Annotated in this window: 58 protein-coding genes, 2 pseudogenes and 1 riboswitch; of the genes and pseudogenes, 12 read left to right on the plus strand and 48 right to left on the minus strand. The window is 43.0% G+C overall.

From position 1 onward, the window contains the following. Positions 1-516: 516 nt before the first annotated feature. Positions 517-1737: a TraB/GumN family protein gene (locus HF638_RS13740; protein ID WP_169480709.1), complete on the minus strand. Its 1221-nt coding sequence runs from the start codon at positions 1735-1737 to the stop codon at positions 517-519. Between the two features lie 352 nt (positions 1738-2089). Between HF638_RS13740 and HF638_RS29015 the strand changes: the two are divergent. Next, positions 2090-2206: pseudogene (locus HF638_RS29015) on the plus strand (formylglycine-generating enzyme family protein); the annotation flags it as partial. A gap of 368 nt (positions 2207-2574) precedes the next feature. Here HF638_RS29015 and HF638_RS13745 read toward each other — a convergent pair. Next, positions 2575-3147 (minus strand): Pycsar system effector family protein, encoded by a 573-nt coding sequence (locus HF638_RS13745; protein ID WP_169480710.1) that lies wholly within the window; start codon positions 3145-3147, stop codon positions 2575-2577. 101 nt (positions 3148-3248) lie between these two features. Between HF638_RS13745 and HF638_RS13750 the strand changes: the two genes are divergently transcribed. Continuing rightward, a complete protein-coding gene (locus HF638_RS13750) occupies positions 3249-3980 on the plus strand; it encodes an adenylate/guanylate cyclase domain-containing protein (RefSeq protein ID WP_169480711.1) in 732 nt (243 codons plus the stop codon). Positions 3981-4128: 148 nt separating this feature from the next. Here the strand turns inward: HF638_RS13750 and HF638_RS13755 are convergent, their stop codons facing one another. The 7 genes and pseudogenes from HF638_RS13755 to HF638_RS13780 all read right to left on the minus strand — a co-directional run bounded on the left by HF638_RS13755 (position 4129) and on the right by HF638_RS13780 (position 12406). Then, positions 4129-5838, minus strand: a complete 1710-nt coding sequence (locus HF638_RS13755) for a TniQ family protein (protein ID WP_169480712.1) — start codon at positions 5836-5838, stop codon at positions 4129-4131. A 49-nt stretch (positions 5839-5887) separates the two neighbouring features. Further along, entirely contained in the window at positions 5888-6904 is a 1017-nt protein-coding gene (locus tag HF638_RS13760; protein ID WP_169480713.1) for a TniB family NTP-binding protein, read from the minus strand. After that, complete coding sequence (locus HF638_RS28900; RefSeq protein ID WP_169480714.1) at positions 6904-8988, minus strand: Mu transposase C-terminal domain-containing protein; 2085 nt, start codon at positions 8986-8988, stop codon at positions 6904-6906. The genes HF638_RS13760 and HF638_RS28900 overlap by 1 nt, the downstream gene beginning before the upstream one ends. Positions 8989-8993: 5 nt before the next feature. After that, positions 8994-9632, minus strand: coding sequence for a TnsA endonuclease N-terminal domain-containing protein (locus tag HF638_RS13770; protein ID WP_169480715.1), 639 nt, complete (start codon positions 9630-9632; stop codon positions 8994-8996). 12 nt (positions 9633-9644) lie between these two features. After that, positions 9645-10862 (minus strand): hypothetical protein, encoded by a 1218-nt coding sequence (locus tag HF638_RS13775; RefSeq protein WP_248278140.1) that lies wholly within the window; start codon positions 10860-10862, stop codon positions 9645-9647. 129 nt (positions 10863-10991) lie between these two features. Further along, a pseudogene (locus tag HF638_RS29020) lies at positions 10992-11396 on the minus strand (TniQ family protein); the annotation flags it as partial. Positions 11397-11416: 20 nt separating this feature from the next. Further along, complete coding sequence (locus HF638_RS13780) at positions 11417-12406, minus strand: DGQHR domain-containing protein (RefSeq protein WP_169480717.1); 990 nt, start codon at positions 12404-12406, stop codon at positions 11417-11419. Between the two features lie 134 nt (positions 12407-12540). On the opposite strand from HF638_RS13780, the gene HF638_RS13785 reads away from it, so the two are divergent. Beyond that, positions 12541-12885 carry a helix-turn-helix domain-containing protein gene (locus HF638_RS13785; RefSeq protein ID WP_169480718.1) on the plus strand — a complete coding sequence of 115 codons (345 nt, stop codon included), beginning with the start codon at positions 12541-12543 and terminating at the stop codon, positions 12883-12885. Between the two features lie 77 nt (positions 12886-12962). On the opposite strand, the gene HF638_RS13790 is transcribed toward HF638_RS13785, so the two are convergent. The 11 genes from HF638_RS13790 to HF638_RS13840 all read right to left on the minus strand — a co-directional run bounded on the left by HF638_RS13790 (position 12963) and on the right by HF638_RS13840 (position 23078). Next, positions 12963-13142, minus strand: coding sequence for a hypothetical protein (locus tag HF638_RS13790; protein WP_169480719.1), 180 nt, complete (start codon positions 13140-13142; stop codon positions 12963-12965). 46 nt (positions 13143-13188) lie between these two features. Then, entirely contained in the window at positions 13189-14913 is a 1725-nt protein-coding gene (locus HF638_RS13795) for an AAA family ATPase (RefSeq protein WP_169480720.1), read from the minus strand. A gap of 1229 nt (positions 14914-16142) precedes the next feature. Beyond that, a complete protein-coding gene (locus HF638_RS13800) occupies positions 16143-16883 on the minus strand; it encodes a phospholipase D-like domain-containing protein (RefSeq protein WP_169480721.1) in 741 nt (246 codons plus the stop codon). A 169-nt stretch (positions 16884-17052) separates the two neighbouring features. After that, positions 17053-17490 carry a protein-tyrosine phosphatase family protein gene (locus tag HF638_RS13805; protein ID WP_169480722.1) on the minus strand — a complete coding sequence of 146 codons (438 nt, stop codon included), beginning with the start codon at positions 17488-17490 and terminating at the stop codon, positions 17053-17055. 1 nt (position 17491) lies between these two features. Further along, positions 17492-17917, minus strand: a complete 426-nt coding sequence (gene arsC, locus HF638_RS13810) for an arsenate reductase (thioredoxin) (RefSeq protein ID WP_211175650.1) — start codon at positions 17915-17917, stop codon at positions 17492-17494. 2 nt (positions 17918-17919) lie between these two features. Next, positions 17920-19356, minus strand: a complete 1437-nt coding sequence (locus HF638_RS13815) for an arsenic transporter (RefSeq protein ID WP_169480723.1) — start codon at positions 19354-19356, stop codon at positions 17920-17922. Then, entirely contained in the window at positions 19353-19682 is a 330-nt protein-coding gene (locus HF638_RS13820; RefSeq protein ID WP_169480724.1) for an ArsR/SmtB family transcription factor, read from the minus strand. The genes HF638_RS13815 and HF638_RS13820 overlap by 4 nt, the downstream gene beginning before the upstream one ends. A 131-nt stretch (positions 19683-19813) precedes the next feature. Further along, positions 19814-20008 carry a hypothetical protein gene (locus HF638_RS13825; protein WP_169480725.1) on the minus strand — a complete coding sequence of 65 codons (195 nt, stop codon included), beginning with the start codon at positions 20006-20008 and terminating at the stop codon, positions 19814-19816. Between the two features lie 59 nt (positions 20009-20067). Then, on the minus strand, positions 20068-21096 hold the full coding sequence (locus HF638_RS13830) for a flavin-containing monooxygenase (RefSeq protein WP_248278150.1): 1029 nt from the start codon (positions 21094-21096) through the stop codon (positions 20068-20070). A gap of 76 nt (positions 21097-21172) precedes the next feature. Next, positions 21173-22585 carry an NAD(P)-binding domain-containing protein gene (locus tag HF638_RS13835; protein ID WP_169480727.1) on the minus strand — a complete coding sequence of 471 codons (1413 nt, stop codon included), beginning with the start codon at positions 22583-22585 and terminating at the stop codon, positions 21173-21175. 64 nt (positions 22586-22649) lie between these two features. Continuing rightward, positions 22650-23078: a MarR family winged helix-turn-helix transcriptional regulator gene (locus HF638_RS13840; RefSeq protein WP_169480929.1), complete on the minus strand. Its 429-nt coding sequence runs from the start codon at positions 23076-23078 to the stop codon at positions 22650-22652. A gap of 156 nt (positions 23079-23234) precedes the next feature. On the opposite strand from HF638_RS13840, the gene HF638_RS13845 reads away from it, so the two are divergent. Next, on the plus strand, positions 23235-23729 hold the full coding sequence (locus HF638_RS13845) for an arsinothricin resistance N-acetyltransferase ArsN1 family A (protein WP_169480728.1): 495 nt from the start codon (positions 23235-23237) through the stop codon (positions 23727-23729). Positions 23730-23931: 202 nt separating this feature from the next. On the opposite strand, the gene HF638_RS13850 is transcribed toward HF638_RS13845, so the two are convergent. The 8 genes from HF638_RS13850 to HF638_RS13885 all read right to left on the minus strand — a co-directional run bounded on the left by HF638_RS13850 (position 23932) and on the right by HF638_RS13885 (position 31029). Next, on the minus strand, positions 23932-24639 hold the full coding sequence (locus tag HF638_RS13850) for a hypothetical protein (protein WP_169480729.1): 708 nt from the start codon (positions 24637-24639) through the stop codon (positions 23932-23934). A 3-nt stretch (positions 24640-24642) separates the two neighbouring features. Further along, positions 24643-25041 carry a hypothetical protein gene (locus HF638_RS13855; RefSeq protein WP_169480730.1) on the minus strand — a complete coding sequence of 133 codons (399 nt, stop codon included), beginning with the start codon at positions 25039-25041 and terminating at the stop codon, positions 24643-24645. After that, positions 25010-25867 carry a ParA family protein gene (locus tag HF638_RS13860; protein WP_169480731.1) on the minus strand — a complete coding sequence of 286 codons (858 nt, stop codon included), beginning with the start codon at positions 25865-25867 and terminating at the stop codon, positions 25010-25012. The genes HF638_RS13855 and HF638_RS13860 overlap by 32 nt, the downstream gene beginning before the upstream one ends. An 846-nt stretch (positions 25868-26713) precedes the next feature. After that, positions 26714-28009, minus strand: a complete 1296-nt coding sequence (locus HF638_RS13865; protein WP_169480732.1) for an ABC transporter permease — start codon at positions 28007-28009, stop codon at positions 26714-26716. Continuing rightward, the gene (locus tag HF638_RS13870; RefSeq protein WP_169480930.1) at positions 28002-28904 is read right to left on the minus strand and encodes an ABC transporter ATP-binding protein; all 903 of its coding nucleotides are present in this window, start codon (positions 28902-28904) and stop codon (positions 28002-28004) included. Before HF638_RS13870 ends, HF638_RS13865 begins: the two co-directional genes overlap by 8 nt. Before the next feature lie 20 nt (positions 28905-28924). Next, a complete protein-coding gene (locus HF638_RS13875; RefSeq protein ID WP_169480733.1) occupies positions 28925-29821 on the minus strand; it encodes an ATP-binding cassette domain-containing protein in 897 nt (298 codons plus the stop codon). 15 nt (positions 29822-29836) lie between these two features. Further along, positions 29837-30226, minus strand: a complete 390-nt coding sequence (locus HF638_RS13880) for a GntR family transcriptional regulator (RefSeq protein ID WP_169480931.1) — start codon at positions 30224-30226, stop codon at positions 29837-29839. 89 nt (positions 30227-30315) lie between these two features. Then, entirely contained in the window at positions 30316-31029 is a 714-nt protein-coding gene (locus HF638_RS13885; protein WP_145151834.1) for a hypothetical protein, read from the minus strand. 209 nt (positions 31030-31238) lie between these two features. Between HF638_RS13885 and HF638_RS13890 the strand changes: the two genes are divergently transcribed. Further along, on the plus strand, positions 31239-31568 hold the full coding sequence (locus HF638_RS13890) for a hypothetical protein (RefSeq protein ID WP_169480734.1): 330 nt from the start codon (positions 31239-31241) through the stop codon (positions 31566-31568). 110 nt (positions 31569-31678) lie between these two features. Here HF638_RS13890 and HF638_RS13895 read toward each other — a convergent pair whose 3' ends face one another. The 9 genes from HF638_RS13895 to HF638_RS13935 form a co-directional block, all read right to left on the minus strand. Continuing rightward, a complete protein-coding gene (locus HF638_RS13895) occupies positions 31679-32050 on the minus strand; it encodes a hypothetical protein (protein WP_169480735.1) in 372 nt (123 codons plus the stop codon). A gap of 142 nt (positions 32051-32192) precedes the next feature. Further along, on the minus strand, positions 32193-32657 hold the full coding sequence (locus HF638_RS13900) for a DUF420 domain-containing protein (protein WP_169480736.1): 465 nt from the start codon (positions 32655-32657) through the stop codon (positions 32193-32195). Positions 32658-32692: 35 nt separating this feature from the next. After that, positions 32693-33616, minus strand: coding sequence for a cytochrome c oxidase assembly factor CtaG (ctaG, locus tag HF638_RS13905; protein ID WP_169480737.1), 924 nt, complete (start codon positions 33614-33616; stop codon positions 32693-32695). A gap of 108 nt (positions 33617-33724) precedes the next feature. Further along, complete coding sequence (locus HF638_RS13910) at positions 33725-34045, minus strand: cytochrome C oxidase subunit IV family protein (protein ID WP_169480738.1); 321 nt, start codon at positions 34043-34045, stop codon at positions 33725-33727. A 3-nt stretch (positions 34046-34048) separates the two neighbouring features. After that, entirely contained in the window at positions 34049-34675 is a 627-nt protein-coding gene (locus HF638_RS13915) for a cytochrome c oxidase subunit 3 (RefSeq protein WP_047840264.1), read from the minus strand. After that, positions 34672-36522 (minus strand): cytochrome c oxidase subunit I, encoded by a 1851-nt coding sequence (gene ctaD, locus HF638_RS13920; protein ID WP_371327960.1) that lies wholly within the window; start codon positions 36520-36522, stop codon positions 34672-34674. The genes HF638_RS13915 and ctaD overlap by 4 nt, the downstream gene beginning before the upstream one ends. A gap of 71 nt (positions 36523-36593) precedes the next feature. Continuing rightward, on the minus strand, positions 36594-37646 hold the full coding sequence (gene coxB / locus HF638_RS13925; protein WP_062837334.1) for a cytochrome c oxidase subunit II: 1053 nt from the start codon (positions 37644-37646) through the stop codon (positions 36594-36596). 598 nt (positions 37647-38244) lie between these two features. Further along, positions 38245-39006, minus strand: a complete 762-nt coding sequence (map, locus tag HF638_RS13930) for a type I methionyl aminopeptidase (protein ID WP_169480739.1) — start codon at positions 39004-39006, stop codon at positions 38245-38247. Between the two features lie 133 nt (positions 39007-39139). After that, positions 39140-39328, minus strand: a complete 189-nt coding sequence (locus HF638_RS13935; RefSeq protein ID WP_017690840.1) for a hypothetical protein — start codon at positions 39326-39328, stop codon at positions 39140-39142. A 399-nt stretch (positions 39329-39727) separates the two neighbouring features. Between HF638_RS13935 and HF638_RS13940 the strand changes: the two genes are divergently transcribed. After that, positions 39728-40003, plus strand: coding sequence for a transposase (locus HF638_RS13940; protein ID WP_169480740.1), 276 nt, complete (start codon positions 39728-39730; stop codon positions 40001-40003). Positions 40004-40118: 115 nt separating this feature from the next. On the opposite strand, the gene HF638_RS13945 is transcribed toward HF638_RS13940, so the two are convergent. After that, positions 40119-41357, minus strand: a complete 1239-nt coding sequence (locus HF638_RS13945; RefSeq protein WP_169480741.1) for a hypothetical protein — start codon at positions 41355-41357, stop codon at positions 40119-40121. Between the two features lie 315 nt (positions 41358-41672). On the opposite strand from HF638_RS13945, the gene HF638_RS13950 reads away from it, so the two are divergent. Next, a complete protein-coding gene (locus HF638_RS13950; protein ID WP_062837331.1) occupies positions 41673-42011 on the plus strand; it encodes a DUF4870 domain-containing protein in 339 nt (112 codons plus the stop codon). Positions 42012-42128: 117 nt separating this feature from the next. Here HF638_RS13950 and HF638_RS13955 read toward each other — a convergent pair whose 3' ends face one another. The 3 genes from HF638_RS13955 to HF638_RS13965 form a co-directional block, all read right to left on the minus strand. Continuing rightward, positions 42129-42287: a DUF418 domain-containing protein gene (locus tag HF638_RS13955; RefSeq protein WP_169480742.1), complete on the minus strand. Its 159-nt coding sequence runs from the start codon at positions 42285-42287 to the stop codon at positions 42129-42131. 434 nt (positions 42288-42721) lie between these two features. Then, the gene (locus tag HF638_RS13960; RefSeq protein WP_169480743.1) at positions 42722-44083 is read right to left on the minus strand and encodes a nucleobase:cation symporter-2 family protein; all 1362 of its coding nucleotides are present in this window, start codon (positions 44081-44083) and stop codon (positions 42722-42724) included. Position 44084: 1 nt separating this feature from the next. Then, on the minus strand, positions 44085-44672 hold the full coding sequence (locus tag HF638_RS13965) for a xanthine phosphoribosyltransferase (protein ID WP_036613196.1): 588 nt from the start codon (positions 44670-44672) through the stop codon (positions 44085-44087). A gap of 300 nt (positions 44673-44972) precedes the next feature. After that, positions 44973-45072: riboswitch (purine riboswitch) on the minus strand. 266 nt (positions 45073-45338) lie between these two features. On the opposite strand from HF638_RS13965, the gene mscL reads away from it, so the two are divergent. Beyond that, positions 45339-45833: a large conductance mechanosensitive channel protein MscL gene (gene mscL / locus HF638_RS13970; RefSeq protein WP_169480744.1), complete on the plus strand. Its 495-nt coding sequence runs from the start codon at positions 45339-45341 to the stop codon at positions 45831-45833. Positions 45834-46076: 243 nt separating this feature from the next. Here the strand turns inward: mscL and HF638_RS13975 are convergent, their stop codons facing one another. Beyond that, a complete protein-coding gene (locus HF638_RS13975; RefSeq protein WP_169480745.1) occupies positions 46077-46379 on the minus strand; it encodes a hypothetical protein in 303 nt (100 codons plus the stop codon). Positions 46380-46458: 79 nt separating this feature from the next. Between HF638_RS13975 and HF638_RS13980 the strand changes: the two genes are divergently transcribed. Next, positions 46459-47151 carry an NUDIX hydrolase gene (locus HF638_RS13980; protein ID WP_169480746.1) on the plus strand — a complete coding sequence of 231 codons (693 nt, stop codon included), beginning with the start codon at positions 46459-46461 and terminating at the stop codon, positions 47149-47151. A gap of 278 nt (positions 47152-47429) precedes the next feature. On the opposite strand, the gene HF638_RS13985 is transcribed toward HF638_RS13980, so the two are convergent. Continuing rightward, positions 47430-48236: a TrmB family transcriptional regulator gene (locus HF638_RS13985; RefSeq protein WP_169480747.1), complete on the minus strand. Its 807-nt coding sequence runs from the start codon at positions 48234-48236 to the stop codon at positions 47430-47432. Positions 48237-48309: 73 nt separating this feature from the next. Continuing rightward, positions 48310-49125 carry a zinc ribbon domain-containing protein gene (locus HF638_RS13990; RefSeq protein ID WP_169480748.1) on the minus strand — a complete coding sequence of 272 codons (816 nt, stop codon included), beginning with the start codon at positions 49123-49125 and terminating at the stop codon, positions 48310-48312. 349 nt (positions 49126-49474) lie between these two features. Here HF638_RS13990 and HF638_RS13995 point away from each other — a divergent pair, with 349 nt between their 5' ends. Both HF638_RS13995 and HF638_RS14000 read left to right on the plus strand, forming a co-directional pair. Then, the gene (locus HF638_RS13995) at positions 49475-52054 is read left to right on the plus strand and encodes a UvrD-helicase domain-containing protein (RefSeq protein WP_169480749.1); all 2580 of its coding nucleotides are present in this window, start codon (positions 49475-49477) and stop codon (positions 52052-52054) included. A 98-nt stretch (positions 52055-52152) separates the two neighbouring features. Continuing rightward, the gene (locus HF638_RS14000) at positions 52153-52521 is read left to right on the plus strand and encodes a hypothetical protein (RefSeq protein WP_169480750.1); all 369 of its coding nucleotides are present in this window, start codon (positions 52153-52155) and stop codon (positions 52519-52521) included. 88 nt (positions 52522-52609) lie between these two features. Here the strand turns inward: HF638_RS14000 and HF638_RS14005 are convergent, their stop codons facing one another. Both HF638_RS14005 and HF638_RS14010 read right to left on the minus strand, forming a co-directional pair. Continuing rightward, complete coding sequence (locus HF638_RS14005; RefSeq protein ID WP_169480751.1) at positions 52610-53680, minus strand: Gfo/Idh/MocA family protein; 1071 nt, start codon at positions 53678-53680, stop codon at positions 52610-52612. A 38-nt stretch (positions 53681-53718) separates the two neighbouring features. Beyond that, positions 53719-54195, minus strand: a complete 477-nt coding sequence (locus HF638_RS14010; protein ID WP_169480752.1) for a GNAT family N-acetyltransferase — start codon at positions 54193-54195, stop codon at positions 53719-53721. 249 nt (positions 54196-54444) lie between these two features. Here HF638_RS14010 and HF638_RS14015 point away from each other — a divergent pair, with 249 nt between their 5' ends. After that, positions 54445-55515: a copper amine oxidase N-terminal domain-containing protein gene (locus tag HF638_RS14015; protein WP_169480753.1), complete on the plus strand. Its 1071-nt coding sequence runs from the start codon at positions 54445-54447 to the stop codon at positions 55513-55515. A gap of 551 nt (positions 55516-56066) precedes the next feature. On the opposite strand, the gene HF638_RS14020 is transcribed toward HF638_RS14015, so the two are convergent. Beyond that, entirely contained in the window at positions 56067-56468 is a 402-nt protein-coding gene (locus HF638_RS14020) for a RidA family protein (protein WP_169480754.1), read from the minus strand. Positions 56469-56645: 177 nt separating this feature from the next. Continuing rightward, entirely contained in the window at positions 56646-57614 is a 969-nt protein-coding gene (locus tag HF638_RS14025; RefSeq protein ID WP_169480755.1) for a M15 family metallopeptidase, read from the minus strand. Between the last annotated feature and the right edge of the window lie 57 nt (positions 57615-57671).

A 57671-nucleotide genomic window follows, 5' to 3' on the forward strand; every position in this document is an offset into this window, starting at 1 on the left:
GCTCATTTTGAATCTGACGAGATTAAAAATCTCATTTGTGCTCCAGTCGATTCAAGCCAAGGCTTGTCTCAAACTTTCGCGTTCATTCTGCAAGCAGAATGTTCACTCACTCGTTGTTCAGTTTTCAAAGATCAAACTTGTTTCGCTACCGAACATCGTTCTCTTCAGCAACTCTTATATATTATCATGTCCGAACCAACTTTGCAAGCTCTTTTTTTAAGTTTCTTTCGAAGCTTATTTCATTCGCTTGCCGCACCGTGTAAACTGTGTTTTCTTGGCCGGATAAATAATATACCACGCAGAACAAGCACTTGTAAAGAGTTAATTATTAAAAATATTATATCCACATTTTAACTTCATCAAAGACCTTAAATCTAGGATGATATCTTAGTTTTAATTGTAGTATCCTTTAGCTTAATCATCTCTACTTAATCTGTCTTTCTTCTATATATAGAAGATAACCCTCTCAACTCTCATAATCGAGACAAAAGGGTTACCTTCTAAAGTAATCTATATTTATTTACGTTCTACTTTATATCCTTTATCCTCAAGCAGTTTCACGATGCCTTGATCGCCCAAGTAGTGTGCCGCGCCAACAACAATGAAATATTCCTCGCCTTTGCCGTTTTTCAGGTAGCCATCGATTTTATCTGCCATACCGATATTACGATCAACCAGCATTGCTTTGTTATATTCCGCGTTAGTGGAGAAGCTGTTTGTCAGTTCAAGCAGTTGCTCGTCATTACCCGTTTTCCACATCTCCGCCGTTTCATTCACACTGCTATCTAGTACGTCAAAGTTATCTATTGTTCCTTTTAACATTTCTTCTTGCAACTCTTTAGAAAAGTCATTAAACATACCGAGTTGAGACTCATAGGATTCTAGCCCAATGACTGGCAATTTCCGCTCAATAGCTTTCTGTATGAAATACATATCCACGCCGGATGACATTTCATATCCAGACGTCGTAGATTGCAATGTTACAAGCGCACTTTGTACCGCCCAAGGCTTAAATGCATCAAAAGCTTTCGGCTCTAAACCACTTTTCTTCAAAAGCTCGCCCAGACTGGTATACGTCTCACTGGAAATATGGTCTTTCAGTGTAGTTCCATCCTGATACATACTTAGATCCAGGATCAATTTTTGCGTGGCTTCATCGGCTGCATTACTAATATCAATCTCTACGCCAAGATAATCCGCTTCAGCAAATGCCTCTTCAAACTCCGGACGAAGCGGGTAGAAGCTTTCATCAGCAATATGCATTGAACCTACCAGATAGATCGTATTCCCATTGCTTTCAACTTCCCACATGAAGCCACGTCCACCAGTTTGAGCAGTTTCGGATGCTCCACCTTTAGATACCAATAGTACTGTACGCGTTGTAGCATCCCAGCGGACTTCATAACCTGCTCCATCACCAACAATGCGGATTGGCGCATACGTTACACCATCAATGCGTGTTAACTTGCTTTTAAGTGTAATCGTTTTGCCATCCACCACAGCTGTGATCGTATCATCTTTAGCAGTGGTCAGCTTTACATCCATAGCATCCAACGTCGTGCGCAATGGAACAAGTGTTGTGCCTTTATCTAAGATAGGTGCTCCTGTGGCATATTTCACAGCCTGATCGTTGACCTTGACCGAAGTCTCCTGCGAAGCAGCCATTGCCGGAACGGCAGTTCCAAGCAGGCCTAACGAGATTGTAAGGGATAAGAGCATTCGTTTCCAATTCTTCATATTATGTATTCTCCTTTGGTGAATTACTTTGCCTATCCATTTTAATAGAATAGACATACTTAGATTCTACGAACAAAAGTGGGAAATGGTCCCAAAAATTATTATATCATAATAATTTGTTTGTACTTTGAAAATTTATTAGAAGAACCTACAAATTTCCTGTTTAACTCGATTCAAAAGTGAGGAGACGTCCTCGACCACTGCATAGCCCGACATTTCAACGATGAGTATCACTTGTACAATAAGTATGGCCAAGAACGTATGTGTATGATATCTTGACCTTTTCACACCCAGTTATTACGAAATCACTGGAACGTGAAACTCTTTGTTCACGGGAGTATCCATCATTGTTTCAATGCGCGACAACTCCTACTTCTGCAATCGGTACCGCGTAGCCGCTAGAACCGGAAATACGGACAATTCATCCGAAAACTGCGGTTTTGTAGTCATTGTTGCGAGATGGATTTAAATGCATGAAGAAAAGCCCGTTGTCAAACAAGGGCTTTTCATTTGTATTTATGCTGTGAACATAGTAGTTCTTCACATCATTTTTTTTTGTGTGCTGTCATAATTAGTGAGACAGTTTTAGAGAAAAGGCCTATTGTAAGGCCTTTTCTTTCTGTGTATTTTCATAATCAATGAGACACATTTTAGAATACGTATCTAACCTGTGCTGTATTTTCACAATTAGTGAGACTATCTGCTAATCCACTTTTGTATATTTATGCATTAGTGCTAGTACTGTGTTTTATTTAACATATCACCACAAAAGCTGTACATAGCAAGTCCTCTCTCTTCGGAACATGACAACGAGCTCTAAAGTCGTCATTGCATATATTATGGTTTCACGATCGGAATGAAGGAAATAAACTTATAAATCACCAGAAAGACTAATCCCAACTTCAATAATGTTATTCCATGGTTATACACTCTAAATTTCGTAGTGGTAATAAAGGAGTTTACATAAATTTGTGTGTTCATATCATTCCTTAGCTGTTCCACCTTCACTTCATTTAAATCATCCACATATTCTTTGTATTTTCTATCCGCAATCCCTCCCCAAAACAGCAGAGATTTTTTTTCCAGGCCCCGTTGTCTAATCTTCTTTTGATCCACCTTTCCTCGAAGTGTGTTGAGGAAAGCCCAGAGCGCCAAGGTAATACATACAATAGCAAGAAAAAAAATTAAAATGTGGACAAGTCCTATTAAGGATTGAGTCTCCTTGTAATCGAAGTGATAGTACAGGTAGTCTACTGTTTTCTCTATAGATTCATTGGATAGAACAAAACCTAGAATAACTCCTGTAATACTTAACAGAAAGGATGCCTTGGCGTCCACGTTCCCAATCCAAAAAGAAGTACGCTCTAAGATCCCACCAATTAGTGCTTTTTTTTCATGCTCATCTTCCATATATAGATCTCCAGTCTCCCACTTAACAATATATAGTATTATTTTCATTTAGTTATGTTAGAATTAATTATACAATAACTTATCATTCAAGGAGTGACTTTATGGAATCTAATTATAAAGCATTTAACTTTGAAAAAAGCCGTGAACGTCTCGATGACATTCTAAATTCTACAAGTTCTTTTGAGGAGAAAGATACGATCCCCTCACGTGATCAACTTACTTACACTAACGGATACTACGTTAATTGTAGTTCTTTGTTCATTGATCTAAGGGACTCTTCCAAATTACCTGAGAGGCATCAATCTAAGGTATTAGCAAAAATATATAGAAGCTACATAAGCGAAGCTGTTGCAATTATAAATGGGGAAATTAACTGTAAAGAAATTAATATTGTTGGAGATTGTGTATCAGCCATTTTCGAATCTCAGTATAAGTACCAGATAGATGGGGTATTCTCAACTATTGCCAGACTAAAAAGTCTTATTGATGTTTTGAATTACAAATTAGAAAAAAAGGGATATTCCACGATAAAAGCCGGGATTGGTGCTTCCTATGGAAGGGTCCTTATGATTAAAGCTGGATATAGTGGATCAACAATAAATGATGTCGTTTATATGGGTGAAGCTGTAAATAAAGCTTCTAAGATGTGTTCTAAAGCCAGTAAAGAAATATCGTCCCCTATTGTAGTGACATCTGTTTTTTTTAATAATCTTAATGCGGATAACCAAAAAATGCTCACTCACAAATATTTAGACGATTTATACCACGGCAGTGTAGTTAATATTGAAATGAACAACTGGTTAGATGAGCAGCGTAAAAAAGATGAAGAATGAAAGAAAAAGGATTCTAGTAACTCTTGGAATTCTTGGTTGTAGCCCTACTCTTTCAAATAATACAGAAGTAGGTAACCATTCGCTGGTTACCTACTTTTTCGTTCTTGGTAGACTAATAGCTAGATTAGCACGAGGTAATCAATTCATGCTATTCCATTTCATTAAGCCTGATACTCTGGAGGAAGGAATTTAACTCCGCAGTTCTACGGAGAACATACAACTCATCACTATGCTTGTTCTCATTAACCGGCACAATGCCTATAGATTTCAATGTTCTTAGTAATTTTTCACTCGATTTAAACGGATTATCAGGAGCTCGCACAATGTGAATCGCTAGGATATATTCTTCCTTAAACTTGTTATATTCTTGAATAGCAATAAGTTTTACTTTGGATTCTTCAAGCTCACTTTCACCGAGTAATCCCCGGTAAATCCAATGATACACACCTTGTTTCTTAATCTGTAGATCCAATGCAATGTCTTCTATGCGTATATATGCCCCATTTAATTGTTTCTGTACATTCTCATAGTCAAAAAATAGAATATCCAGACCTTTTAATGTAGAAGAGTCACGTCTTTCATAGGGTTGTATTTTATCCTGCAGGATCAAAAGTAGGAAGCTAGGTAGATCACACTTAAACTGATAGGCTTTATAGAGTGCTTCTCTAAAGGTTAACAAACCTGTTCGTTCAGAAACAATACTTTTACTTCGTAGATTGTTGAGCAACTTATAAGCCTCATGTTTCTCAAATATATACTTGCAACTATCGGATTTTCTCACTAAAGCTTGGGTATCATTTTGGAGAATACCTTTAGCTACCATCACTGGGATCTGATTCGGATAGACATTTAATATCTCAGCCACCTCTATCCGATTCACCTCCCCTATATCGACGTGCTTTCGAACAACTCGTTTACGAGCTGTAAATCGAGCTGAGAATCCAACTTTTAAATAACATTCAGTATAATAGTGAATAGCTTGCTCAAAAACTTCATATCCATGTATATCTGTTATAGGATCAATGAACTTCTCTTTAATAGAATTTTTAGCGTAGTTCTTTTGTTTTCGCATCCGAACTTCATCAATAAGGGAATAAAAGTTATTTGGCCAGTTTTGGAAAGACTCAAAAGCTTTTTCACCGTTCTCATACTGATTACCAGCATAAATACGTTGAGAAGTATCACTATGCATCTTCCCTTCTGACTTCACCCACCTCACACTAAAAAGCAATAAGTAGTACATCTGTTCAAAAGTCAATTTATCCAAGAAAAAGTTAGATTGCGGGTTATTTTCAATCGGATTTAACAACCGCCGTACTAAGTAAGAGGACAGGGCTCCATCTTTACAGAGTAGTTTGGATTTTTCGTATTGAAAGCCACATTGACACGTATATAAATCTATTTTCAAAACATTTAATGCTTTACCACAAGCCTGGCACTCATCAATTAAGAGGCATCCATGCTTAGGGCAAGATACCACTAAAGACATTTCCCACTCTAGGCGATGATAGGGTTCTTCACTTATACATATTGGGCAAATTTTAGGCCGATGCGCGCTTGAACCAAACTGCTTTAATTGTACCTTAACCTTATCTTCTAGGCGTGCGTAGTTAGGGGACATCCGATATCCTAAGATCATGTTACGCAGGACACGCTCCTCCTGTCCTAACATTTGACCTGGCAAATTCCAATCAACTGTTTCTGTTGGGAAATGAAGATTAATGGTTTTGTTATGTATCATCCAATACATCGATTTGTATAGCCACACCGTTTCCATATAGCCATTAAGCTGAGCACAGCGATGAATATACCCTCGTAAACTTTCATTCACATATGGATTAGGTTGTATAAGTAACATTATAAGGACTCCTTTGCACTTGGAGTGGATAACTTTGATTTGGTATACGTTATTTTCTCCGTTTGCGTTTACCCTCTACAGGTTCGTGTTCTTTAACCCAACGTTTTTTTTCTTGTGATAACTCTTCTTCTAAATTGAATTGCTTGATATTAAATGGATTAGTACGGAATGGACGTGAAACTTGTTTGAGTCGGCTTAGTGCTTCTTGAAAATGAACTTCGGTAATCTTATCTTCTCCATCTTTCAGAGCAATCTCAGTTCCCAGTTCAAGCAACTTCATAATATAAAACGGAACGCCGAGTGAAATATAATACAGTTTATCTGCAATCCGTACATCCGACAGATGAGATCGATCTGGAAAGGGTAAGCCACTTTCAATTTTGTTTAGAAATGCCCGAAATAGGAGTTGTTCCTCTGGAGTCGTATAGTGGAACGGCTCTATAGCTAATTTTGAAGCATATCTTCGATCTAATTGTTCTTCCTTTTCGAAAATATGAATGGAACTGGGCATCCCACATAAAACAATAGGGATTCCACTCTCTTCAGAGAAAGTTTTAACCCAATTGGCTGCTGTTGCGAGTACATGTTCTGTATCTGAATCAATTAAATGCTGAAACTCATCCAAGATAATCATCTTTATTTCGAGTTCTTCTATAAAATGATGTATTCGACTAGTTAGTTGAATCTCTGTTCCTTGACTGTAAAACGGATCGCCAATTTTGTGCAAAATCTTTGATGCTAACGATTTCGGTGTAGCTTTAGGGGGGACTTTCATATGAAGAACAGGAATTCTTTTATATTTTTTTTGAGAATCATTGACTTGTTCGATGGGGTAACGATCCGTAAATTCTCTTGTAACTGTGCTTTTGCCCACACCCGTTGGCCCATAGATGAAAAGCTGATCCGGATTCACACTTCCCTCAGCATGATATATGATATCTTCCAAAAGTTCGAGAGTTTCATTGTACTGGGGATAATGAATGATCATACTTTTGACATGTTCTTTTCTCCATTTTATATCTTGTCTCGTCGCCGGTATTCCACCAAGACGTTTATATTCAGCCATTATCTTAACTTCCTTTCTATTGTCCATGAAGCATTTATTTGCTCAAAATCAACCTTATCCAGTGCTTCCTCTTCTATGATCTTGGCAGCAGATATATCCTCTGTAATTTGAGCCAATACATTTGACGGGTGTTCCGCTATCTGATCCGCTTCTTCTTGATTCACTAGAACTACGTTTGCATCATGAGGGATAGAATCGGCCTTGTTCCCCACGCCAAATATAGCACTGAATTCCTTGGAGCTCTCTACGTCTTCTCTTCTTCTTTTACGCTTCGTCTGCTTGTATTCCTGATTTCCTTCTTGGACAATGGCCTCAAGTGAGGTTAGTGCATCTGTAACATGTTCTTGATTTTGAAGGAACTCGTTTGCGTCCCGATTGTTCATATAACACAACTGTGCAAGATGTTCTTCATGTATCGGATAATTGAAATCAACATGGTGCCTCATTAACCTGGAGTTCAATTTTAAATAGGCTAGAACATATCGTTTATTTTTCTCGTCGTATACATAAATATGTCTCATGTCCATTCCGTATCGTACACGAACTTTCTTATTACCTCCTGTGTTTTGAATCATTAATCGAAGTTCGTTTAATGGTTCACTATTATAAAACTGACCCTGAAGTTCAATTCCTTTTGGCCCTATAATCCGATAGGTTGAACTTGAAGCAAACAACAATTCAATGTACTCTTTCTGTTGTGGTAGTTGACGTCGGATTTTAGAGTCTTTAAGCGCCTCATTCCACAAATCCTCTGGTATACCACCTACGCCACGATTATATTTGTTAGCAACTAAATCTACGATCACTATATGAATCATTTCATGCAGCTTATTGATGTCTACACATGCTTTTTTCTTTGAATTATAATGACCCTTTTCTTGGAAATTGGAGAAAGTGGTCCCTCTGTAGGCATGAAAAACGCGATTTATTTTCCCAAGCGCATTTTCAACAGTGCCCTTCTGATGACCTGATGCTTTTTCGTTAAATAGCAACCCGATTCCGATGGCCCCACAAACTTCACTAACTTCCTCACAATCATTTACAGAGGCATTGTCCATAATAATCGTTTGTGGTTTTCCGTACCCTGACCACTCCTTTTGGACTCGAGGATATAATTCTTTTATATTCGTTTTCGGTGTCATAATTTGAAGTAAAAGTTGTTTCCAATCTCCTGCACTGGGTTGTTCTTTGAAAATAACAATATAGCCTAAGGGCATATCTGTATATTTATCAACGGCGTACATCACAATAGGCCGGTATGTCTCATCTGTATCAAAGTTAACAATAATGTAGTCAAGCGGAGTCCAATCCAGTTCTACATATTGAAGAGGCCGTTCCGCTATGAACGAACTACGGACACCGTTCTGAGCTAAGTCGGCATGCGCAATACCCATAATTTGAATTTGTCTAGGTCGAGGATCATGCATTTCCTTATATAGCCTGCGAAACGTGGATTCGGAAAGTATGGATAGTTGTTGTTTTTCTTCGCGAAAAGTATTGTGGCGCTTAACTTCCTTTCCGTACAAAAGCCACTTATCTCTAGTAGTCTGTATTTCAGCCTTTTTATCTAACTCTTCAATAAAATCTCGTAAGAACCCCATATTTTCGGTATCAATATGGCGACCTTTAGGACCCATTGCAGCTGGAAGCAGCGATAGTTTATTTTCTTGTCGGCTATATTTCTTGATCCAACGATAAACTGTCGATCTATATAGTTTAGTTTGAGAAGAAGGTAATAAGGCAGTCGGATAGTTATCAACGTACTCCTTAACATTCTGGACACGTCCTTCAATAATTGGTTGAATGATAGCGTACTTTCGATCCATGTCCAGCTTCTCAAGGGGCGTATGATTTTCCATATCCCATTTAGCTGTTTCATCGGAATCATCCTCAACGTAAAATCTCAGTTTCTTCGTCTCATCGTCTGTATAAAAGGACTCATGAAGTTCCTTTAGGGTAATTCGTTCTGTCATACGATAGTTTTTGTTAAATACTTCAAACGTTTTATCATCTACAATCGACTTGATTTCAAACTCCGTGTTACCTATCTTAAATTGAGTGCCACAATCTAGTGTAATAAACACATTTGTCACTCCTTATATTCGATTTGGGAAAGATCCGTGATCGGGTTAGAGATTAAGTCACTATGAACTTCTTGAAAATAAATCAACTGATAAATCGCACTGTAATACTGTTCCTCAGTTAACTCTTCACAAAGCACTCGGAGTTCAGCAATTGTAGTTATGTTTACCTTCTCTAATTGAGACAAAACGAAGTCTAGTACATGTGGAGGTATATCTTCCGTTCCCAAACCACGTAACAAAGATAAATTAGGCTGCAAATATCCTGGGCGAATGTCATCTTCTGTAATGGTGATATACGTCCAGTCCCTTTCTTCACAGTAGGCTCGGCCAGCTAGATACTTTATGGGATTATTTTTTTCAAATACAAATCGGTTTGGTTTCACTTCAACAACAAACACCTGATTATCATACGTAATGATCTTAAAGTCTGGGTAATGTTCTCTAATTTCCCCATCGTACATGTACGTGATTTTTATATTTTGAGCAAAGATCAATTGCACATCTAAATCATAATCAGCGAGTCTAATATAATCCCTCTCCAAAAAACTTTCCCACGGGATCATCTCACCTGTTTTTAAAAATGGCTCTTTACCACGGTACCCTTTAGTTTTCGGCTTAATCTTTCGAACGGGTCGATTGAACATCTTCCGTCCTCCCTATTTCTCATTTCCACAATGATATGATTGATTATTATGGACTCGAACAGCCTCGGATATAAAAAATGTCACATCAGGTGATATTTTTATTAAATATGATTGCCTTACATTTAAATGCGCATATACTTCCTTTATCATTAGTGTTTTGCCTTGATGATCAGAGAGTAACCTCTTGATCTGGATATATAGTTCAGAGGTTCTTGCTTGATGTACTTCAGAGACCTGCTTCCGCTTAGCTTCAAGGTACAGATCGTACCCTTCTTTCCAGGATCTTAGCGTTGCAACTGAAATATGAATACGTGATGCTAGATTCTGTAGTGTAATGCTTTCATTTCGCATTTTTATTTGTTCAACGGCATCCTTTAATTCTTTACGTTTAAGAGTGAAGTTCAATCGAGGGCCCAGAGACTTTTTCAGGTTATGTTTTAATCTTAGAATGGTAATATGGTATCTATACATCAGATAGTGACTTTCCGACTTCCAGCATGACCACGACTTGATATGGTTTAAAGTCATATGCTCTAGCACCGCTTGTTGGAATCGGTTCAGCAATGTTTGATCAACGAACGAGTCAACGGTTGAAATAATTCTAGTCCTAAAAAAAGCGATATGTTTGAGAGACCCCCTCCAATGTTCAGGTGTCAGCTGTCTCCACTCTTCCTGAAACGTGTTAAACGCTTCAATATATCCATCCTTTTCTTTTTGCTGCCCTTGTTCATCAAAATAGTAAATACATCCGCATTGTGGACAAAATGAATACTTTCGTCTTACTCGGTTATTCTTCAGTTTTTTATACGATGTTCCGGTATCACATAATTGATCTTTACATGGGTCAAAGATACACCAAGGAGCTATACAAGTAGCCCCCTGGTCAATTGCAATTACATCTTTGGATTCTATATAGTTTGACCAATGTAGTGGTAGTTCATTGGATAGGAATGATGAAATATCTGTAGTAGTTTGAGAGAGGAAATTTAACAATGTCGAGATATGGACACTTCGTTTTCTCGTGTGAGTTCCACGAATTTGTTGTAATAATTCTTGATAATCCATTTTCAATTGATTACAAGCATCACGCAGAGAGAGATGAGGAGATTGTTGATGAATGACGTGCATTATTTTTTGGGCTACATTCTCTGGAGAATAAGATGCATCACTACATTGCAAGAGGTACCCCCATTGACGTTCTAACCATTGTTGCTCAGGAATATTGATCACGACCTGCTCTTTATTCCTGGGTAACGTCCCTAAAAAGATGCCACATAGTGGACAACAGTTCCCAGCCAGGAGCGTACTCCATGGAAGCGAGGAGTGGCACTTTAGACAAGTATGCCTCAAATAACATTGATGTTTTAGGCATATATCCAGTCCCACAATTCCCCATTGCAAACGTAAATAGTTCGCCTCATCGAGACAATGAGGACAATAACAAAACTCTTTTCGAATTAATCCTCTCAATATCCGTGAATGAGATTCCTTTTTACTATGCACAAATTTAGATATTGCATAATAGAAGGTTAATGTATAGATCTCCTCCTTATCTAGCTCAGTCCGTTTAGATAGATAACTGATATTCAAAATAAGGCTGGGATATTGATCAATGAGATAGATCCTGTCTGTACGTAACGTATAATCTGGACTAGATGCATCTTTAAGTAACGGGATTAAGGATACCCCATTCGCGTAAGCCAATCGACTCAAAAAACTAGAAAGTGATTCGTCTGAATAGGGCTTCAAGCGTATCAGATACATTTCAGTTCCCCCAACCTTAATTACTTTTTGACGAATATGTCAGCAATTAAATCTTGTGCGAGAATTCGAGAACCACTGATTCCTTTCAAATACTTTAAAGGACCTTCTGCAGCCCATACGGTATTCTTCATTTTCCGGACGCTTTTCTCTATAAAAGAATAGTCTGCTTTTCCTTTTTGCTTCGTAACAAATTCCTTCAGAATCTCAGATCCTGTAATCGCTAGTGCATGAAGACAAACAATGTGAGTGATACGGTATTCTTTATAGTTGAGCCACTCCATATTGAATTGCTCTTTGATGTAGTTAAAATAGATGAGGCTTAGATTCAGCTTTTCATCTTTACTTAAATTCGAGACTGGTTCAGCCTTTGTCAACAATTCAATCACTTTGTACAAATTCTGAAGAGTGACATGCCGGCCCACACTTCGCTTTCCCGTCACTGTACCAATAAAATGGAATGGACTATCTCCACGAGTAATGAGCTGGGTAGAAATCCAACTCAATTCGTCCGAATTACGGTGTAGATATTTACTCAGTGAAGTGCCAATTCCTTTAGCTTTGGAGTTAATGACGTCAAACAAGATGATTTCTTCATCCTCATCTAAATAATGAAAGGCCAAAAAGGGAACAACGATTTCTGAATTGGTGTCCTGCGTATATCGTTTAATCCCACCCACACGATGCTGACCATCCATTAAAGAGGCTCTGTCTTTACAAAGCAATCTTCCGACATGTGGTCTTGTTTTGTCATAAGCGACAAACTCCCAATGCGATTCACCATTTAATATAATTGGAGTAAAGAGCGCATCATCTCCTTTGGAGAGATAGGATGCAAAATCATTACATCGTTTACTATCTACTGGGCGTTGATAACCTTTGCCTGATGGATGATCATATGGTTTTACATATGTCATTTGTAACACTGAAGCCGCGGATACATTGCCTAAGTAGGTCACCTTTCCACGCATTTTAGATTGCAGCACATTCTCAATTACTTGTTGTTGGCTCATAGTTGTATTCTCCTTATAATCATATGCTAATCTCATTTTAGGATATTTAACTCCTAATTACAATTGGAATTAAGTAGTTAAATATTCTTCATTCCAGGTCATATCTTACCTACTCTTATATAGAGGTGGCATGAATGTCCAATATATATTTAAGAGTCGGAAAAAGAATCCGCTTATACCGAAAAGCGAGAAAGCTAACTCAAGAAGAATTAGGAGAACAACTTCGAATAGATCAGTCTTACTTAGGGAGAATTGAACGCGGGGAAGTCAATATTACGATAGAGACTCTGGATAAAATTGCAATTTCACTCGGTATTGTACCGTCTCAATTACTTGAGGATGAGAAGCGAGATGCGATGAATAAATCTAAAACAGATCTGTTGGAGAAGATCGATACCACCTTATTATCTTTATCCAGTAAAGAACTTGAAGTGGTTCATCGTTTAATTAAAGATGCCCTCCTATTGAAAGAAATGTAATACGTCCTACATTAAAAAAAGCACTTTTGGAATTTGTACGATACAACATTCCAAAAGTGCTTTTTGTTTTATGGACGTTAAAGATTATCCGATAAATCCAGTACTCTTTTACATACATCACATCTGACTTGCGTCACCAGCCCAAGGCTAGTGGGGATAAAAATATACTCAAATTTAGCACCCGTTGCATCCATTGCAACACATGAATCCCATGCTCTGATGAAATTCATCATTTCGTCCGTAATTTCAAAATTCACTAGACACCTTCCTTCTTACTACGCTATATTACAAAGTTTTCCGTTTCTAATGATCTCTTTCCCACCACTGCATAATCGCTTTAACGAACGGAAAGTCCAATGCTTCCTCAGGGGTTATGACCTCCGCCATTTTTATGGCTAAGTTGATTTTATTTGTAATCCAAGGTGAGAGGTCCATAAAGGGATCATCCCCAACTCCGTCCTCAGATGAGTTGAGAACGTTCAACAAAGCATGCACAGGATACATGTTTTCAATTGTACGATAATCCGTTGAAATATAACATTCTACTCCATGTTTATGACACTCTTGTTGGTACTCGATTTTTTTCTTCGTCAGGTTCCCACCTGAACTTAACGGTTTGACTAGATCACTATCTAGAATAACCATGGCTTTCGGATGTATTTTAGTCAGGTCCGATGGTGAAATACTGTATATATTTTCTCCACCCATGGGTATAATCACGAGTCCTTCTTGTTCTATATCCACTTCACACTTTTTCAAGAGTAAGGGCAACAATGTACTTTCCGTTGTTCCTTCTACAAAAATAAACCCTTTAGATGAAATTGTATCTGGCAAATATGCGCCAATTGCTTGAAATACAGTCGATTTGTCATTAGGCTCGATTGCTCTAGCAATAGTTTCTGATCCATCATGTTGAATAAGATATAACCGATCTTTGTCCTTTAGATTTTTCATAATAAATGGGGAATGCGTTGAAACAATCCATTGAATTTCAAAGTCTTCGGAGAGTTCTCTTAGTAATTTTAGAAACCGTACTTGTAGTTTGGGATGCATACCAGTCTCAGGCTCATCAATGAAACCGATCGTTTGATGATCTGAACCAGACAATAGGCGTCCAGCTAAATATACAGCACTAACTACACCAGATCCACTACGAGTCAAAGGTTGAGTTTTCGAAACTCCGTTCACTTTCCACTCAATGAAAACATCATGATGGTCCATTCCTTCTGGAATATTGGTTGATATTGAAATAACCTCAGGGAACAACACTTTCACATAACGCAACAGTCTGTTGTATAGCCCTTTCCGCATCATCTCCTCTGTTTTAATCTTTTTAACAAACCCTACAAGTTCTGAAACATTATATCCTAAATAAAATTCGTCTTTTGATGATTCCTTTTCTTGATGCTGTGGAATATAGTTTCGATGTGGCGAAATAAAGAAACAGCCGTGATTAAACACTTTTCCTTTACTTATGTTCATCAAGAGCAAATCACACAAATTTGACAAATCTCCAACTTCATCAGTAGTGAGCATATGTTGTTTTAGTATGAGGTTATACCTATTTTTTACAGAGGGATCAAAAACAAAGTGACCTGCTGTCCCAAAAAAATCTTCTTTAAAATTGATAACTTCATATAGCATTTCTATACTTTCTTCAAACAAGAGCATCAAGATTTCCAGAAACTCTGGGTCTCTTTTCTTCCAGATTACGTTATGATTAAACTGATTCTTTATTTGACTTTTTAACTCAGTGGAAAGAGTGCTTAAAACAGAAGTGTAGCTTTGATCAGCAATTTCCCCGTTACTTTTTTGGTGTTTGCTACCTGCAGGATGCAAGTTCTCTTCTAAGAATTCATCATGACTGGTTCTAAGAGCTCTCATAGCTCCATAAAGCCCCAATAAAATTGCTGTTTTTCCAGAATCATTCTCTCCTGAAAGCACAGTAATTCTCCCTAAATCAAGTTCAACTCCTGGATCTCCTCCGATGGATCTCCAATGTTTTATCTTCACTTTGTGAATAGTCATCCAAGGAAGCCCCCTACCACTCGAAATAAAAAATGAGTTAATGATTCGCTTATACTTACTCCACAACAGGTATAGCTCTCCATATAAGAGGGCTATACCTGATTACTGGGTAACATTAGTTGATTCTATCTGATTTATCGACTTCTATTCATAATTTGTGTAGGCGTATAACTCAAATGCAAAGTTGTACTTCCTTTTCTCCTTTTAATTTATTTATTTCTTACTATTAGCCATCCATAGACCACAATACCGAGAACATATCTCATTTCATCTTATATTAAATGAATCAAAGGAGCACTCCGATAAAATCTTTATAGAGGAGTGATTTAATGAATAGACATTCTGTATCTGATCAAAAATTAAAACATCAGATCTACAAAATTTGTTTCGAGGAACTAACTCTACAAAATAAACTTTTTAATCAGCGCGCCCGTAGATTTGAGGTAGTATTTGTATTATCATTTTCGTTACTCATGGTACAACTGCTACTTTACATTGTTCTATTGTTAGTATGGGATTACTCACCTAGTTACTTTTACGGAATCTTCTTACTATGCCTAGGTACAATTACTCTTTTATCTCACTTAGTCACAATTCAATCTTCACGAAAATACATTCGGACAGAATATAAGGAACTATCGTACCTCATTGGAAAATCAAAATTTACATATGATAAAGAAATTCTTTTTGCTTTACGGTGTGATGAAGTTTATTACTTTTTGAGAAACAATAGATTTAACCACACTAACATTGATAGTCTAATCCAATATTACTCACATAAAGGAGACTCTATAAGGAAACAACGCTGGCTTCCTATTGCCATTTTTGCAACATTTATATTGCCTTTTTGGAATGCTAGTGTAACTAAAAATCTTGTTTGGACTGAAATAGATAAAGTTGTCCCATTGGCCTTATTCGCTATTTTCCTCCCAACTGCTGTTTGGGTATGGAGAAAAAATATTGAAATGATCTTTCTATCCAAATCTAATAACTACAATGAACTTACAATTATTCTGCGCACTGTTAAGTCATTTCCAAAGTTTTAGTATCGGTTCTAGTGGTATCTAGTTGTCTTCAATATATGGAACTAGTACGATCATCTTCAGGTTCAGCTAAGATTTTTGGTAGAACTTTAGAATTGATATCAAAAAAGGAGCAATCTACTAAACCACAGAATGCTCCTTGCTAAGCTAACGTTTCACGTTAGTTTTAAAGATAGATATTGAAATTTAATTTCCTACATACAACCGCATAAATTCATCAGCAAATTTCTTTACAAAGTCTCTGTCAAGTGCAGTTGCTAAGGTTTCGTCGTTTTCTCTTGCATTTTTACTCCAATTATATGAACCATGCATCACAAACTCAAAATCAATTATACAAAACTTGTCATGAAGTCTATTTGACAAATATTTGCCCTTTAACGGAATCTTCTTCACTTCAAAATTACTTTCTAATTCGTGCATTATGTGTTTGTTGGTAGCTTCATCTGATGTGATTATTCTTATATTAACCCCAGCGTTTTTTCTTAGTAATAACTCTTCAAATATCTCATTATCAGTAAACCATGCTACTGCAATCCATATCGAATATTTTGCATTTCTAATACCTTGAATTATTGTCTCTTTTATCTCATCAAAAAATACATCATGTTCTGTTGTTTCATCTTCCTCTAGATCAACAGGTTTTGGTTTTATATTTAATCCGTAAAAGTCATATTCGGCCGTTTCTATATATACTAAAGCTGCTATTGTTTCTAATTGGCTCTTGTAAGTTCGTGCTACCTTTAATAAAGGCACGGGTACTCTTAAATCAACATACTCTTTATATTGATAAGATTTGCGGGTAAAGTCACTTGTTTTAAGGTAAGTGATCATAGAATTTCTTAATATCCCAAGTAACTCATCTTTATTCTTATAATCATCATACTTAACCGTTTCAAACATAGTTTTCAAGAACTGTTTCTCGTCCACTTTATCCCCCCATTTTCTTCTATCCAGCCATAATTATTTCATTTTAACACAGATAATTAAACATAACTGCCCGTTAGTTGAAGAAAAACAGCCGGTCAATTTGATCGGCTGCTTTCTTGATTGTATTGAGCAAACGTTTCTCGTTAGCGTAACTATTAAAAGCCTTGTTTCAGAATATTTTATTTAATATTTCCTTTTGCAGCGGCTTAATATTAATGATACTTCTAATGCCTTTTGCCTTCAGTTCAGCATCCTCTATTGTATTGGCTAACCCTAGCTCCAACAGAGTGCCAGCTGCAACAGTTCCCGTTCTGCCCTTGCCTCCACCACAATGAAAGGCGACCTTCTTGCCGACATTATATGCTCCAACAACCTCATGAATGGCTTGTTTAAAAAGCTCGGCTTCATGTTCTTTCGTATCGTCATCAAGCGGCACCTTTACCCACATCACATGATCTGCTGGATACGCGCATTCTGTTGCTTCTTCCCGAAGATCCACCACGACTTCAATACCTTCGTTCAGAACCATTGCCTTTACGTCAGCAGCTCCGCCCATAAAAACTTTATCAGCAATAAGTGCATGGTATTTCTTTTCGGCGTGGTCCATTTTACTTACCTTCTTTCAAGAACTGCTCGATACGAGCTTTAATTGAATCGCGGACCTCAGCGAATGTAGCTGTGATTTCTTCCTCTGTACCTGTCGCCTTGGCTGGATCATCGAAGCCCCAGTGCCATCTTTCAGCTTTGTCATTACGTACAACTGGACAATTATCGTTGGCATGACCACAAAGTGTGATGATGTAGTCTGCTTGTTTTAAAATCTCAGGATCAATCACATCGGATGTATGACCCGAAATATCGATTCCAGCTTCTTTCATCGTTTGAACAGCACGAGGATTTAAGCCATGTGCCTCTAATCCTGCACTTCTCACCTCATATTTATCACTACCAAGTGCCTTTAAAAATCCATCGGCGATTTGGCTTCTGCAAGAGTTTCCTGTACACAAAAAGTAAACAAGTGGTTTGTTGTTCATGATTATTGATCTCCTTTATCTTTGGTTTGGCTTACTTGCACTTTCGCTTCGCCCATTTTAGAGTTAATTAACGTTTTTACGACCGTAGCGATAACAACCAATGCTACTGTGATTATGCCAATCATTAACCAAACGTTTATGTTTGTTGAATGAATCAAGTGTAGCCACAAATACAGTCCTGTTAACGTGATAAAGAGCGTTGGGATGGTGAGCACAATCCCGATTTTGAAATAACTACCCCACGTGATTTTTACATCCTTACGGGACAGTACATGTAGCCACAAAAGTGTTGCGAGAGATCCGATCGGTGTGATTTTTGGACCCAAGTCACTGCCGATAATATTGGCATAAATCAGCGATTCCCGGATGACACCTTGCGTACTCGTTCCATCAATGGCAAGTGCATCAATCATCACTGTCGGCATATTGTTCATAACCGAAGACAATATTGCAGCTAGAAAGCCCATACCAAGTGTGGAGATGTAGAGCCCCTGGTCGGCGATGGCTTGAATGACTTTCCCTAGTTCATCCGTCAATCCCACATTTCGCAGTCCATAAACGACGACGTACATACCGATAGAGAAAATTACTACTGCCCATGGAGCCCCTTTAATGAGCTTCCACGTTTGAATAGCGTGACTCCGTCGTGCAGCTAATATAAACAAGATTGCAATAACCCCAGCGATAACAGACACGGGAACTTGAATGAACTCGCTCATCAAGTATGCAACCAGTAATACGGCTAAAATCACCCAAGATATTTTGAACAGTTTCTTGTCCTTAATCACTTCAGCGGGCTTTTTGAGCTGACTGACTTCGTAGTTCCTTGGAATACTCTTTCTAAAAAACAAGAACAAGACCAGAAGACTCGCTAATATTGAAAAGAAATTCGGAACAATCATACGACTTGCGTACTCCACAAAACCAATACCGAAGTAATCCGCAGAAACGATATTGACGAGGTTACTCACGACGAGTGGGAGCGAAGTTGTATCTGCAATGAAACCACTCGCGATAATAAAAGGTAAAATCATCTTTTGATCAAATTTGAGCGCTCGGACCATAGCAAGCACAATGGGCGTTAAGATCAGTGCGGCACCGTCATTTGCAAAGAACGCTGCAACCGCTGCTCCAAGCAGCACAACATAAACGAACATCAGCTTGCCATTACCTCTTGCGAGCCTTGCCATGTGCAGTGCAGCCCATTCAAAAAATCCGATTTCATCTAAGATTAGCGAAATTAAGATAATAGCTACGAAAGCAAGCGTGGCGTTCCATACGATTCCTGTGACCGTACCTACATCGGATAGACTCACAACTCCAAAAAGAAGAGCAAGGACAGCTCCAGCTGACGCTGACCATCCAATATTAAGCCCCTTAGGTTGCCAGATCACAAAAGTCAGTGTAAGTAAAAAGATTAAAATCGCGATAATGGTCATGCTTCCTCCTGAGGACCGCAGCAGTTGTTCAATCCTGCTATTTTATCTTTCATGGATGGCAGATACGGATACACACACTGAACATATGCTTCTGCATCTGGATTAAGAGAGTAGTACACCCACTGCCCTCTTTTCTTTTCATTTAGTAGACCGGCTGCCTTTAGTTTTCGAAGATGCTGACTGGCGTTTGGTTGTGACATGCCAATAATGTCTGTGATATCACATACACAGAGTTCCTGTTCCTGAAGTAGCGCAATGATGGTCAAACGTGTTTTATCAGCTAATAACTTATACGCCTCAGCCATCTCCTGAATGTTTTGTTCCATATGTACACCTCCTGTGATATTCTCGTTGGTTTCATTTAGTAATATAATTATATAATAAACCACTTATATAATCAATCACGAATATATTAGGTTTACCACACCAAAAAAGTCGGCAATAATGATTACCGACTTTACTCTCGAACTAAAAATTCACATTTTGACTTAATAAAATAATGACTGTCTTTCATCTTAACTATATCTCTCGTTTGATACTCAATGACTCCACCTTGATCTAATAATTCATCATGCTGATATACCTTTACGTGCCATTTTTTTAAGATTGCATCATTAAGTTGTGCTGCGGTATACAACAGTGTGCCCTTCATTATAGTCACCTCGAGAAGTTATAATCATCAATTATAACATCCTCCTGAAATTCGATAGCTCACAATATTTTCACAAGCGATTGTACAGCTTTTTTCGCGTCATTCCCAGAACCTCGAATCGTCGCAGACGCAAATGAGGTCTGCCACGGTATACCTACGAAATGGATACTTTCATCGCTTTGTTTTACAGGTACACCTGATGAATCAAGAACGTTCAATCCACTAAGATATTCGAAATTCGGAATATAACCTGTGGCAAAAATAACGGTATCCACATTTTCACGAGTCTCATCTGCCCACACTAACCCATTTTCCGTAAAAGCTTTAAACATCAGTTTGGCATCTGGCTTACCTTGATCGATTGCATTTTTATATGTACCGGTATCAAGGACACCGTCACTACTTTTCTGCAATAATCGTTTGCCCCAATTGGATTGATCAAGCCTGAGTATAGTTAGCCAAAAGTGAATATCTTTCCCTGCAATGACCTGCGGCTTGAATTTGATCGGGCTTCTGGATGCAATCGTTACATGCGCCGTCTTAGCCAGTTCAACCGCTATTTGTACCGCCGAATTACCTCCTCCCACAACAATGATCCGTTTGTTTTTAAACTCTTTCTCATTTCGGTAGTCCTTGGCATGAAGTATTTCTCCCTTAAATTCATGCATGCCAGGAATGTTTGGAATATGAGGATTTACGAATGCCCCGCTTGCACTAATGATGGACCGTGTACGAAACTGTTCTCCGCTTGAGGTATGGACTGTATAGATATTACTTTCCTTATCCACTTTAATTACTTCTTGCCCTGTGTGTATTGGAAAATTGTATGTAGCCGCATAAGACTTTAAGTATTGAACAACCTCATCTCTACGCGGATAAACATTTGCTCCACCTGGAAATGGGAGTCCTGGCAATGAAGAATACGGTGCAGGCGAGAACAACGTTAAGCTATCATAGTAATTTGCCCATGATCCTAAATGCTCTTCACTTTTTTCAAGGATGATAAAGTTCCGTTTAGCTTCTTGTAAGTAATAGGCTGCTGCCAAACCGGATTGACCACCACCAATAACGATGCAATCATAAATCATATTTTTCAATTTTCTCCCTCCTTCTATAAAAAGCTACTGCATCACGATTCGGATGCAATAGCTCTGAATTCTTGATTTATCCGCAGCAAGAATCTGATCCTGCCTTTTCCGTTTTTGAAGTAGAGCAGCAATTTGTAGTGGCTTCCTCTACCTGAACTGGTTCACAGCAGCTGTCCGTGCTACTAGCACCTAAACTGCAAACACCTGTCTCCGGCAGTTCCAGTTCTACTTTTTGAGCTGACTCCATATCTCCCACCAAAGCCGCTACAATGGATCTGACTTGCTCATATCCCGTTGCCATGAGGAAAGTTGGCGCTCTTCCATAACTTTTGGCACCTACGATATAAAAGCCCTTTTCTGGTTGACGGAGTTCTTTTTCGCCATGTGGTCGAACTGTTCCGCAGCTGTGGATATTGGGGTCAATTAATGGCGCAAGCTCATAAACACATTCTAAGCCTGGGTCCGTCAATACTCGTACTTCTCTCAACATCGATAAGTCAGGACGAGAACCTGTGTTACCTACAATTTCATCGATGTGATCAATAACCACTTGTTCATCTATGATGGTTCCGGAAACCTGAATCTGTTCACCTTGTTTTTGAAGTTTTTCAATATGAAATGCTGTCAGGACCTTTACGGCACTGGATTCAACCACCTTTTGGATACGAGTACCCAGTTCACCTCTTGCCTGAAGCCCATCTAGTTCTCGTCCGCCATAAACATCCTCGATATTTGCTTTGCGAACAACCCACACAATCTCAGTTCTTGATTCTTCTTTTTGAAGCTCTACAAGTTCAAGCAACGTGTTAATCGCAGAATGTCCACTTCCTACAACAAGCACCTTCTTGCCGCTATATCGATTTCTCTCTTTTCCTAATACAGCAGGAATACCGTATGAAATATGGCTATTAAGCGCTTTTTCCTCTTCTGAAAATATACCGTCTGAACGAAGAGGGTTCGGATTGGACCATGTCCCCGTCGCATCGATAACAGCCCGCGCTTCATAAATAAACGAAGATCCGTTTTGTTCAACATGAATCACAAACGGGAGTTTCTCACGCCCATTTGTTTTTACTTTACTTAACCCTTTACGACTGATCGCAGTAACTTTCGTATTCAAATGTATATGTGGACTTAATTCAGGCAGCTCAGCCAAAGGTTTTAGATAATACTCGACAATCTCCTTACCCGTTGGGATCGTTTCGGTTTGTGGAGCGACCCAATTGGCCGATAGCAGCAACTCTTTAGCAGCTTTATCGATGTTATACTGCCATGGTGAGAACAGTCGTACATGTTCCCATTTTCGAATGTTTGTCCCTACTTCATCTCCAGCTTCAAACAACATAAACGGCTCACCTTTTGAAATGAGTTGTGCTGCTGCCGCAAGACCAACCGGTCCAGCTCCAATGATCGCGACAGGTAATTTGCCCTTCTCTTGTACTGGTGCTTCGCAGCAGCTCACTTGGTTCACAGGGATATGTTTAATCATCTTAGTTTCCTCCTCATAATTAGTTGCATTTTGCAAGTATTATATTAAATAAATGGGATAAGTATTATCCCAGTGGTGTACAGCATACGCTGGATTTCGCCATACTTTCGTTTAGCAGTTTGACGGCGTTGATGACCATATCCCGTTCAAACTCAGACATATGAGAAAAGACTTCTTTTAAATAATCATTCATTTGCTCATCAATGACCGTAGCAACAAACTTCCCTTGTGTAGTCAAGGATAATATGTAAATCCGTCGATCTTCAGGTAGAGGCGTTTTTTGAACCAAACCCAACTTTACAAGACTTTGAACCTGCCGGCTAAACGTCGTGATGTCAATGGAGAGTGCATCTGCCACTTGTTGAATGGATGGATTATGTTTACGATCAATTTCATAAACGATATGACTTTGAATAAGTGAAATATCCAAACCTCCTGCGGTGCAACAGTTTTTATCCAACAATCCAAAACGCCGTGTCATGATCTGAAACATCTCTCTTACGTTGTTTTCCAATTACCTCACCTCTTGTTATAGTTATACCCTGATTATTTGCAATATGCAAATGTTTTTTTATTATTTTTCTTCCCCACTTCACATTTCAAGTTACATTGTGATATATAAAAAAATACAAAACAAAACGTAGGAGTGATGTTGATGCTTTTAGTGCGACAAGCTACAGTTGCTGATCTCAGCGACATTTTAACGATTTATAACCAAGGTATTGAAGACCGTATTGCCACGCTTGAAACAGATATAAAAGATGAAGCTTACATGTCTGAATGGTTTAACAAGCACAAAGGACGTTACTCGATACTTATAGCCGAACAGAATGATCTAGTGGTTGGATGGGCTTCTATCAATACGTATAGCCCAAGAAGCGCGTATGACGGTGTCGGTGACCTCTCCATTTATATTCATCGTGATCATCGTGGCAAAGGGGTTGGAAAACAATTACTTCAGAAATTAGAGCAAATCGGTAAGCAGAATAACTTTTATAAGTTTGTTCTTTTCACCTTTCCATTTAATACGCTAGGTCAGAGCTTATATCATAAAGCTGGATATCGAGAAGTAGGTGTATTTCAGAATCAAGGCGTTTTAGAAGGGAAATTTGTAGATGTGATGGCAATGGAGAAAATTTTATAAGTATTGATATGTAGCAAGTATGGTTTAATGTCTAATCGGTAATCTCTCAATTGAAATTCTATAACATAAATCCAGAGAATTGCTGACAAGTTCTACAACGAAAAAAGCCGCTATACTAGCGACTTCGTTTGGATAAAATTTCAATCTTCACTTTTGACATTACTCTATTATCTACAGACTAATTAGCGAAACTAGAACGAGGTTATGCCATCTCTTTAATTATAGCCAAATTTTCTGGATCTAAATTTCTCTCTAAACGAATAATAGAGGCAAAGGTAAGTTCTTGAAAATTAAAGTTTATTGCTTCACAAAGAAGCTCTATAAATAATTTAAATATAGCATTCACATCTTTGACAAAGTGGCTCATTTTTTCAAAATAATTGCTAACATAGTAATCTAGAGTACCTAAAGCATTAAAATTGTTCGTTAAATGAGCATGAATTTCTTTTGAATATGTTCCATACAAAGAAAACAGTTGTGAAAGTTTAGGCAGTTTAGTACTTTCTTTTATTTTGTATGCCTCTTTCAATTCATCTTTTAAATTTCTAAAAGCAGTCCGAGCTATAGTACTCTGATCTTTATCAGGATATGCTAATGAATAAAGCATCTTTAACAGAGTCTCTACTGCCGAACGAATGAGATATCCTACAAATCCAACGTGATTGACTGGTAAAGCAACAAGAATCGAATTTATATATTCTTTAAAATCACTTAAAAATTGTTTGTTACATTGGCATGCATGCTCTTCAATCCAACTTTGAAAAACTTCAATCAGAATCAAATTATCATAGGCTAGCGAATGCAGTTTATCTATTGTCTTAAGCCTTCCTTGTTTCGATGTCCATACATTTGAAGGGAAGTGTGTATCAATAAATTCTTTATAGCGAGTAAGTTCATTTTGCTTAGACATTAACTATTTACCTCGACTGTATTTATTCACAATATCATTTACATAATCGTCAGAAGAATTTGATCGCTTGGTACTCTCAAGCTCGTAGTTATCATCATTAATATCACCGTGTTTATACAGAAAGTCCATGGTTCTAGACTGCAATACCATAAGATTTTTCAAATCCATTTTTTGCAATTTTCTAATCGTCATGGCTATTAACGAAGTTCGATTAGAATAAAGATATTCTCTATGTGCTATGCTAATGAACTCAAAAAATTCAGGTAAATCTTTGTTACTTTTAAATAACTCAGTTGAGAGAATAATTTCAGATAAATAGCCATACAGATTTACTCTCAAAGTGTTCTCATTTTGTATTTTTTTAACTTCCTTAAACTTGTTGATTAAATTTTTCTTGTCCATTAGCAGCATCTATCCTCCCTTCGAACTCTTCACAAATGTTTTGTACAGTCTGCAATAAAAGAGCATCATTTCTATCAGTTACAAAAGTATCCATTCGGCTTGTTGCGATTTTCGGCATGTACTTAAATTCTTGTTTAAATCTATATAAACCTTTCTTCCTTGCAAAAGTATCTATACTACTGATTATTTTACTGACGCCACCATCAAGGTCCACCTTCGTTAAAACTACCCCTAGACACAAGAGAGTTCTAGATTTCATTAAAGCAGCCTGATCATCATTTTTAAAGTTTTCTACTACATTATTCAGTAAATCAAGTCCCAAAATAGAGTACAAATCTGGTTGAGCTGGGGCTAGATAAAAATCGGAAGCTAATAATGCTGAAACTGTATAAAATGAGTATGTAGGAGGACAGTCTATAAATATATAATCAAACTCTCTTTTTAGCTCCCACTGATCAATTAAAGTAAGGAGTCTTTGCTCATTCTTACTGTTTACTTCTCTTTCCATAAAAACTGTAGAAAGATCACCTGGAATTATACTTAGGTTTTCTGTCAATTTCAAAATAACATTTTGCCTTTGAATATTTACTAATTTTGACTCATACATATTTTGAATTGTTGGCATGCCCTCAAGTTTAACTCCCTCATCATTTACTGTATCTACAGAAAACTTTTCAAAAAGCGACTGAGTACAATTTGATTGAGGATCTACATCAACCACCAAAACTTTTTTACCGCTATTCTGTAAATAATAAGCTATTTCTCTACAAAGTGTTGTTTTACCTACTCCACCTTTCATATTTAAAAAAGAAATAACGTGCCCCATATATACCCCTCCTTGATAAAATATCAACTAGTTTGTTTGTTGTTAAATCAAATATACCTGTAATACAAGGGACTAATCAACCAATTTACTATAATATTTCCTCTCTCGCTTTTTTAAATTTTCTTCAGTTAATACATTAGTCAACTGAACACAGTAAAAGGCCAGGATTTTCATTCTGACCATAGTTATTTTTATTGTTTTCACTTACTTTTTCACTTTAAGTAACATTAAACATACTAACATTGGAATTCAATCGATCACAAATTGATCATCACAGTGCCCTGCTAAATTAATTATATAGAGGAGAATTACACATAAAGTAACTTTACTACTTCAATTTACCTAGTGCTTCCGATTATCTAAAGCTTGAAGGTAGCAAAACGGATCATCCGCTTAAGAGGAATTACATCAAAAAAATCCCAAAATTTTTCGAACTCTTTGCACAGAATAGAAGTTTTATGTGAGCTAATGCGATATTGAGAATGAGAAGGTACTCTTCTTGAAAATGAAGAGCATCTTCTCCTATAAAATCAATTATAAACTTGACCACAGCTTCACTCATTCTCAAATTTATAAAAACTACATAATACTATAAAGACAATTTAGTTCTGGATTCATGGTTGCTTTAATGAGAAAACTTGATTTATCAAGGAGAAACGACAATTTAAATTAAAGTTACCGACAAAACACCATCAAGTTAACGACATTTTAATTTAAAGTTAACATCGGGAGATGAATGACAATGAATAAATATTCAGTTCCCATCGATTATGAAAAAGTTGTCTCATCAATTCTGAAAATAGTCCCACTAATTATGACGACGCACATTTTTTTTGAGTTCCTATCTTAGATCTTATAAGCCTTCATGGCCTTAAATAACTCTTTAAAGGTTGGACGTTTACCGTACATCAACACACCTGTGCGATAAATTTTCGCTGCAAGCCATCCGAAGATGACAATGGATACGACGAGAATCGCTAAGGATGTTAGAATCTCCCAAGTTGGTGCAACTCCTGCGCCAATCCGTACCAGAATCGCGGTCGGCGACGTAAACGGAATGAAACTTGCGATTTTCAACAACAGAATGTTTGGCGTAGCAATACTGAAGATCGCAATATAGAAGGAAACGAGCGACAGCATCGTGATCGGCAGAACAGCCTGACCGAGTTCTTCAGTACGACTTACCATTGAACCAATGGCAGCAAACAACACGGCATACAGGAAGTAACCCAGAATGTAGAATATGAGTCCGTACACAATAACTGCAATATTCACATCACTTACATTCATATTGAAGTCACCTAATACTGCACGGTTATGCGGCAGCAAGATATTTCCGGCAACCACTGCTCCGAAGATCCCAATTTGCAGCATCCCCACCATGAAAATACCGATGATTTTACCAAACATCTGACTGAGCGGTGATACACTCGTAATCAGAATCTCCATAATACGTGAGCTCTTCTCAGCTGTGATCTCGGAGGCAATCATGTTGCCTGTCATCATCGTCGAGGTGAACAGCAGGATGATCAGCAAGTACACCACAATATAGTTAATCGGGCTCATTGCACCTTCAGAATCAGTACCAGCTCCGCTCTCATCTGTACTCAAGCTTTGCTCGGTGAGTTTCACAGGTGTTGTAATCAGTTCCTTCTGCTCCGCTGTGAGTACATCCTTCACAACCACATCCAACTTCACACTCTGCAACGCAGCTTCAATAGATGCGATAATCTGAGGTGATACGTCTTCTGCTGAATAGAGAATCGGCTGCGGGAACTCTTGCCCGGCAACGGCTTCAAACTTCAGATAACCATCGGTAAGCCCTGCTTCCACATCTGCCGCAAGAGCAGCCTCATCTTTGTCACCACTGGTGATGAATCGATAGGCCTGATCTCCTTGAGCCGCAGAGAAGCTCTCCAGTTTCTCGGAAACTTCAAGCTGCCCCGTACTTAAAAGACCAATATTTACAGGATTACTGCTTGAAGCTCCGCCAATGGGACCCCCGTTGAATAAGGTAATGAAATATGGAACATTGAGTCCTATAGAAATTAAAAGTGCAAGTACAATGGTCGTCACCATGAATGATTTCGTTTTAACCTTGTTCTTAAAAGTAAATCCCGTAATCGTTCCCATTTTATTCATTCGACTCACCTACCTCACGAATAAAGATTTGGTTAAGCGTTGGTTCCTTGATCTCAAAGTGCTCCACTGTCGTCTGTGCCATCGCTGTTCTGAGAATCTCCTGAGCGGCTTCCACCTGTCCAATATGTATCAGGTATCCACGCTCGTTCCGCTCGACTTTCTTCACACCAGGCAATAGCTCCAATCCATCCACATTTCCAAGCGTACTCAGATACACTTGCTCACGCGGATAACGGCTCTTGATCTCTTTGATCTCTCCTTGCACTACGGTATTGGAACTATGCAGAATGGTGATCTGACGACACAACTCCTCAACGTGTTCCATCCGGTGTGTGGAGAACAGTATCGCTGTTCCTTCATCACGCAATTCCTTAACGGTGGATTTGAGTATCTCTACATTGACAGGGTCCAGTCCGCTGAACGCTTCATCCAGAATGAGAATCTGAGGTCTATGAACCACCGCGGCGATAAAGCCCATTTTCTGCTGGTTACCTTTGGATAACTCCTCAATCTTCTTGTCGTAATACTCGGGTACCTCAAAACGATCCAACCAGTACTTGAGGCTCTGGTCTGCATCCTTGCCATTCATACCACGGAGCCGTGCCAGGTAATTAATCTGTTCGCTGACTTTCACCTTCGGGTACAATCCGCGCTCTTCCGGAAGATAACCCATAATCTGTTGTAGCTCCGTGTTGTAGGGCTTGCCGTTGTACAGGATATTACCTCCGTCAGGGTGAATCAGTCCGAGCACCATACGCATTGTTGTTGTTTTACCTGCACCATTGGCTCCGAGCAGTCCGTAAATCTCCCCCTCTTTTACATTGAGCGTGACTCCATTAACGGCTGTTTTGTCTGCATATTGCTTGACGACTTGCTTCAATTCCAATCGGTTCATCATTTATCGTCTCCCTTCGGTTATTTCCACTGTACGGGTGCATACCCGGCAATCCAGAATGCCAGCACTTCATCCAATTCCAAGTTACGTATCTTCAATACCCGGTTATTGGACAGCTCCAGCCTCTCCTGCGCTTCACTGATCCGGGTTGTAATTACGCGAATCAGACCTCTCTCTTCCAAAGAAGATTCCACAACACCAGGAATACTCTCTGGCCTTAAATCTCCTTCATACCAGACTTCTTTCCATTGATCGAGCACCATATCTTTTTCGGCCATCCCCAGCGACTGACCACGGTGCATCAATACGATGTAATCCGCAAGCCTTTTGACTTCATCCGCAATATGGGTGGCAATCAGAATCGTGGTGTCTCCCCCAGCCATGAAGGTACGGAACTGCTCAACCATCACTTTCCAGGCAAAGGGGTCCAGTCCTGATGACGGCTCATCCAAAAGTAATAATCTTGGGCGAGCTGCAATTGCAGCTGCAATCTCAAACTTTCGCCGTTCTCCCTTGGACATCTTGTTCAGCTTCACATCAACAGGTACTTCCATGTCATGAATCAGTTGGTCGAACAACTTCATATCCCAACGCGGGTACCAGTAGGACCGGAAATGGGCTGCTTCCTGAGCTGTTATACGGTTCTCTTCCGAACCCGCGTTATCTGCCACAAAACCGATCTGTTGTCTCAGTTCAATGGGGAGCAGCCCCTCATGTTCCTTCCCAAACCATATAATCTGTCCGGCATCTGGCAGCACTACTTGCTGCAGCATGTTAAGAAGTGTACTTTTACCTGAACCGTTATGACCGAGAATAGCGACTACATACCCTTCCGGAATGGAAAGATCAATCGGGCCAATAATTCTGCGTTTTCGCATTTTGGATACGCCGTTCAACTGGATTGCTATAGGTTCCATGTATGCATCACTCCCTTACTTCGCGTAAATAGTCTTCAGGACTTCCCGGAACAGGCTCTCCATCTCTTCTTCCGTACATCCTACCGATTTCCCCGACTGCACCGCTGCCTGCATCGCTTCCTGTGCGGCCTTCAATCTATAATTTTCTCTGTCGCCGGCTTCTACCTGGGCCACAAATGTACCTGTCCCCTGCTTCGTACGAAGCAGGCCTTCATTCTCCAGATCCTGATAGACCCGTCTAACCGTAATGACACTACAATTCAGCGCTCCGGCGAACTCACGAATGGACGGCAAATGTGTTCCCTCCCCCAACTGACCCGTAATAATTAACGATCTTAACTGATTTTCAATTTGGTGGTATAAAGGTTCAGCGCTATTTTCATTAATTTGAATGGGTATTTTCACATCTTGCACCTCGCCCTCCGGTACACTCCAGTCTGTTACCTGACCGTGCCGGTTTCATCCTGTATTCGTACATAAGCTCAACTCTCATTTTAATTCAAATCCCGAAGAACCAACTTCTTCAGCGTCAAGCGACTAAACAGCCATAATCCAGCTACGCCAGCTATCAGAGCAATCCACATGATCGGGGAAAGCAGCCCCCATGATTTACTTCCATCCATTACAATCCGTAATCCGTAACTGCCTGACATTCGAATCAGTATGGATATGCCAATGGCGAATGGTATAAAAAGCGTACTGAGAAACAAGTATTTCTTGCCACTGTTCAGAAACTCTCCGTAAATATAGAATCCTGTTACCAAGAGGCCATAACCTGTACAGGTAAGGCTAAAAGCCAGATACTGATCCCATCGGAATCCTTCGGTATGAAGGTTAACCACGTATAACGATCCGTAGAAAAAGATTCCATTGTACGTAAACGCCATCAGAGACTGCTGTAGCCTTGACCACATCACCACTTGTTCAGGGATGGGGATTCTGCGATAGTAGGCCAGCATCTGCGTATAGGAATCCTCCTGTATGTAACGGAAGGAGCGCCTGCAGAACATGAACCCTTGAAATGGCAACATGATCAAAAAGAAGGAATCCACTACTGGATTAATAATATCTGTCTGTTGTTGTCCTAAAAACATCACACCGCTCATGCCGCCAGTGTATATCATGAATAATGCAGACCATAGCCATTGGAGCTTATCCTTACTCATCTGGCTGCGGGTCAACCACCACGCCTGCTTCCATTCGTTCATATGCACGCCTGCCTTTCACCTGTCATCTACTCATCTTGCTTATGGTGTTCACTGTGTTTACTGTATATATCAATATACACAGTATACAGACCGATTTCTCATCCCGTCAACCCCTAATTTTCCTGAATCAGGAAGACGAGATGGGACATAGTTCGAATTTACGTTAAAATAAATTATAGTAACGAATTAATGAAAGGAAGGTTATAGCTATGGATTGGCTGGTCGAGCTCGGGTTTGTCCTCCTTTTCCTTATCGTCGTCATCTGGTTGATCCTCCGGGATGAACCTCATCGTCATTCTGCTAAGAAAGGCAGACATCGCATCCGTCGTAACAATGGTTATACGGACTCTGCTTCGGGATATCCGGTCATTACAGGAGATGACTCCTATGATCGACATTCCAGACACACATCGGATCACAAACATCATGATTCGGATTCTTCATCAAGCACACATTCTCATCACAACAGCGATAGTGGTAGCAGCAATGACAGCGGTGGAGATAGCGGTGGCGGAGACAGTGGAGGTGGCGGGGATTAGACTTCATTCCGCAAATACAAAAGAAGGGCTGTACCCATTATTGTGTGAACACAATTCGGGTACAGCCCTTTGCCGTTCTCTAGCACCTGTTAGAAGAAGAGGCCTTGCGATTAAATGAGGTTATAGCCACTAGGCAGACTGCGGTTGCTACGGATCGCACGAATCTCGGCCAGAGTCAACCGCTGATTCGTAGAGATCAGGGATTCCACGTCATTGCCACGGATCAGATCATCCAAATCTCTCAAGTTGGTGTTGCCTCGGAAGACACGGAATCCACCCTGAAAGTTAGGCCGCGTAAACACAACCAGTGTTGCATTGGAACTTGTTGAGAAAAAGCGCAGGCTCTCTACCCCGTCCAAAATATTGTCCAGGTTACGAAGACCTGTGTTGCCACGATAGATGCGGCTTCTCCCTCTGTAGTTCTCTTCTGAATACACGGTAAGACGTGGATACGTTTGACTGACGTTGACTGTTTTTTTCATTTTGTTTCCCCCTCTCGAACTCATTCTATGAACGAATGAGAGGGAAAGCGTGGACGAATGATCTGCTAGATTCGTCCATTTTCATATTTTCAGAAGAAAGTAGTGACGCACGCCCAAGTAACCGGAGGTTATGTCTCTACTTTTATACGCCGAGGATAGCTTCCCATACCGGACGTGTATGACCACCAGGATATAAGAGATACAACAGGACATACACGACAACACCTGTCAGTGCTGAGCCGAACCAGATCATGGACGTGAACTTGCCCCAGCGGCGATGCGTTCCGAACTTCTTTTTGAATCCCAACACCAGTGTGGAGATGCCGAATACCGCAGCCACGGTAGCCAAGATAATATGAAATATCAGAAATATCCGGTAAAAGATCTCCAGATCCGGGTCCCCGCCCCAAGCCGTATTGCCCACGAACACCGTGCGCGACATATAGATCACAAAAAAGATTAAAGCCGCAATCGCTCCTGCGACCATAGCAGACTGGTGTGCCTCACGTTTGCCCCGAATAATCAGTGCCCACCCGATTCCCACCAGTACTGCACTAATCACAATGAAAGAAGTACTGATCGTGGGTAGCAAAAAATACATATCCATCGTGTGTTCCCCCTCTTGTTAGAACATTGACTTCATTATTTGGCAGCCGGATTGAGCGGCCCTCCAGAGCCACCTGCAGGATACGAATCATCGTCATCTTCCTGTTTCTCTTTCCGATACCACTGGAAAAATACATAGGCCAGCATAGAGGCAAAGATCCCCTCCTGAATAAACTTCATCACAATGCCACCGACCTGCTGATCTTCCTTCGCGGAAGACAGAAAGTTGAAGAAGGCCGGCCCACCAAATGAGCGAAGTAACGCCGTAGAATCTCCAGACACACAATACTGCATCGCTTCAGCCCACACTGCCGGGTTGCTGTACGTCTGATACAACGGCTCGGATGCAAAGATAATTAATCCACAAGCAGGCGTAAGCAGTACCATATTTAAGAAAATAAACCCGATCTTGGATAACCCAGATGCTTGTCTGCCTTCTGGCAATGGATTCAGCAATGTCCACCACATGAGCATAGAGGTAATGAACAGTGCAATATAATACAACCGGTGAACGGTAAAATTCAACATCACGTAGTCATGTACAATCGGCAGGTGATACAGCGAGAACAGTCCATTAAAGAGCACTGCCGCAACGATCGGATGAGCCAGGAAAGATAGCTGGCGTGTAGGCAACCAACGCACGATTCTGCGCCATACCCAGATCGGTAACCCTTTCATCATCAGCGGCGGCGCTACCAGATAGGAGAATGCCATGCTTACCATGTGGAAGCTAAACATCACGTGACCGAGCAGATTAAAGGGCCCTGCTTGAGCCAGATACAGGACAAACAGCCCTGTAATAAACATGATTTTCTGCACAGCAGTCGCTGGCTCTGCATCCTTTATTTGCTCGCTTAATGGTCCGACAAGCACCAAATAAGCTGCAGCAATGATCAGAAATAAAGCCAATATAAGCGGACTCCATAAGTCGTTAAAACTAAAGTATTGCAACCCGAGCATACGGGAAACCTCCCCGTGACCTAATTTGATTGTTGCCAGTATTCCTTTGAGTAGATCCACTCGCTACAAAGGGGAAAAGACGGCGGCAATGCGCCGCCGCCATCTCTTTTACCACCAGACCCAATACAGTGCCATAATGATGCACGTAAAGGCTACGAAAAAGCCAAAGGCCATGAACAGGATCGGCATCAAATGCCCTTTATCCTTCATGTGCATCCAGTAACCCAATTGAACGAATACCTGAAGAATCGCCATGACGAGTAAAATAATAATGGTAAAGGTTGTGTTGACCCCTCCGGCAGAAGCAGCCGCAAACGCAATCAGCGTGAGAATAATGGAGAAGATAAACACCACGACGTGTTTCTGCGGCCCTTCCGTCCGGTGACGGTGTTTCACAGGCTGTTCATCTGTCTTATCCTGTGTCGACATGTGTTACCCCACCTTTCCGAGCAGGTACACGACCGTAAAGATGAACACCCAGACCACGTCAATAAAGTGCCAATACATTGCGGAGACGTATACTTTAGGTGCAGTTACGACCGTCAATCCTTTTTTGAACAGCTGCCCGATAATGATTCCGATCCACACAATACCGAAAGCAACGTGGGCTCCGTGGAACCCGACCAGTGTATAGAATGCTGAACTGAATGCACTGGTGGTCATACCGAACTCTTTATGTTTCACATATTCATAGAACTCGTATATTTCCAGTGCAAGAAATCCCATACCCAGTACTACAGTGATACCCAGCCACAATGCCAGTGCATCTCGCTTGCCCTTATGCATGGCCTGAATTGCAAATACACTTGTCAAACTACTGACTAGGAGAATGAATGTTGCAGCGGCCACGAGCGGCAGGTGGAACAATTCATTCGCCGTAGGTCCATCATTGGTTTGACCACGAAGAGCCAGGAAGGTAGCAAAGAGTGTCCCGAACAGTACCGTTTCGCCGCCAAGGAACAACCAGAAGGCGATAAGCTTGTTACGTCCTTCCAGCGTTGCTTTCTCCGGTTCATGCGGCAATTTGTCGTTCACCGGTTCGGCATGTGAGGTTGTCATGTTCTCGCCCCCTTCTCATCCTGATCCTCCGGTTCAATATGCCAGCCATGATCATCATAAAGTGAACGAAGGGCCATTGCGCCAAATGTGATTACGAGACCAATAATAACTACAATATAATTGTTGAATAATCCGTTCATAAACGCATTACCGAAATCATCCTTGCTAAACATCAAGCCAAGTCCTGCGATAAAGATACCTACGGACATTACAAACGGCAACGGCGTTGCTGAAGGCATATGAATCGAACCAACGGGTTCTGCCGGTGTCATCTCTGTATGTCCTGCCATCTTTTCCTTCCAATACGCATCGATTCCGCGTACCAGTGGAGTCTGCTTGAAGTTATATTCCGGTGGCGGGGAAGGAATGGACCATTCCAGTGTACGTCCGTCTTCCCACGGATCGTTCGGCGCACCAGCCGGTTTTCTTGTTGTGATCACGATGTTCACGAGGAACATGATAACCCCAACACCCATCAGAAACGCACCGACAGAGCTGACCAGATTGAGCAGGTCAAAGTCCTGATTCGGCAAGTATGTAACGATCCGGCGCTGCATCCCCATCAGACCGAGGAAATGCTGTACAAAGAACGTTAATTGGAAACCGATCATAAATGTCCAGAATGTCCATTTACCCAGTGTTTCGCTCAGAATACGTCCGAACATCTTCGGCCACCAGTAATGCAGTCCCGAGAACAATCCGAGCACCAGTCCCCCTACAATAACGTAGTGAAAGTGGGCCACAACAAAGTACGTATCATGGAACTGGAAATCCGCCGGAGCAGATGCCAGCATGACGCCTGTAACACCGCCCATAACGAAGGTTGGAACGAATCCAACCGCAAACAGATTTGCCGCAGTAAAGCGGATCTGTCCACCCCACATCGTAAAGAGCCAGTTAAAGATTTTGATCCCGGTAGGTACGGCAATCAACATCGTGGAAATAGAGAATAGCGCGTTGGCTACGTTCCCTAGACCTGTTGTAAACATGTGATGCGCCCATACCATGAAGCCCAGGAAGGCAATCAGGATGGTTGCAAATACCATGGAGCTGTATCCAAACAACCGCTTACGCGAGAAGGTCGGAATAACCTCCGAGATGATACCAAATGCCGGCAAAATCAGAATGTATACTTCCGGGTGCCCGAAGATCCAGAAGATGTGCTGCCAGAGTACCGGATTACCGCCACCTGCGACATCGAAGAAATTCGCTCCCAGAATACGATCAAACGTTAAAAGTACAAGCCCTACCGTGATGGCAGGAAAAGCAAAAAGGATAATGGCAGATGTAATAAATGTCGTCCATGTAAACATCGGCATCCGCATGTAAGACATGCCTGGAGCACGCATGGTAATAATCGTTGCGAGAAAGTTAATACCACCGATGAGTGTTCCCAGACCCGCGATCTGAAGACCTATGGTGTAGAAATCCACGCCATGCGTTCCACTATATTCACTGCCCGAAAGCGGCGTATATGAAGTCCAGCCCGCATCAGGCGCTCCGCCCATAACCCAGCTCAAGTTCAGCAACAATCCCCCAAACAGGAACGTCCAGAAACCGAGCGCGTTAAGAAATGGAAAAGCAACGTCCCGTGCCCCGATCTGTAAAGGCACAACAGCATTCATAATGGCGAATATAAGTGGCATGACACCAAGGAAAATCATCGTTGTTCCGTGCATGGTAATCAATTCGTTAAAGACCTGTGCCGATACAAAATCATTCATCGGTTTCATCAGTTGAATCCGAATCAAAATGGCTTCAATGCCGCCGATTCCAAAGAAAAACCCACCCGCAACCAAATAGAGAATGGCGATTTTTTTGTGATCGACGGTGGTGATCCAATCCATCAAGCCCCTGTACCTCTTGACGCTATGCGCATGAGCCAAGGTTGTGTACCCCCTTCTTCGTCCTTGCTGTTCTATTCATAGTCCAATTTGTAGTTGGCCAGATATTCGGCAATTCCGTCGATTTCTTCATCCGTCAACCCAAGATCTTTGGGATTCGGCATGGTGTTACCCGGCTTCACGGATTGTGGGTCATGGAGCCATTCTTTCATGTTATCCAATACCGGATTACCTTCTTCCTGTCCCTCACGATAATTCAGCAGAATACCTGCGACAGATTCTTTGCCGCCGATTCCCGTCAGGTCAGGTGCAACAGGTCCACCTTGATCGCCAACAGCGTGGCAGGAAAGGCAGTTTGTTTTGAATTTTTCGGCCAATTGAGCATCTTCAGGAAGGACTGCGGGTGCTTTCATTTGATTCACCCATCTGTCAAAGGATTCCTGACTCACTGCCTTTACCTTAAATTCCATGAAAGCATGCGATCTGCCGCATAACTCGGCACATTTACCGCGGTAAACGCCTTCATTTGGTGCGGAGAAACTGAACTTGTTAAGCGTTCCATCCGGGTTTGTGTCCATTTTGCCCGCAAGTGACGGCACCCAGAAGGAGTGAAGCACGTCAGCGGTTTTTAATTCGAATGCGATTTTGGTTCCGGTCGGGATGATGAGATCTTGAGCGGTGGTTACGTCATATTGAGGATAAGTGAATTCCCACCAGTACTGATGCGAGGTGACTTGGACCTTAAGTGCGTTTTTGTCATTGGACAAATCTTCGCCTTGGGCAAAAATCGTTTGTACCGTCGGTACTGCCAGCACAATAACCAGCAATAACGGAATGGCTGTCCATATTACTTCCAGCTTGAAATTACCTTCAACCTGTTCGGGCATCTCAGTCTGCCCGGCTCGTCTGCGAAACCGGATCAGGACATAGGCCGCTATGGCGAATACAATGATGAGCACCACAATCATAATCGCGATGGACAGCTTCATCAGATCATATTGGCCTTGCGCCACAGGACCCTGAGGTTTCATTACCGACAAGTCTTCCCGCCCGCATGCGGATAGCAGCAAAGAGAACACCGCCAGCAAGGGGAGAATTCGCTTTGCAACCTGCCACTGTTTCATCATTGATCTACCCCACTTTTTTACGTTTTCGTAGATTACCGTTGTCGTTCGGTAGAAAGGCAACAAAAGGTACGTTTCAGCACGATACGCATAATCCTCTTCGTCATACAGAACGCTTACAAAAATAACGCTTCCAGTACTCCCGTCATTTCCTGCTCAGGGCATGTCTGCGCATTCTTCCAATTCATTCTATATGCTTCAATCACTTATTAAATATAAGTTGAGGGTATGATTTTGTCAATCTTTGGACACATGTTCACAAATTGTTCACTTTATGTAAAAAACCGCTCTGTAACTTGATTTGTAAACGATTTCAGTTAAAAATATTACTCTCTACATTTGAAAATTTTTGCCAAATTTCGGTGATGAAACTTGATTTATTGGCGGTTTTTCTCACACTGAAAACATGCGGGATTATGCAAAAGAAAGATTCAATTTAATGGATAACATCTTCCATATTCACCTGGAAGTCATACATACCGCTCCATACTGCTTTATTCAAACTCTAACAGCATGGAGCATTTGAAGAATTTTGAAATAATTTTGATTCCGAACTCTCGAATTGTAGCTCAATCAGCTTATCATCTTCACTGACCTCACCTTACGTGCCATTGGTCAGGATCAATGGACCGTCTCCGGTTATGGCAACCGTGTGCTCATACTGAACTCCCCAGCTGCCATCCACCGTCCTCACCGTCCACCCATCCTCATCCCATACAACGGCTCCTGAACTGCCTTTCGTAAAGATCGGTTCAATGGTAATAACCATGCCCTCGGTAAGCATCATGCCCGTTCTGCGTTTGCCATAAGGCAGTACATTCGGCGGTTCATGAATATACTGACCAATCCCATGACCGATGAGGGGCTTCACAATGCCATATCGATATAGTCTCGCTGTTCGTTCAATGGCACTTCCAATATCTCCGAGCGTGTTGCCCGGAACTGCTTGTGCAATGGCCCGCTCAAGCGCCTTCTCTGTACGCCTCATCAGCTTGCGAACGGATCTGCTTGGTTCATCAATTCCATATGTCCAGGCCGAGTCAGCAAGCCAGCCGTCTTTGTTTACCACCATATCGATGGTCACCACATCTCCGCTCGCCAGCACCTCATCACCCGGAAATCCGTGGCAGACCACTTCATTGACGGAGGCACAAGTCGCGTAAGGATATCCTTTGTACCCTTTCTGCTCCGGTGTGGCCCCATGTTCTGCGAGAAATTCTTCTACCCGCTCGTTGATTTCTGCTGTCGTGATACCGGGGACCATCCACTGCTCAATATGCTGGTGACAGCTTCGCAAAATACGTCCTGCTTCCCGCATGTAGCCAATCTCTTCTTTGGTTTTCAAAATAGGGTCCACATGCATTCATCCTTCCCGCTGTAGGTGTACTCCCATATATATGCAGCAGGAACGCAAAAAAAACCGCCTGCCGGAGCTTAACGCCCGAGAGACGGTTCTATTCATTATCGGAACAGTATAATCAGAGTTGTGTGTTGTTTCAGGACACGGAAGAATCCATCTTGACAAGCTCATGCTCAACCACAGAAGTCAATTCTTCCTCATATCCACCCGTAATCCGGTATTTTCTCACGTACTCCTTCACGAATTTTTTTGGATCCTTAGGACGGAAAATCCGAGTCATTTCCCTCAAACTTTCTTTGACCTCATTGTGACCTTTCGTTGCCATTGTAATTCCCTCCCAAAACGTTGAAAGTGAATGCTCCGTTTAGAGAATGCCGAATAAGTCTTAAATGCCATCCATGAAGTTGTGTGCGCGGCTTAAAGCAAGCTTTAGGTCGGGAACCTCGCTAGAAAGCAAGTACCTGACACTATAAATACCCGATATGATTCGGAATGAATCATAATCTTATTGTATCATATTCGGAAGTATCTTACGACTTGACGATTTCCTCTAATAAATATAACGGTTTTCATGCCCAAAAAGTTTAATTCCGAATCATATGTTATGATTGCCACCATTCTATACGGAATTAATATATCCAGCATAACACTGAACTATTCGGGGGATATTATCACGGACAACCCATATAGTTAAATTACTGGTATCCAAAGGAGGCGCCGTTTCATGGAACGCAAAGAACAGGATATGCTGCCCCTTTCGCATGAAAAGGTGGAAGTAGACGGAGTCTACATCAACGAAGCCGGACGTGAGGAACATCTGCATCGGGGGCAACACTTCCCGGCTGATCCCGTTCTCGGCAAGTCGGAATGGAAACTGACGGAATATGCATTTGATAATCACCACGAAGGACGTACCGATGAACGTTTGGTGCCCAAAGAAAACGACACCGATAAAATTGGCAAGATCACAAACCCTCGCAGGCAGATCAAGGGAGGATAAGGATTTCGTACGTTAAAGTATGCTGAACCACAAAAAACAAGGGCAGAACAAGCCATAGTTCGGCTGCTACTGCCCTTGTTTTTATTTGCAATGATATCCATTAAAAGTGTGCTGATTAATTCCCCCTCAGATCACTCAGCAGAATTTTCTGGGAGCTTTGCTCCAATAGACGAAACTCCTCGTTAATTCTCCGTTCTTTCGCTCCATCAGGTCGATAACCAGGAATCATTGCCCAATGCTCCTTTATCAATCCGATGCGATTCTTCATTGGAGGATGGTAGCTACGGCTTTGAGTATCATTCATTTCCTGTACCCGCTGAATACGAAGGAGCTCTTGAGTTGGAACAGCAGAAATCCGTTTTCTAAACTCCTCATATAGCTCCTTGTTATATTGATATTCTGCCACCTGTTCAGCCGTATGTGCAAAAAGGCCTTCCATCTCGGACTTCAAAAATAGAGATAACACTGCCTCACTGCCAGCTGTCTCTGATGCTTCATGATCTGCGATGTAGAATACTCGCTGCATCTCATTCCGCATGCTTTTGATTAACAATGAATAGACACCGGCTATAATAGCAAATAACAATAAGCGTAGTATTATGAGTGGAAATACCACCCAATATAACAGACCGCTGTCTTGTGGATCAACGGTGTCAATCCAAGAATTCAGTACATGCCTGGCTCGCTCGACCAGTGAGCTGTTGGAAATGTTCGGATGTGCAAATTGACTCATTTGGTGACTGATCGCGGCTATCTTCTCCTGTAACGTTAGGGCTGCAAAAAAGGGAATACCTATGACAAGTACTCTCTTTTTTCTTTTGAGATGCAGGTTGTATGTGGTATATTCTTCGCTAATGATGACCATATCCACAGGTGGAACATTCAAGCGCTCACCAATCTCATCAATCATTCCACACAATTCTGGATATTCGTCTCTAGAGATCACCCTGCCCGGAAGTCGCTTCCGATATGGCAATATAATTGTGATCCAGAGGAAAAGCAGCGCAATACCTAATATACCTAGCCATGTTGAATTGGTTGAAAAGAAATAGATTGCCACGCCCAAGATGGCTAATGTTGAAAAATGAACGAGAAGCGCAATCGAATAGGTAAATACGCTCTGTTTGGTGAAGGGGAGACTTCGATCTATACTATACTTGAATGCTTCGAGCAATCGGTCAGAGGAATACTCCCCCGATTCTTTGTTCAATTTTTCAGATGCAGATTCTCTCCCTTGATTCCCTTCTCCGTAAATGTTCCAGTTACAATTCACGCACCAGGTCATATACGCTGGATTTATCTCCATCTGATGTCCGCATTCCGGACAGTGTTCTTGCTCAGTCTGATACAACATTCTTCCACTCCTTGATTACACTATGTATTGGGCAGACAATCGCTAGAAAAATCTTCTTCCTCCCTAAAAAGATATTGTTTATAGCGCACTCATATAAATCGGAATTTTATGGAATATTTTGAATATGTAGAAAGTCTCATATTGAATGTGTGTATGTGCACTTAAATTTTGAAATGAATCTATAGTCTCACTTGTTTACCTATATTGTGTCTTACCTTTTGTTCTGTCCATCCGGAACATTCCTTGGTCAAACCGGTTCAGTTCTGTCCATCTCCTTCATAGCCTAGTTAAAAAGGACAAAGGAGGCTGGACCGGATGTCCCCCATGAAATCGTCTAGCGGTCTGGATGAAAATATTGCCGGTATGCTCTGTTATCTGTTTACCTTTGTAGGTGGAATTGTCTTTCTCGCTGTAGAGAAGCGGAGTCGATTCGTGCTATTCCATGCGCTGCAATCCGTAACGGTCTTTGGCATCATTATGGTCGGGCATGTCTTATCGGCCTTTCTTCCGTTGTTTGGCCCCCTGGTGGCATCGCTATTATCCCTGCTCGGTGTGGTGGTCTGGCTCATCATGGTCGTCACCAGCCTGCAGGGGAAATGGTTGAAGCTGCCATGGGTTGGCGATTTTGCAGAAAAACAGATGCGTCACCTGTAACTTCAAGCAAAAGGTACAAGTGTTCCAAAAGAAAAGATGGTCCATCCCCTTTCAACCGGGTGTGGATCGTCTTTTGATCATTAAGAGGAAAACGAGATATAAAGATCAGCAAAATTTTTAACCTTTGCTCCTTGTGTCATGAACACATGGCTCAGTTTGCTTTTTACGAATCGGCATGAAGCTTAAATAGGTACCACATCTCCATATCCATTCCAGTGGTCCATACTGGAACCAGCGCATCCAAAGATTACTCGCGATGACCTGCACAATAACCATTTAGACCTATCAAGGAAAACCCTCGAAACACATCCAGAAACTTCATTCGTGCTGCCCCCGTGCATGATAACAGTCTATCCTTCATCCAACTTGCCTTGCCATCGAATTAGGTGAATATCTTCTTACATCCGGCATAAGGTCCTGTTCCCTTATTGTTCCTGTACATCATCAACTTTGGACGCTGTGCTGATGATAAAAAAACAAAAAACACCGAAAACACGACTCTGTTGAGCCTGTATCTTCGGTGTTTCGCAATGTAAAGAGGACTTGTTCATGTGATTGAATATTCATAGCATAAATGATGTATGTCATAAATCATTCATGCTGTATATCATCATGCTTGACCTGCTTCAATGTTCATCCTGTTAAGCATCTATTCAGAACAGTTAACATAACAATCATGTTGGATGATAAGCCTAGCCTAATTTAGCTAATTAAGCCGATTTGCCCGTCTCTCCCAGGATGGCATCTGCCTGTTGTTCAGCCATCTTGGCAGCCGTTTCTTTGGTACCAAGACCATTAAACAGCAGATTCATGAAGATCGCCGTGAAGCTACCTGCAATGATGCCGTTACCGAGCATAATCTGCGCCCAGTCCGGTGCACCAGCGAACAACTCAGGCACAACAGTCACCCCCAGGCCCATACCTACAGAACAAGCAATGACAAACAGATTCTCATGTCGGTTCAGATCAACCTGACTGCCGATAATCCGAATACCGGAGGAGACCACCATACCGAACAAGGCTACCATGGCTCCGCCAAGAACTGCCCCTGGAACGAGCTGTGCGAGTGCTGCAATCTTCGGTACAAATCCGATGACTACCAGGATTCCACCAGCCACCACAATGACATCACGTGTCTTCACACGTGTCATCTGTACAAGTCCTACATTTTGCGAATACGTTGTATATGGGAACGAGTTGAAAATACCGCCTAAGACAATAGCCAGACCTTCCGCACGATAACCACGGGCCAGATCCTTGGAGGACAGGTCCTTGTCCATAATTTTGCCTAGAGCCATAAATACGCCTGTAGACTCGGCCACGCTGACAATCGCCACCAGAATCATTGTCAGGATCGGTACAATCTCAAATGTCGGTCTACCGAAGTAAAACGGCTGAACAACATGGAACCAACTTGCATCGCGAATAGGAGCAAAATTAACTTCACCCATAAACCCTGCCGCAATCGTACCTGCGAGCAGACCAATCAGTACCGAGATGGAACGGATAAAGCCTGTCGTGAAACGAGTCATCAGAATGATAAAGAGCAGCACGCCGAAACCGAGTAACAAGTTCACTCCGCTACCGAAATCTTCTGACCCCTGTCCGCCACCCAGATCGTGGAAAGCAACCGGAATCAGAGTCAGACCAATAATGGTCACAACGGAACCCGTTACTACTGGAGGAAAGAGCCTGATGAGCTTCCCGAATAGACCGGAGAAGATCAATACGAACAATCCTGAGGCAATAATCGCTCCGTAAATGGCAGATACCCCACTGTTTATCCCGATGAGAATCATCGGAGACACAGCCTGGAATGCACAACCGAGCATGACAGGCAGCCCAACGCCGAAGTATTTATTTCCCCATACCTGAAGCAGAGTAGCCACACCACAAGCAAGCAAGTCGATGGCAATCAGATAGGTTAGTTGTTCCTGTGTAAAACCCAATGCGTTACTGACGATCAGTGGAACAACGACGGCTCCTGCATACATCGCAAGCACGTGTTGAAGTCCGAGTGAGAAGGTTTTGATTGGATGCCGATGCCGCTGAAAAATACGTTCGCGTGCCATATTAGTTCGTGCCCTCCTCGTCCGCAAATGTAACCTGTCCATCCGACAGTGCCCCGATGCGAACCAGCGATTCCACACGGTATCCTGCTTCTTTCAGCAAGCGACCTCCTGGCTGGAATGCTTTCTCAATAACGATACCGATACCAACCACTTCAGCTCCAACCTGCTCTACAATGCGAGCCAGACCAAATGCCGCCTCACCATTCGCCAGGAAATCATCAATGATCAGCACGCGATCACCAGGCTTCATGAATTTCTTGGCAACGGTAATTTCATTCGTCTCTTGCTTCGTGAAGGAATATACTTTCTCCACCAGAATGTCTTCCGTCAGTGTGAGCGACTTCTGCTTCCGCGCAAAAATAAGCGGTACGTTCAGCTCCAACGCTGTCATGATCCCTGGCGCAATGCCAGAAGATTCAATCGTCAGCACACGTGTGATGTTCTCGCCTTCAAAGCGGCGAATGAATTCCTTGCCCACTTCCTTCATCAGAACCGGGTCCATCTGGTGATTCAGGAATGAATCCACTTTGAGCACTTGCTCGGACAGGACAATGCCTTCCTGTCTTACCTTGTCTTTTAACAATTGCATTGCAATTCTTCCCCCTGAATGCCCTCCGCACAGAAGCCCACATGCCTCTCCAGTATCACTGTAAAAAAACAAAAAGCCCGCCTTTTCACACGCTGCGGAATAACCGGAGACGGGAAAGACGGACTTGTACGTATATGGACAAGCCGTATGGATGCTGCAAGTGTAATGGAAGAACAGAAAGACAGGAGTTCACTCCTGACGCGAGAAATTCCAAACAGTCTCCTCAGAAACAGATCGAAGCTACCTGAACCTGCTCTTCAGTCAAACTGTCTGAGAATGATCTCATTCCAACCACACAAAATATTGCAACATCTTTCCCGTAGTCCGATCATTCCGGTGATCGGGTAGAGACATGCAGGCCTATTCCTGCACATATACGAGTAACGGCATATTTAATTTTTGGCTCCATGATTCGTTACAATGTATGATCGCGAACCTGAATGTAAATGGTTAAACATAACTGACAATGTTAGAAGTATACCCAATCGGCGGCGTGAAATAAAGAAGTATTTTCATGGAAGTTGCGGAAACTTGTCTTAATTTGCAAACAAGGGGTGATTGGATTGCGTTTTTTATGTACAATATGAGAACGGAAGCGCGGATCTGAACGGAGAATGCATGGAGACGCGGCCTATATTATGAATTGATCAAAGGAGATATGTAGACATGAAAGGCGTACTTAACGAATTCAAAGAGTTTGCCGTCCGCGGCAACGTCATCGATCTGGCAGTTGGTGTCATTATCGGGGCTGCTTTTGGTAAAATCGTCACGTCCCTTGTGAATGATATTATTATGCCTCCGGTTGGAAAACTGATGGGTGGAATCGACTTCAGTCAGAAAATCATCAACCTGGATGGAGATATCAAAACAGCAAACGGGCAGGACATCACCACACTTGCTCAAGCGAATGAAGCTGGCGCTACGGTAATTGCTTACGGACAATTCATCAACGTCATGATTGATTTTCTCATCGTTGCGTTCTGTATCTTCATGCTCGTGAAAGGCATCAACTATTTGAAAAGCAAAGAACACAAAAAGCCCGAGCCGAAAAAAACGACCAAGGCTTGCAAGTATTGCCTATCTGAAATTCCGGCTGCGGCTACCCGCTGCTCGCACTGTACTTCAGAGCTCGAAGCAGAAGGCAGCGGCGCACCAGCGTAACCCCAATGAGCGTATAAAGACTCTCCGAGTTGAATTACGGATATAAATCCTGATGCGGGGGACAACCTCTCACGTGCTAGAGTTTATGTATGAAAAGCTAGCCATATGGGCTTCATTAACAATTCGTTGCGTAGCTTAAAGGTTTGAAGGGTTCCACCGTAAAGGTGGGGCCTTTTTTTATGCCTAACATACATGTATTATATGTGCTCCCCCATGAATTTCATGTGCACCCATGCTTATAAACTAGAAACGGCGTGGCAGCAAATGCTCCAGGATCGACTTCAGATCCTTATCTTCCTTGTAAACTTCTTCTCCGGTATCAAGCTCCGTTACACGAATATATTCAAAGTTAGCCGAAGCATCCAATGGCTTGAACAACAGTTGGGCCTCATCTTCCAAACGTACATTGAATCCCATATCCTTAAACATGGTGGTTAACTGACTGTTAGCCGGTTCCTGACCTTGCCCTACAAATATAAGTCCTCTAAGACTTTTACGCTCCTGAGGTTGCGGATAAATCACCTGAAAGTGTACAATGCATTCCATACGATCGTTCCCCTTTCGTTTAAAACATACTTTGTGAAATTTTGAACTTTAAAAACTGCTATATAAGGAGATACGTTTCATGACCCCAGAACGTTTCGACATTTATGACAATATGCAAAATTGGATCGGTACAGCGCTACGCAGCGAGGTCCATGCCAAAGGATATTGGCACCGTTCATTCCACTGCTGGATCGTGCGTGACGAAGGCGAGCAGCGACAGGTTCTTTTTCAGCGGCGACGTGATATTAAGGATACCTTTCCCGGATGTTATGACATTACAGCAGCAGGTCATCTCACCGCTGGTGAGCAACTGCAAGACGCAAGTCGCGAGCTAGAGGAAGAATTGGGTGTGCATGTATCTTTCGATGCACTAACCTATCTACTCACGGCTACACAGCAACTCCAAGGAGAGGTCCGTGGTGTGCCATTTGTAGATCGGGAATTCAGCTCGGTCTATGGATTATGTCTGAATCAGCCTCTCGAATCCTACGTTCTGCAACCCAGCGAGGTAGATAACCTGTATGAAGTGCCTTTGGCTAATCTGCTCGCTTTGTTCCGTAGTGAGATCGACGTCATTTACGCTACTGGAGTTCAGACTCACCCGTTGACATCACCGCCACATTCCATCGGTCATAAGGACTCGTTAAGCGATCATGCAGCTCATGAACCGGAACGTATTGTTCGCGAGATTCGGGCAACGGATTTCGTGCCCCATGGCACAGCTTATTATACGGACGTGCTGGAAGCTCTGTATCACGTGCCTAAAAATTGATCATGTAGAATCATTTGCAATCCTGTTCAAACCCGATCCCGTTCAATCGAATGTTCATAGCTTCATTTTCTCAAAAATAGCATAACTTCATACCCTTACTATCGACTTGACTGGAAACAGATGCTGTGACGAACATCACTGTCATATCTCAAACCAGCACAAACAGGCGTCTGCCTCTGGGCAGCGCCTGCTTTATGTACACACATATTCGTTCATCAAGAAAGATAACCTGTGCTGGCGTGTTCACTCCATCAGAAGTGGATTAATCATCGATCTGCCTAGCTCTTGTTATCCTCTCCTGAAGGAGAAGACCAGTAACGTGCAGAGAGATCTTCGTACCGGTGCCCATAGCGGGACCCCAGTTCCTCACCCATATCCTGTTCCAGTTCGTACAACACCAGTTCTTGAGCAAAATGATTCAGCAGCAGTCCGGTCATTACCGGATGCTCCGTCACCACTGCTTGTGTAGCGCATGATTCACCGCGCATGCCCAGCATGCACCAGCGGCGATCCACCACCAGGGAGAATTTCCGACCATTACCTGTGCCGTACAAAGGTAATCCCGGCAAAGGAACGGGCTGATCGATCATGCCTTCGCCACCATCACATGACCATAACAGCCGCACACCGCGAGCTTCAGCCTGCTGTAAGTCATTACGTAGCAGCTCTGCCTCTTCACGCCAAACATCTACGACAATCTCATGCTGAGCCTCGGCCAATTCACGGCTCAGATTCTCAAACACATTTTTGTCACCCTCGATGTTATAGAAGACAGGTTTCTCTGGTTCACTCTTGGGCATGCTGCTCTGGACATAATTCAGAGAGGTACGCATTTGATCGGAGATCATGCGTGTCATCTCCTCAGGCTTCAGCACACTATACTTCGCTGGTTCCCCCGGACTACACCGCAAGAACCCACGCTGTTCCAGCCGTTGCAGGGTCGCATATACATTGGAACGGGACACGCCCAGCCGCTTCGCAACCTCATATCCTGAGGCTGATCCCTGACGAGCGAGTTCCACCATAATTTTAGATTCCATCTCGGTAAACCCGAGATGACGCAAATGATGCAGCAGTTGGTCCATATTCCCGTCCCCCCATGCTGTCAGCAACCCACACTGCCTCACACTGATGCGGCAGAGCTTCTACTGCATCAGATCAGATCTGTTCGGCACCGCAGCGCGGACACCATTTTGAACCTTTGGGCAGCTCGGCTGCACAAATCTGACAACTCACCATTTCGCGTGACACTTCGGTCTGTACATCCACCGTATTCACGATCGGGTTATTTTCTTTCCAGTAGCGGATGCGTTCGTCCAACTCCTGCTGACGCTCACGTTCCCGTTGCATCTCTTCATCTCTGCGACGTTCCCACTCCGCATCGAACGCTTCCTTTTCTTCTTGGGTAAACTCGGTACTGTTATATTCCGATTCCGTCTCCAGATCGGCTATGGACGGAATGACCGTGTGATACGGCTCGTCTTCCTCCAGTTCCAATTCAGGTGGCGCATCGTAGAAGTCCGGCTCTGGAGTTTGGGTTTGAGCTACAGCTGCCTCCTGTCTCGCGGCTGTGGTGGCTCCTGCGACTCCTACAGCACCTACTGTAGGTGCTGGTGTCTTGAATTCACCCAACTTGCGTCCGCATTTAGGACAGAAGTTGGCATCCAGGGAAGCGACGTGTCCACATTCGCACAACCGTTCATTCTTGAGCTGTGCAATCTTGTTGCGCAGACCATCAATCTCGTCCTGCAATTCGTCGCAGAGCTGCGACAGATCAACCATCTCTTTTTCCGCACGCGTCATATCCTGTGCCCGATAACCCTCATAGAAGATGCGACCCATATCTGTAAAATGGACTTCCTGTTCCTGTTGCAAGCCCACAATCTGGTTGTTCAATTTCCCAATCTCAACGGCGTGCTGGGCACGCTCTGTTGCTTTGTTCGCTCCGTCTTTGATGCGCTGAAGCAGTTTCATGACCATTCCTCCTCTGTCCCGTCAAAACCAATATTATCATTTCTATTTAGTAGTAAATTAGCATATTACATCCTTCTTGCAAAATGCTCAGGCCTATAACTTATACGATATCATGCCAAAAAGTTGCGTAATCTCGTGCAGTTGCCCGTTTTATACCGATACTGGATGAAATCGGGGGCTTTCGTCAAGACCATATGTTCGGGTATAATGAAGCTTTGGCCATACTTAACCGCCTGTTTAGGCGACTAACTCTATCATACCAATTTACAATGCGATTGTGAAAAGGGCAAATGGTTTACTTTTAACCGGGATAGTCCTATCCCTGAATGCATACAGAGGTGGATGAAACATGTTAAGTCCGAACTCAACGTTCTACCCCCGTCCGCTTGGGGTTACCCCGGCGGCGTCCCTGCCCCAGTCCCCGTCTGCTCCGCTAGAGACCAGTCGGCAACTCGTGGGCAATGATCAACAGGATGCCTTTTATTTTCGTTTACTTGAAGAGGCAGGCATCAAACTAAACGCACCACAAATCTCGGCAGTCCGACACGGCAGAGGACCGATTCTTACGCTCGCCGGAGCTGGTTGTGGCAAAACGACTGTGCTGGCTGCAAGAGCCGGCTACCTCATAGAGGTCAGTGGCGTACATGCAGGCAGCATCCTGCTGGTGACGTTCACGAACAAGGCCGCCACCGAGATGAAAGACCGGATCGCCGCATTGCCAGGTATACGCCCGGCAGCCGCAAGAGCCGTACAGGCTCGCACCTTCCACTCTTTTGCGCTGACATTATTGCGTCATTACGGTGTGCAGGAAGAGATCTTTGGCGAGTCACGGGCTCAGCATACGGTGCTGAAGATGCTTCTTCGCCAAAACGGCATGAGTGAGGCCTTCCAGCCTGAAAGTCTGCTGGCGATGCTGTCCGCATGGAAGATGCAAGGATCGGAAACCACCGATCTGCCTGAGAAATCACAGGAAGAACGTGATGCCAAGCGTGTCCTGCTAGGTTACGAAGCCTGGAAGCAGGATCGGGGCAAAATGGATTTTGATGATATTTTACTGCGGGCAGCCGCGCTGCTACGTGATCCTGCTGTTCTGGGGCCACTTCAGAAGCGTTTCCAGTACATTATGGTAGATGAGTTCCAGGATACCAACCATCTGCAGTATGAAATTGTGCAAAAACTGGCTTCCGCCCACCGCAACCTGATGGTTGTGGGAGACGATGACCAGACGATCTATACCTTTAATGGCGCACGCCAGGAATCGATTTTGGAATTCGATAAAGTATACCCCGGCGCACGCATTGTGACGCTGGATATCAATTATCGTAGTGATGCACGCATTCTGGGACTCGGAAGCGAACTGGTCGCTCGTAATAAACGTAGACGTGACAAACGGCTTCGTGCCGCCGGAAATCGCGGAGATGCGCCTCGTTTCGCTACACCATCCAATGCGGAGGAAGAAGCCGCGTGGGTCGTAAACCAGCTGTGCCAGCAGGTTGAAGAAGGGCAACACACCTATCGTGATATTGCGATTCTGCACCGGACAGCCAGCAGCAGCCGGGCTGTCTTCGAGCAGCTTGTGTTGAAAGACGTACCTTTTGTACAGCATGGTGCTTCTCCGGTGTTCTATGACCAGTCTCTCATCAGACCCCTGATGGATCATCTGCGTCTGTCTCTTGATCCACGTGCCATGGATGCTCTTCCCAGTGCGCTGGGACCGCTCTATGTATCACGGGATGCGGGTCTGGAATGGATTCAACGCTCCGAGCAACAACAAGCCAAGAAATACCCACTCATCCATCTGGTGAAATGGGACAAGCTGAAACCTTTCCAACAGGAACAGGTCAAGGAACGCATCAAGCTGATCAAATCACTGCACAAACTAAAGCCCATCATCGCCATTCAGGAGATGCGCAGGCAGTTCTACGACAAGTATATGGAAAGCGGCGATCCCAGCATCTTCACCCATTATAAGGAAACGATGCTGGAAACTCTGGATGAATTTGAAGCTGCCGTCAAAAAATTCGAAACGGTAGAAGAGTTCATTCAATTCGCGGATGAACTCTCCCGCAGACACCGTGAGATGGAATCTCTACGCCGTACACAGGACAGTGACGCGGTACAGCTGATGACCATTCACCGGGCCAAAGGATTGGAGTTCCCTTGTGTATACTGGATTGGAGCCAGTGAAGGCATTGTGCCTCATAGTACAGCACTGCGCCAGGATATCCCTGAGGATCAGAAAGCTGCGCTTGCTGTGCAACAGACAGACGCCGAGCTGGACATGGCGCTGGAGGAAGAACGCAGGCTCGCCTACGTTGCTATCACACGGGCCAAGCAGTACTTGTATGTCACCTCACCGGCAAGTCATCACGGAAAGCCAGCGGATGTGTCCCGCTTCCTGCTTGAAGCCTTCGGCATGGAAGTTCCGGACAAACGCAAACCTCGTGAGGAGAGCCGGACGAGCGGTCAGACTTCATATGGTAAAGGTAATGGACAATATACACGCTCGGGCTCTAGTGTTCGTTCCGAGGGTCGGGATATGGCTCAGCGTCGTGCCATCAGCCATAGTGACCGTCGTGACTACGAGGTCCACAACGAACGTGACGAGGATCGCCTTGGTGAACGGCGTGGCAGTGGTGAAATTCGCAACCATAAGGCGTTCAGCACTCCGGGTGTGAGTCCGACCGCTGCGAGTTCCTCCAGTTCGCAGTCGCACACTTCAGGTTCAGGTAATGCTGAGCGTACGGAGACCGTTGCGATCTGGAAATGCAGTTCGTCCACCTGCAAAGCGTGGCTAAGACAGAAACCGGCTGTACCTTCAAAAGCAACCAAGAAGGCATCATCGGGTCCACCTGCCTGCCCTCTATGTTCAGGATCGATGGAGGCCGGTACTCGCCAGGTTCCTGTAACGGGGAGATTTGGGAAATAAACAAAACAGGATACCGTTATAGCTTCGTTTCAGGGCGCTTTTTGCTGTTTATTAACAGTAGAAGCGTCTTTTTTCCATTTCAGAATGGGGGTTGGATTATGCAGGACGGCAAACAACATCTGTATGTATCGGTCACTCATAACCTGATTGAACGAACAAAGAACGAATCTACACCTTTTGAAGTGTTGGTGGATGACGGGCAGTTGGGCCGATTGAAGGATCTGATGAAGGTGCTGGAGGATGACGATGCCTATACTTTGCAACGGGCTCCGGTACCCTACAAATCGGCAGACCATGATGAGGCAACAGAGCAATTTTCGGATGGTATGACCTTGCTGTACACCTTTTTGTATGACCATGGCACGCCGGACACCCGGCAGGCAATTGAGAGCATGAACGTGCTTCCAAGACTGCAGGATACGGATTACGATGATCCGGGATACGAGAATTCACCACTGAACAAATGACAGGACGCCAAAAAGCATGCGTAGCCGCAGATCACGCGGAAGACGCATGCTTTTGTTATATGAAGCATAACTGCAACTTGAAGCGTGCTTAATCCAGACGAATCTCCTGCCCTTTCTCAGCGGATTCGTAGATTCCGCACAACATGCGCGTGGAAGCCACACCATCCGCAATTGGACTGATCGGCTCTGTCCCGTTAAGGCAACAATCCACAAAGTGGTCAATCTGGTTCTGGAATGCACTATGAATATGGAGACCCGTGTTATCCGTCTGGGGTTCAATATTCAGAATGGTGTTATTTTTCTCCGTGACGATCAGTGTCTCCGGCTCCAGTTCAAATCCACCGCGCTCGCCGTATAATTTCACCGATGATTCATCTCCGCGTGCATGCAGGGTAAAACTCACATCCACCGCCAGCGAAGCTCCGTTTTCAAATCGAATGAGCGCATTTGCCATATCCTCTACGTCATTCACAGCTGCGCTGTAGTCGGCCGCTTTGTAAAAAGAAAGATGTTCGATATGGGCACGATTGCCCAACTTCCGATACGTATTACCACTGACCGAAACAGGTTTCGGCCTGCCCATCAGATACCAGCACTGGTCAATGATATGTACGCCCAGATCAATGAGGGGACCTCCGCCGGAACGGCTTTTGTCAGCGAACCAACCGCCTGGATTGCCGTGACGCCGCAGAATGGAGGCTTTGGCATAATACAGTTCACCAAACTCCCCGGCATCAATGAATCTGCGCATCATCTGCATATTGTTATCATAACGGCGCACAAATCCAACGATAAACGTTCGTCCGCTCTTCTTCACCGCTTCTTCAATCCGGAGCGCATCTTCCACATTGGTTGCGACCGGTTTCTCCAGCAACACATGCTTGCCTGCCTCCAGTGCAGCAATGGCAAATTCGGCGTGTGTATTGTTCCAGGTACAGATACTGACGGCATCCACATGCGGGTCCTCCAGCATCTCCCGATAATCGGTGTACACGGATTGAGCATCATACTTCTGTGCCGCAGCTTTAGCCCGCTCCTCGTTCAGATCGCAGATCGCATAGATGACAGCATCCTCGTTCTTGGCATAACACCTCATATGAAGATCCGAGATAGACCCCGTACCGATCATTCCAATGTGTAGCATTTGTTTCTTGCTCATAATCATCCTCCCTTCCTTTTCCACAACTTCATTATCGTCTAGTCTGCCCGCAGCATGCCTTCGTAAATACCCGGCGTCGAATTTTCGATCTTCACAGCACCCAACGTTCGGGCATAGAAATCCACAGGTCCCGCTGACCCGATAATGGCATATCCGTAACCGTCCGCCTTCATCGCATGCATACAGGCCAGTAACAGGGCTGTGCCAACACCTTTGCCCCGCGCATCCTGGCTCACACCTGTCGGGCCGAAGAAGTTGCGACATGTCGCTTCGTAACAGGCAAAACCGATCATTTTCCCATGCTCAACCGCAATATAACAAGATACGGGCTGACGCGCAAAAGCGACATCACATTCATCCACCCAAGCCTGGCTAAAATGTGACCTCACCCAATCCAGTACAAGCTGCTTCTCTGGGGCAATGACTCTTCGAATCACAATGGAGGATTTCTCCAACGTTCTCAGTCCACTCTCTTGCTCCGGCAAACGATAGAGTGCTACCAACATATCACTCATCTAATTCGTTCCTCCTCGTACTTGAATGTGAAATAGGACAAAGGTTAGGCCACTCACCTGAAATTAACCTGATCTTGCTGCTGATAACCTGCAATACATACGATATTTCAAAACTAAACTAACATGTTGCTTACATTCATTGCATTCCAACTGCAACAATGGATCAAGTTGTCCCGTCTATAAACATGTATCGCGGCCCTAAGGAAGATTTTACCGCGACAGTACACAGATTAGAAGGGATGATTATTGATGAATAACAACATGAAAAAAGTAAGTGCCCTGATGGCTTTAACCATGGCACTGGGCGGTGGAGCCGCTTACGCAGCAGCACTGGACAACACACAGCCAGTCCATCAAACATCCGTTTCAGCGAATAGTAATGCAGCTGATGCAGTAAACGTATCCGTGAATGGTGCATCCATCTCCGATGGTTATTGGAACAAGGATGGTAAAGTAGCCATGATCCCGCTGCGTGATCTTACCGAAGCACTGGGTATTGAACTGAAATGGAATAAAGAAAACAAATCCGCAGAGCTGACACGAGGTGTTCTCTGGACACAAGTAACCACAAGCAAGGATCAATATTCCGTAAATAAAATGCTGCTCACGCTGGGTACAGCGCCCGAAATCACAGGTGGCACATTGTATGTACCGGCTTCTTTTGCCGAAAAGGTACTGCATGGACAAGTGAACACAACAGGAAATCAGGTGACGATCTCTAGTGAAGAGGACGTGAAGACGGTTACTGAACGTGGTGTAATTACCAAAATCACGAATAATGGTGAATATAGATCGATTCAAATTGGGGGCGCTATCATGGATGGCGTTGTGCTCAATCTGAGCGATGAGACTAAATTCACCTCAGTTGAGGGGAAAGAGATTGCACTAACCGATCTGACCATTGGCATGAACGTGGAGGCTGAACATTCCCAGATTACAACACGCAGTCTGCCACCACAAACGCCGACCTATAAAGTCACTGTACTGGATGACGCTGCAGAATCTGAAACACAATTGAAAGAGGTTCTGGGAACGGCCGGTACGATTGAAAATGTAACAACAGCTGAGGGCAGCATCTCACAAATTGAGATCACAGGTACACGGTTAACAGAAACAGCTCCTGACCATGTCGTGCTGAATATCGCTAAAGATACACTTCTTGTGAACCACGAAGGAGAGACGGTGAAAGCTGAAGAACTGACTAAAGGAACTAAAGTCATTGGGTTCTACAGTCCTATGCTGACACGCAGCCTGCCTCCGATCGGAACAGCGTGGAAAGTGGTTGTTGAAGCACCCGCAGCAGAGCTGGAAGCGAATTAATACGTTTAGTGAGAAGTGCGGGCTATGCTGATGCTGAATATTGCAAACCACATGTATCTTCTGGCATGTGTTGTAAATGAGTGTAACGCATCACGATGACCAGCCCGCAGCTATACGGCTATCCTAATCAAAATAACCTTATCCGCCTGTCTTATGACAGACACGGGTAAGGTTATTTTTTAGTTTATGGTTTTGGTTCTAGGTTTGTAGAATGTATCTTCAATGTTGCTTCAAACCCAAGCGCACCTGAACTTGTCCAGAGCAGGCATGCGCGACGTGCGCTGCATACGACATGGATTGCCTACTGAATGTACGAGCAAGTGGACTTAGCGCTAACGAATCTGAGGCGTCTTATTCAAGGATTTGAAGCACTCGCAGAAATTGAAGGAACCTGAGACAAGCTATATCACAATAAATAGCCTTTTACATCGTTTTTATCAGAGAAATTCGGGAAATAAACTGTCTGATGTTCCTTACATTTTTAAAAGAGGACCTGAGGGCCAAATAAGACGTCCTGTGTTCCTTAGGAAACCCTCAGATCATCGCCAGGATTAGCCGGATTGGACTTCATCTTCAACGATCGCTTCCACTTCAATCTCAACCATCAACAAGGGATCAATGAGTGCGCTAACTTCAACCATGGTGGCTACAGGCTGGATCTGTCCAAAAAACTCACCGTGTGCCTTGCCAACTTCCTCCCATCTGGAGATATCGGTCACAAACATCCGGGTTCTCACCACATGCGACATGTCAGCCCCCAGTTCTTTCAGTGCATTCTCGATCGTCTGCAAAACGAACCTTGTCTGTGCATACGGATCACCTGCCCCAACAACTACACCATCTTGCATCGCGGTTGTACCCGCCACTTCGATTCGGTTCCCTACACGGATGGCACGGCAATATCCCACCAACGGTTCCCATGGGGAGCCGGTAAATACCTGCTGTCTACTCATTCTCTCGTCCCTCGCTTTGATTGTATTTGTCTCTTCTTCTGATTAAACATGAATTATATCAGTCCAACATCATTTACGCACAAAAAAATCCCTGAATGGCTGCCCATTGGTTAGATCACGGACAGACATTCAGGGGATTTCAGGAAAATTAGTATCTTTAAGAATAAAACATTCGGATTACAACTTGATATTAGCCTCATCAAAGTATTCTTCCAGAGTTAATCCACTCTTCGCTACATCCAACGCCAAATCCGTACCGATGTACCGGATATGCCAAGGCTCATAGACGTATCCTGTTGTATCTTCTTCACCTTGCAGATAACGGATGACATATCCGTATTCTGCAGCATGTTCAGCCAACCACTGGCCTTCCTTCGATGTGCCAAATACCTCTTCCAGCACATTGCCCACACTCGGGCTGGATACATCAATGGCAAGACCCGTCTGATGTTCGCTTCGGCCTGGCACAGAGCTCACGCGATCCGTGTATTCTTGACCTTTGGTTTTGACATTATTGTTATAGATGGATACCTGACGCTGATATGAACGATAACCGGACACCGCACGAAGCTCAATGCCATCCGCTTTTGCACCTGCAAACAACTTCTCCAGCGCCTCCGCAGCTTCCTTGCGCATATGCCGCTTCTCGTGTGGTTCGTCGAAGGAGAACGGTACATTCGGCTCCACCAGATCGTCCGGCTCGTACCCTTCAGGCAGACTACGTTGCTTGTTCACAATGACGGTCATAGACTCGGCATTGGTCACCACAGATTGTGCATCAATCGTCGTTTGCAGTGCGCTGATGCTGCGTTTCTCCATCAATGGATCTTCCGTTGTCGCCCCGTTACCATCGTCTGAAGAATCCTGCTCTTCGCCTGATGAACCATTATCTGACTCGCTATCCGTCCCTTCACCACTGTTGCCTGAAGCTGACGTATCATCCCCGCCAGTATTATCGCCGTCAGTTCCCTTATCTTCCGTAAAATGAACGGTTGTTCCGTCCGACTCTTGTTGTGTGTTGCCTGTTCCATTCGGATCCTGGCTCTCCTCTGTGCCATTCTGGCACGCGGCAAGCAATGCTCCGCATATCATCAATGAGGACAGCATAACCACCATGCGGCGCTGTCTTCCTGTACGTGATTTCATGTAAAAACTCCTATCGCCATAATATAAATGTTGTCTAGTTGTCTGCTCGCAGTCTTC

It is taken from the genome of Paenibacillus sp. SZ31 (genome assembly GCF_012912005.1).
GTDB lineage: Bacteria > Bacillota > Bacilli > Paenibacillales > Paenibacillaceae > Paenibacillus.

Excerpts from the sequence above, each read along its gene's own strand:
- HF638_RS13740 (WP_169480709.1), bottom strand. The coding sequence starts at position 1,737 with ATGAAGAATTGGAAACGAATGCTCTTATCCCTTACAATCTCGTTAGGC.
- HF638_RS13745 (WP_169480710.1), bottom strand. The coding sequence starts at position 3,147 with ATGGAAGATGAGCATGAAAAAAAAGCACTAATTGGTGGGATCTTAGAG.
- HF638_RS13750 (WP_169480711.1), top strand. The coding sequence starts at position 3,249 with ATGGAATCTAATTATAAAGCATTTAACTTTGAAAAAAGCCGTGAACGT.
- HF638_RS13755 (WP_169480712.1), bottom strand. The coding sequence starts at position 5,838 with ATGTTACTTATACAACCTAATCCATATGTGAATGAAAGTTTACGAGGG.
- HF638_RS13760 (WP_169480713.1), bottom strand. The coding sequence starts at position 6,904 with ATGGCTGAATATAAACGTCTTGGTGGAATACCGGCGACGAGACAAGAT.
- HF638_RS13770 (WP_169480715.1), bottom strand. The coding sequence starts at position 9,632 with ATGTTCAATCGACCCGTTCGAAAGATTAAGCCGAAAACTAAAGGGTAC.
- HF638_RS13780 (WP_169480717.1), bottom strand. The coding sequence starts at position 12,406 with ATGAGCCAACAACAAGTAATTGAGAATGTGCTGCAATCTAAAATGCGT.
- HF638_RS13785 (WP_169480718.1), top strand. The coding sequence starts at position 12,541 with ATGTCCAATATATATTTAAGAGTCGGAAAAAGAATCCGCTTATACCGA.
- HF638_RS13795 (WP_169480720.1), bottom strand. The coding sequence starts at position 14,913 with ATGACTATTCACAAAGTGAAGATAAAACATTGGAGATCCATCGGAGGA.
- HF638_RS13805 (WP_169480722.1), bottom strand. The coding sequence starts at position 17,490 with ATGGACCACGCCGAAAAGAAATACCATGCACTTATTGCTGATAAAGTT.
- arsC (WP_211175650.1), bottom strand. The coding sequence starts at position 17,917 with ATGAACAACAAACCACTTGTTTACTTTTTGTGTACAGGAAACTCTTGC.
- HF638_RS13815 (WP_169480723.1), bottom strand. The coding sequence starts at position 19,356 with ATGACCATTATCGCGATTTTAATCTTTTTACTTACACTGACTTTTGTG.
- HF638_RS13820 (WP_169480724.1), bottom strand. The coding sequence starts at position 19,682 with ATGGAACAAAACATTCAGGAGATGGCTGAGGCGTATAAGTTATTAGCT.
- HF638_RS13825 (WP_169480725.1), bottom strand. The coding sequence starts at position 20,008 with ATGAAGGGCACACTGTTGTATACCGCAGCACAACTTAATGATGCAATC.
- HF638_RS13830 (WP_248278150.1), bottom strand. The coding sequence starts at position 21,096 with ATGATTTATGATTGCATCGTTATTGGTGGTGGTCAATCCGGTTTGGCA.
- HF638_RS13835 (WP_169480727.1), bottom strand. The coding sequence starts at position 22,585 with ATGATTAAACATATCCCTGTGAACCAAGTGAGCTGCTGCGAAGCACCA.
- HF638_RS13840 (WP_169480929.1), bottom strand. The coding sequence starts at position 23,078 with ATGTTTCAGATCATGACACGGCGTTTTGGATTGTTGGATAAAAACTGT.
- HF638_RS13845 (WP_169480728.1), top strand. The coding sequence starts at position 23,235 with ATGTTGATGCTTTTAGTGCGACAAGCTACAGTTGCTGATCTCAGCGAC.
- HF638_RS13850 (WP_169480729.1), bottom strand. The coding sequence starts at position 24,639 with ATGTCTAAGCAAAATGAACTTACTCGCTATAAAGAATTTATTGATACA.
- HF638_RS13855 (WP_169480730.1), bottom strand. The coding sequence starts at position 25,041 with ATGGACAAGAAAAATTTAATCAACAAGTTTAAGGAAGTTAAAAAAATA.
- HF638_RS13860 (WP_169480731.1), bottom strand. The coding sequence starts at position 25,867 with ATGGGGCACGTTATTTCTTTTTTAAATATGAAAGGTGGAGTAGGTAAA.
- HF638_RS13865 (WP_169480732.1), bottom strand. The coding sequence starts at position 28,009 with ATGAATAAAATGGGAACGATTACGGGATTTACTTTTAAGAACAAGGTT.
- HF638_RS13870 (WP_169480930.1), bottom strand. The coding sequence starts at position 28,904 with ATGAACCGATTGGAATTGAAGCAAGTCGTCAAGCAATATGCAGACAAA.
- HF638_RS13875 (WP_169480733.1), bottom strand. The coding sequence starts at position 29,821 with ATGGAACCTATAGCAATCCAGTTGAACGGCGTATCCAAAATGCGAAAA.
- HF638_RS13885 (WP_145151834.1), bottom strand. The coding sequence starts at position 31,029 with ATGAACGAATGGAAGCAGGCGTGGTGGTTGACCCGCAGCCAGATGAGT.
- HF638_RS13890 (WP_169480734.1), top strand. The coding sequence starts at position 31,239 with ATGGATTGGCTGGTCGAGCTCGGGTTTGTCCTCCTTTTCCTTATCGTC.
- HF638_RS13895 (WP_169480735.1), bottom strand. The coding sequence starts at position 32,050 with ATGAAAAAAACAGTCAACGTCAGTCAAACGTATCCACGTCTTACCGTG.
- HF638_RS13900 (WP_169480736.1), bottom strand. The coding sequence starts at position 32,657 with ATGGATATGTATTTTTTGCTACCCACGATCAGTACTTCTTTCATTGTG.
- ctaG (WP_169480737.1), bottom strand. The coding sequence starts at position 33,616 with ATGCTCGGGTTGCAATACTTTAGTTTTAACGACTTATGGAGTCCGCTT.
- HF638_RS13910 (WP_169480738.1), bottom strand. The coding sequence starts at position 34,045 with ATGTCGACACAGGATAAGACAGATGAACAGCCTGTGAAACACCGTCAC.
- HF638_RS13915 (WP_047840264.1), bottom strand. The coding sequence starts at position 34,675 with ATGACAACCTCACATGCCGAACCGGTGAACGACAAATTGCCGCATGAA.
- ctaD (WP_371327960.1), bottom strand. The coding sequence starts at position 36,522 with ATGGATTGGATCACCACCGTCGATCACAAAAAAATCGCCATTCTCTAT.
- coxB (WP_062837334.1), bottom strand. The coding sequence starts at position 37,646 with ATGATGAAACAGTGGCAGGTTGCAAAGCGAATTCTCCCCTTGCTGGCG.
- map (WP_169480739.1), bottom strand. The coding sequence starts at position 39,006 with ATGCATGTGGACCCTATTTTGAAAACCAAAGAAGAGATTGGCTACATG.
- HF638_RS13935 (WP_017690840.1), bottom strand. The coding sequence starts at position 39,328 with ATGGCAACGAAAGGTCACAATGAGGTCAAAGAAAGTTTGAGGGAAATG.
- HF638_RS13940 (WP_169480740.1), top strand. The coding sequence starts at position 39,728 with ATGGAACGCAAAGAACAGGATATGCTGCCCCTTTCGCATGAAAAGGTG.
- HF638_RS13945 (WP_169480741.1), bottom strand. The coding sequence starts at position 41,357 with ATGTTGTATCAGACTGAGCAAGAACACTGTCCGGAATGCGGACATCAG.
- HF638_RS13950 (WP_062837331.1), top strand. The coding sequence starts at position 41,673 with ATGTCCCCCATGAAATCGTCTAGCGGTCTGGATGAAAATATTGCCGGT.
- HF638_RS13955 (WP_169480742.1), bottom strand. The coding sequence starts at position 42,287 with ATGGTTATTGTGCAGGTCATCGCGAGTAATCTTTGGATGCGCTGGTTC.
- HF638_RS13960 (WP_169480743.1), bottom strand. The coding sequence starts at position 44,083 with ATGGCACGCGAACGTATTTTTCAGCGGCATCGGCATCCAATCAAAACC.
- HF638_RS13965 (WP_036613196.1), bottom strand. The coding sequence starts at position 44,672 with ATGCAATTGTTAAAAGACAAGGTAAGACAGGAAGGCATTGTCCTGTCC.
- mscL (WP_169480744.1), top strand. The coding sequence starts at position 45,339 with ATGAAAGGCGTACTTAACGAATTCAAAGAGTTTGCCGTCCGCGGCAAC.
- HF638_RS13975 (WP_169480745.1), bottom strand. The coding sequence starts at position 46,379 with ATGGAATGCATTGTACACTTTCAGGTGATTTATCCGCAACCTCAGGAG.
- HF638_RS13980 (WP_169480746.1), top strand. The coding sequence starts at position 46,459 with ATGACCCCAGAACGTTTCGACATTTATGACAATATGCAAAATTGGATC.
- HF638_RS13985 (WP_169480747.1), bottom strand. The coding sequence starts at position 48,236 with ATGGACCAACTGCTGCATCATTTGCGTCATCTCGGGTTTACCGAGATG.
- HF638_RS13990 (WP_169480748.1), bottom strand. The coding sequence starts at position 49,125 with ATGAAACTGCTTCAGCGCATCAAAGACGGAGCGAACAAAGCAACAGAG.
- HF638_RS13995 (WP_169480749.1), top strand. The coding sequence starts at position 49,475 with ATGTTAAGTCCGAACTCAACGTTCTACCCCCGTCCGCTTGGGGTTACC.
- HF638_RS14000 (WP_169480750.1), top strand. The coding sequence starts at position 52,153 with ATGCAGGACGGCAAACAACATCTGTATGTATCGGTCACTCATAACCTG.
- HF638_RS14005 (WP_169480751.1), bottom strand. The coding sequence starts at position 53,680 with ATGAGCAAGAAACAAATGCTACACATTGGAATGATCGGTACGGGGTCT.
- HF638_RS14010 (WP_169480752.1), bottom strand. The coding sequence starts at position 54,195 with ATGAGTGATATGTTGGTAGCACTCTATCGTTTGCCGGAGCAAGAGAGT.
- HF638_RS14015 (WP_169480753.1), top strand. The coding sequence starts at position 54,445 with ATGAATAACAACATGAAAAAAGTAAGTGCCCTGATGGCTTTAACCATG.
- HF638_RS14020 (WP_169480754.1), bottom strand. The coding sequence starts at position 56,468 with ATGAGTAGACAGCAGGTATTTACCGGCTCCCCATGGGAACCGTTGGTG.
- HF638_RS14025 (WP_169480755.1), bottom strand. The coding sequence starts at position 57,614 with ATGAAATCACGTACAGGAAGACAGCGCCGCATGGTGGTTATGCTGTCC.